Source organism: Paenibacillus sp. FSL K6-1558 (assembly GCF_038002565.1).
In the GTDB taxonomy this organism is placed as follows: domain Bacteria; phylum Bacillota; class Bacilli; order Paenibacillales; family Paenibacillaceae; genus Paenibacillus; species Paenibacillus polysaccharolyticus.
Genome location: NZ_JBBOCV010000001.1, coordinates 3,287,274 through 3,344,944, shown reverse-complemented (window position 1 = coordinate 3,344,944; position 57,671 = coordinate 3,287,274). Strand labels below are relative to the sequence as shown.

Here is a 57,671-nt window from a genome sequence, read left to right as displayed (position 1 = left end):
CGACATTACTGAAGCTGATTCAAGGTGCTTTGTCTCCCTCATCCGGCAAGGTTCTAATCAATGATCTGCCTGTAGAGATGCTTGGCGAGAGTATAACCGAAGTGATAGCAGTACTCAATCAGAGTCCACATCTCTTTAATACGACGGTTGCAGGCAATCTGCGGATTGGTCGTCCAGATGCAACGGATGAAGAGATACGTCAGGTCGCTGCACAGGTTGGTCTGGCTGAACTGATCGAGTCTCTGCCACAGGGGTATCAGACACCGATGCTAGAGACAGGACTGCGCTTCTCCGGCGGGGAGCGTCAGCGGATTGCACTAGCCAGGGTGTTGCTACGGAAGACGCCCGTTGTTATTTTTGACGAGCCTACTGTAGGGTTAGATCCCGTGACAGAACGCGAACTGATGCGCACCATGCTGGACAGCCTGCAAGGCAAAACATTAATCTGGGTCACTCACCACCTGATTGGTGCAGAGAAGATGGACGAGATTGTGTTTGTGGAAAATGGAAACATCGTCATGCAGGGTTCTCACGAACAACTGCTGGCTCGGGAAGAACGATATCGCCGACTCCTTGAGCTGGATCGGCCCGGATGGCTGGAGCGGCAGCGTAAATCCCCGCTGCCTCCCACCGCTACTCTCAAGTAACCGACTGTGGCAGGAGACTATGATCCATCCGTGAGTGAAGAGATTCGCTTCACTAGTCCTGTGGATGTCACCGAGTAGCAGATAGGATGCAGGAAAATGACATAATGCAGATGAATAATGTGAAAAAAGACGAAGCAGACACAGCCCTGCTTCGTCTTTTTGTTGTTTGTGCCCGAAGTCGCCAGTGATCGTTATTTACTGGTATGCCAGCAACGTGCCACAGGATCGGCGCAATACCAGTTCCGGCTCTACTTTAATGCAACGATTATCCATTTGTTTGTTCATCAGGTCGAACAGGATCATTGCCGCAAGACGTCCAATTTTGTCTGTATCCTGCTTAACGGTCGTGAGTGGCGGATCACTGTAACGACAGGCTTCGATGTCATCACATCCTGCAACAGCAATGTCCTCGGGAACGCGTAATCCCGCCTCTTTGAAGGCCCGTACTGCTCCGAATGCAAGCAAGTCCGTGGCGGCGAATACAGCTCGCGGCAAGACATCTGCTTGTAACAGCTGTTTGGCTGCCTCGTAACCATCGGTAGCGGCATAATCTTGGCTGTATACCAACCATTCCGGTTTCTCTTCGAGACTAAACTGCTTTAGGGATTGTTTAAAGGCTTTTTCCCGATGCTGCATCACGAGGGAGGCGCGCTGGAGCCCGATAAACCCGAGATCCCGATACCCATTCATATAAAATTGTTCCACCACTTTGGTAGAGATTTTTTCGTTATCCGACATGATATAACAGGAGTTCTGTCCATTCATCTCAATGTCAATTCCGATGCACGGAATGGGACTTGCATCAAGGTCAGACACGCTGCTCTCCACCTCATCCCCCGCAATAATAATACAGCCATCCACTTGAAAATATTTGGAACGTGCCAGGTAGTCTTCACCCTGATCTAAGAACTTTTCATTGGAAAAGAAGAGCAGATCATATCCTAACAGGCCGATCTGTTTCTTAAAGGCATTAATGACCTCTACAAAGAAAGGGTGACTGAAATCGACATTCAGTTTCCCTGCAAAGACAACACCCACCAGATTGGACTTTTTAGTCGCCAGTGTTTTGGCGGAAGATGAGGGGCGATAACCCGTTTCCTCCATAATCTTAAGTACGCGTTGGCGTGTCTCCTCGCCAATGTCAGGGTAGTTGTTAATAATTTTAGACACCGTTGCAACAGACACACCGGCCAAACGAGCTATCGTTTTGATATTCATTATATATCCCTCAAATTCTAAACTAGTTTCGTAGATTGTGGCTGTGCCTTTTTATTGCTTTCTTGCCAACATTCTATGTCACAAGCTTCTGAGAGTCAATAACAGAAAGGGTGATCGTCGAGGTGATTATGATATGTATGGATATTTTTTAAGTATTTGCTCTCAAATCTAACGAAAATTCTACTAGGTTTTAGTAAAAATAACCTTATTTCCTACAAACAGAGGCTCATTTTAACTAGAGCGGAAGGAAGAGTAGAGGTGGAAAAATAAAGCCAGCGAATAGATTTTTCGTAAAACAAAGTGTGAATCTACCCATGGAAGAACGCCCAATCCCATATCAGACGCGGTTTTCATCACATATTTTGTAAAAATTCAAATAAACTATTTACAAATTTATCAGGTGAAGTCATAATGAGGGTGTAATTAACGAAACTGATTTCGTAAATTTGTTGAATCGTAAATTAATCTTGAATGGTTGGGGGAAAGTGATATGAAGAGAAAGATTTTATCTATTACACTTGTAACCGCTTTAATGTTTGTACTTGCAGCATGTGGTAACGGTTCGACCGATTCGGATGGGAAGGCGTCTACGGATGGAAACAAAAAAGTGACGTTAAAGATCATTCACTGGCAACAAGAGAATATCAACAATTACATCAAAGAATTTAATAAAAAATTTGAAGAGAAGTACCCGGACGTGAAAGTGGAGTACACAACAGTTCCGGCAGATGCAACGTATGATCAACTAATGCAAACACGGATGAACGCAGGTAGCACGGGCGATGTAGATATCATTCCGCTCAAGTCCAGCTTCGTTGGTGCTCCGCAAGACTGGTCCAAGGGTGCGGCTGATCCGATGTGGAAGCAGTGGATCGACGCAGGGCTGATCAGTGACTTGTCGGGTCAGGCTTTTATCAAGAATTATAACGAAGTTGACGTGCAGAACGCGATGACGTACAACGACAAGGTGTACGGTGTCAATATGGGTAAAGTGGCATTCACAGGCCTGTTCTACAACAAAGACCTTTTTGCCAAATACAATCTGCAAGTGCCGACAACATGGGATGAACTGCAAAACGTCATCAAAGTATTCAAAGATAACGGCGTAGAAGCACTCGGCTTCGCAGGTAAAGATGTTTGGCCGATTGGCCTTGCGGTGCAAGGGCTTCAAGCCTCGATTCATGATGATCAACTGAGCTACATCAAAGGTCTGTGGACAGGTCAAACCAAGCTGACTGATCCGGTACAGATTGAAGTATTGCAAAAGGCTCAAACGCTGATGAACAGTGCAATGCCTGGTTTCATGGGGATTGACTACGGCACACTGCCAAGTCTGTTTGCTACAGGTAAGGTGGCTATGATTGCGGACGGTACGTGGGATGCAACGACGATTCAAGCAGCTAACCCTGATCTGAAGTTTGGATATTTCCCGATTCCGGGCAGTAACGATGCAGCGAAGAACAAAGACTTGGCTGGTAAATACGATATGACCTGGATGGTAGTAGATAAGTCACCAAACAAGGATTATGCGCTGAAGTGGCTTGAAATGCTGTCGGAGAAAGGGAACTATACGGATTTTGTTAATGCAGCCGGATTCCTTCCGACACAGCCTGATGTAGAAATCAAGAGTGAGTTTATCAAAGACATTCAACCATACCTGGAGAACTTCAAGCTTTCCTGGGATCAGCTGTTCATTAATCGTCAGAACGTAGGACAGTACATTGCTGAGTCTAGTGTTCATGCAGAGATGCTTAAACCCGCTGGGCCAATTGCTACACCAGAGGAACTTGCGAGCAAATCACAAGCAGACTGGGATGCAGCGGCTCCAAAATAAACAAATGATTGGACTCGTGTACTAAAGACTCATCTAAGTTATGGATCTAAGCTTTGTAGTATAGTAACCACCGGAATAGCGCTTGGGGTAAGAGCCTTCAGGCCAGCCCGTGCCAAGTCAGCTGTTATTCCGGTTTTTTGGTTTTACCCGATGAAAGGTGTGAGGACGATGTATCCGTTTGGAAAAGGGAAGGCGCGGCTGATTCCTTATCTGTATTTAAGCATTCCACTACTGCTTTATGTCGTGTTTGGTTTTGGTCCATCACTGGTGACGGTGCTGTTTTCGTTTACCGATGCGACTGGAGTGAGAGGACAAGAGTGGAGCTTTGTCGGTTTCGAAAATTATAAAACCTTCTTTGGCGCATCTAATGCAGGTGACCGGCTGGACGCGATCGGGCGATCCTTATATTTTGCGTTTGCTGTAGTTATCATCCAAAACGCAGTGGGTCTGTTCATGGCGATCCTGATTAACAAAAAGCTTCGAGGCGACAAGCTGTATCGTGCGGTATTCTTTTTGCCCGTCGTGCTTGGTGTAACGGTGTCCGGATTGATCTGGCAGCTCGTAGCGAATCCGCTTGGCGGGCCGGCGCAGTCGATTCTGAATTTCTTTGGCACGAGCTCGAACTTTTTCGGGGATTATAATATTGCCTTTGAGCTGATTATTTTCGTGCAGATCTGGATGTACATGGGGTATTCCATGACCATCTTCCTTGCCGGGCTGCAGACGATTCCGAGTGATCTGTACGAGGCGGCTTATATGGATGGTGCATCGGGATGGAAAGCATTCACTAACATCACGTTCCCGATGATTGCTCCTTCTTTTACCGTGAATATGCTGTTGTCCATCATCGGCGCACTGCAAACCTTTGACATTATCTACGTCCTCACAGGCGGTAAATTTAATACAACAACGCTGGCATTTGACGTGTATGCAACAGCGTTTGGTAGCGGCTCAGCCGATTATGGTCTGGCTTCTGCGGTAGCAATGATTCAGTTCCTGTTTGTGTTTACGATCTCGATGGTCGCGTTGTTCTATCTTCGCAAAAGAGAGGTGGAAGTATAATGAAGCAGAGCAGAACATCAAGAACAATCAGCTACATTATTGTGCTGCTGATGCTTGCCCTATACGTCTTCCCTCTGTTCTATCTGTTTAATGTGTCCATGAAAACACAGACGGAGTATTTACTGAATCCCGTAGCACTTACGGAAGGCATACGGCTGGAGAACTTTGCCGAAGCATGGACGAAGGGTAGTTTCTCGCAGTACATGTGGAACAGTGTGCTTTACACGGGCATGTCCACACTGCTGACCTTAATTTTGTCCATATTTGCAGCTTTCCCGCTTGCTCGCAGATACGTGAAATTCAGTACGTTGATTTATATTTTCTTTTTGATCTCCATGTATTTGCCGAACCCGTTGATTCCGCAGTTCTCTTTGATCAATCAACTGGGGCTGTATAATACGCAAACGGGTTACATTTTGCTGAAAACGACGGGCACAGGCATTGCGTTTCTGATGTTTGTCGGTTATATCAAATCGGTATCCCGCGAGCTGGATGAGGCGGCTGCCATGGACGGATGCGGATACACCCGTTATCTGTTTACCATCCTTGTTCCGCTAATGAAGCCGATTCTGGCAACAGGCATTATTCTCACAGCCATCGGGGTATGGAATGATATTATTGGGCCGACCATTTATCTGTCTGATCCGAATTATCAGCCGGTTACCAAAGGTTTGTTTACCTTCTATGGGCAGTATATGAATAACTGGCCGCTACTAGCGTGTGGGATTCTGATCGTGACGTTGCCGCTGGTTGTGCTGTACGTTGCGTTGCAGCGTTTTATCGTTGGCGGTGCAATGGCGGGTGCGGTTAAATCATAGGTTTTTTACGAATAAGAAAAAAACGGCTAATCTTGATGTGTTCTTGTTGAGTTGATACTCATGTAACAAGTTATTCAATAACAAAAAAAGCCACCCTCATTCGACATGGGGGTGGCTTCTTGTATTTCTATTGAATCATTCATTGGCATAGCTTGCATTGGGTGATCCAACGATTTTTTTACATATCGACTAACAATAAAATAATGGAGGACAGACACAGACAAGTGCTGACCAGATAGAGCACGGCAACCACCTGTTTGTGGTTCAAACCGGCACGGAGTAGGCGATAGTGAGCCTGACTTGCATCGGCTTGATAGATCGCTTTGCCTTGCAGGAAACGTTTGATCACGACAAAAATATTATCGAAAATCGGTACGCCCAGCGCCAGAATCGGAATGAAAATGGACAGCATCGTTGCTTGTTTGAATGCACCGTCAAGTGCGATGACCGCTAGAATGAAGCCTAGGAACGTAGCGCCGGCATCGCCCATAAACACTTTGGCTGGAGCCTTGTTATATTTGAGATAACCAAGCGTTACCCCAACTAAAGTAATGGACATCAGTGCTGAATCGCTCTGGCCCTTCGTAATCGCTACAATAAACAACGTGATCGCTGAGATCGCGGACAAACCACCAGCCAGTCCATCCATACCATCCGAGAAGTTAATCACCGTCGTAACTCCGAAAATCCACAGGATCGTCAGAATGAATTGCAACCAGATCGGCAGGAGCACATACTCTGCATTGAACGGATTCACGAATCCGGTAAACGCAATACCAGAAGCAAAAACGAGCACTGCAGCGGAGACTTGAATAATCATTTTAGGTAGCGCGGGAAAGTCTTTTCCTTTGGTTTTGTACCAGTCATCAATCGTACCGATCGTCAGGAGAAGCATGCCGCCCGCAACCAATGCGGCTGTCTCCCAGGTCAATTCTTTAGTAAGAGCAATGTATGTCAGGAAAAATCCAGTAAATATCGCGTAGCTAGCAGTCAGTGGTATCGGTTGTCTGTGTAGCTTACGCTCCACATCTTCCCGGGGCTTGTCCACAAAATCCAGCTTGTGCGCCAGTCGGCCCAGCGGCGGAATCAGCAGAACCACGACAGCAAAAGACAATATGAAAGCCAGTATGTACATCATAAACTCGCTTGGTTCACTCCCATCATCCTCATTTCCTCTTATTATACGAGTTCAACCCGAAATCTGTCGATATCAGTATTGTAACCTGGAGCATGGATGGTCATGCGAATCAGATGTAATAGATGAAACCAATCTAGAGGTTACTTGGAGGCAGATAAGGGCCGAAGTAATCAAGTACGTTTTCGGCATGATACCCATCATCGCCCTGCCAAGTAGCGACAAAGATAAAGTCGCCTGAACCACCTTTACGTTTCCTTGGCGTATCCATAGGAACGAGAATACCAGCGGCCGCCCAGATTTCTAGTAGTGAATCCCGTTCTTGTTTACTGGATGGTACACAATCCTTCCACTTTTTCTCCAGGGAGCGTGCACTGTCCGTTGGATCTCCTGTCTGTGAGGCTTCCAGCATCTTGGCAAGAATCGTTCGGTCTTCCTCAGTCACTTCGTAAGGGGAAATGTGATTGCTCTCCGTGCTGTTACTACTATTATCGTTGTCATCCTGGAGCAGTAACTCCAGATCCATCAGGCAGTAGAGCAACCAACCGTGCCGTACGCCACCCCATTTGATTCGTTCAAAATTGAGCACGTTTAAATCTACATCCACATATTGTTTATCCGATTGTAAACGAAGGAAGTTACAGTCCCCGCAGGCGCTTGTATTGGCATGTAAAGCCGGGCGTTCACCGTAGGTATGCAGAGGCATGTTTCGTGTCAAAGCCCAGCTGGATAATGCGCTGCGCAGATACACTTTTTTGGTGGATAGACTGTGTAGAAAGGCTGTAATGACGCGCTCTTTAAGCGCAGGGTTCTGATGCATGTGATGCAGACGCTCTACGATCTCGTCATGGCTGATCGTGAGCGGGTCGAACATGACGCCCTTGCTTTTGGCATATTCGAAATCATCACCCGAAAAGGGGGCATGAGGTGATTTCCAACCGCCACCGCCCCAGAATGTACTCATTAGAATCTTGGTTGCCTTTTTATCCATTAATCTGAGCCTCCTGTTTGTAGAATCATAGCGACCAGTCCTGGAAAACGTGCAATGAGTTCGTCCTTTCTAAGGGAATAAAAGTGGTGTTTACCGTCAATGCGTGGCTGAATAATGCCAGCTTCTCGCAAGATTTTGATATGGTGGGACAACGTGGATTTGGAGATATGGTCAACTTCAAAAGCGGAACAATTTTTCTCGCCCGAGCTGGCTAGACAGTATGCAATCTTCATGCGGATAGGGTCACCGAGTGCATTGCAGACTGTGGTCAGGCTCATCTCCGAAGCGGTAGGTATCGTTATAGTTCTCATAAGATAGACGTTAGCATAGTTGGCTATTTCTTTCAATGTTCGAAAAATTTCGAAATATGTATTGCGATTCGGTAAGCTAGTGTGATACAGTTCTTATCGTAATAATTAGTTCGAAATTATTCGAATTGATAGCATGTGCTGAGCATACGGCATGAAATATTTCATTCGAGACAGCAAGAGACAACAGGAGGCTAACCATTGATGAATACAGCAGCGAACATTACGATGTTGAATAACTATTTCCGATTATTTGATGCTTCACGAACAGATAAACAGGCTATGCAGGACTTGTTATCCCTGTTTACTTCAGATGCCGAGATTGTGTTGAATGGCACCAGTCATGCCGGGTTTGAGGGGTTTATGAAAGCTTTTTATGAATATAACCAAGACATTAAACATATGTGGGACGCCTGGGTGCCCCAGCCGGACGGTAGTTATCAAACCAATTGGGCTGTGTGCGGACAAGCAGCGGATGGATCGGTGTATGCGAAGACGGGCGTGGATATTGCGCGTGTGAATGATGCAGGCCAGATTGTATACTTGGAAAATGTACAAGCGGACGAGAATGCGTTCAGCAAATATAATTCGTAGGTGTGTTATAAACCTCACGGCTTTAAGCTGTGGGGTTTATTTGTATCTTGGAGAGTGTGTACACCGTATCATGGACATATTTTTTTAAAAAAAAGATGGAATGAAACAGGCCCTTCCCCTCTCTAGAATAGGGAAGAGCCTTCATTTATTGCATCATTCGATTCTGGAATGCCGCGATATCGGCATATTCCTCTTCAAATTTGCGTGAGATGCGGATGAAGATCGGCAACAGTTCGCGATACACACGCACACGTTCCGGGTGTGGCTGATGGCGGTGAGTTGAACCGATCATGCCGGAAACGGCGCTTAGGGAATCAATACGGCCTGTGGCATACAGCCCGAGTACAGCGGCACCAAGGCAGGAACTCTCGATGCTTTCGGGAATGATAACATCCTGATCGAAAATATCGGCCATCATCTGGCGCCACAGCTCGGAGCGGGCGAAGCCGCCGGTGGCCTGAATCTTTTTCGGACGACCAATCTTCTCCTCAATCGCGAGCATAACCGTGTACAGGTTAAACAGCACACCTTCCAGCGCGGCACGGATCATATGCTCCTTCTTGTGATGCAACGTCAGGCCGAAAAACGATCCGCGTGCGTTCGGGTTCCAGAGAGGTGCGCGCTCCCCGGTCATATAGGGGTGAAACAACAGTCCGTCTGAACCTGGCGGTACATTTTCAGCGACACGTGTCAGAACTTCATACGGATCGATCCCGAGACGTTTTGCCGTTTCCACCTCGGAGGCCGCGAACTCATCCCGAATCCAGCGGAAAATTACGCCGCCATTGTTCACAGGCCCGCCGATGACCCATTGATCTTCCGTTAGCGCATAACAGAAGAAACGTCCTTTTGGATCGGTCACTGGTTTGTCTACGACCGTACGAATTGCCCCGCTGGTGCCGATCGTCACAGCAACAACTCCTGGGTCAATGGCATTCACGCCCAGATTCGAGAGCACGCCGTCGCTTGCCCCAATCACAAATGGAGTCGTTTCCGCGATACCCATCGCTTTGGCATATTCGGGGTTAAGCCCCTCTTTTAATACATGAGTTGTGGGTACAAGGCTGGACAGATGCTCCGGCGTAATGCCAGCAACATGCAATGCTTCCGCATCCCATTCGAGTTTTTCCAGATTCATAAGTCCGGTGGCAGAGGCCATTGAATGATCGATAACAAATTCAGAGAATAGCTTGTAGAAAACATATTCCTTCATGGAGATCAATTTATGTGTCTGCCTGAACAAGTCTGGTTCTTCTCGGGTGAGCCACATCATTTTAGTCAGTGGAGACATGGGATGAATGGGTGTACCCGTTCGGAGGTAGATTTCATGTCCGTTCATCTCCGATTTGAGTGCTTCTGTCCACTCGGCACTGCGATTGTCTGCCCATGTCATTGCTCGCATCAACGGTTTGCCTTGTGCATCTACAGGCAGAATGCTATGCATGGCCGAGCTGAACGAAACAAACAGAATGTCGTCCGGCTGTACCCCAGCTTTAGAGGTAGCTTGTTGCACGGAGGAAATAACTGCTTGGAAAATGTCCTCTGCATCCTGCTCTGCAATCGCGGGTGTTGGTGTGTATAACGGATAATCTGCACCGCCTTGCGCCACGATGCTACCGTCTTGCTTGAACAACACAGCCTTGGTTGAGGTTGTGCCGATATCTACGCCGATCATATAAGGTGAAGCCGCCATGGTGATCATCCCTCTTCCATTTCAATTACTATAAGAATATCAGACTTGAAGGAAGGATCAAAATGGCTTCATATCGGTACTTTGCTCCCAGTGCTCTGGTTATCTCTCATCCCCCTCATCCCTCTCATACCTACCTCACCTCAGTTAATCCTTCACCGCTCCTGCCGCAATGTCCGAGATAAACTGGCGGCTGATGAACAGGAACATGATGATGAGTGGAAGAACGGCAAGCAGTGTACCTGCAATGACCATCGCATAGTCCGTGTTATAGAGTCCGTTTAATTGAGACAATGCAATCTGCAACGTGTACTTGCGTGCATCTGTCAGTACAATTAGCGGCCACAGGTAGTCATTCCACACGCCGATAAAGGTGAATGCACCAAGAAAGGCAAATGCTGGCCGCAGAATCGGCAATGCGACGTTCCAATACAAGCGAAAGAAATTGCATCCGTCGATCCGCCCTGCATCGAGCAGATCGTTTGGGATGGATTCCGTCGCATACTGACGGATCCAGAAGATGCCGAAGGCATTGACCATGCCCGGAATAATGAGGGCTTTGAAGGAACCTACCCACCCGAACGTGGCCATCAGCACGAAGGAAGGCACCAGCGACAGCTGGGAAGGCACCATCATGGTGGCGAGCAGCAGGACGAAGAGCCATTTTTTGCCCGGAAACTCAAACTTCGCAAACGCAAATCCCGCCAGTGAATCAAAAAATAACACCAGAATGGTTACTACACCTGATACAAACAAGGTATTCAGAAAGGCTCCCCAAAAATCAATCTGCTGCAAAACCCGTGTAATATTGTTCCACAGTTCACCGCCGAACCAGAGCTGGGGCGGAAACTTGTAAATGTCGGACGTTGTTCGGGTGGACATAACAATGAGCCAATAGAACGGGAACATGGATAGAAGCATGCCACCGATCAGGCCGGTATACAGCACCAGCGACTTGAGATGTTTGGACGCCATGAGCGCTCCCCCCTTGTCACATCAGGATGATTTGCCTTGAACAAGCTTCCAGTTCACGATGGAGAACAGGGCGATAATCAGGAACATGCCCCATCCAACGGCTGCACCGTATCCAAAATAATTGTTGATAAAGGATTCACGATACAAGTAAAGTACGATGGTCATACCAGCTGCTCCGGCACCTCCGTCATTGCCCACCAGCACCTGCGGTTCAGTGAACAGTTGCATGCCGCCAATCGTAGATGTAATGACCGTGAACAGAATGACCGGACGCAGCATCGGAATGGTAATACGGAAGAAGGATTGCACAGCGGATGCCCCGTCGATTCTGGCCGCTTCATACAGCGTCTGCGGGATGCTCTGAAGTCCGGCTAGATAGATAATGGCGTTATAACCGGTCCAGCGCCAGACCACCATGGAGGAGATAGCGATTTTGATGCCCCAGGGAGCATTCAGCCACTCGACGACCGGGAGGCCGACCGACTGCAGAAGATAGTTAAGGAAGCCATAATTGTTTGCGAACAATGCCCCGAAGATGATGGCTACCGCCACAATTGATGTGACGTTGGGCAGAAAGTAACCGACCCGGAACAAGGTACGGAATTTGATGAAAGGCGCATGTAGTAGAAACGCAATAATAAGAGCGAAGAAAAGCATCGGAATGGTCGAATAGATCCAGATCATCAACGTGTTGCCAACCGCTTGCCAGAACTCGACATCGGTGAGCATATATTTAAAATTGTTCAAGCCGTTATACGTCATCACACCGATTCCATCCCATTTGTGGAAAGCCAGATACAGTGAGAATGCGATCGGGAATAGACCGAACACGGCGAACAGAATGTAAAAAGGCGAGATGGCAACATAGAGCGCACGATGCTCCCATATACGGGCCCAAAGTGATTTTTGCCGGTCCAGATCAGGCTGGAACGGCCCGGAATCAGGGGACGTGCGAGGTTCGGTGACAGCCATAACAACTCCTCCTTTACGGATCACATGCATGCTTTAACGCTGTAATTCCCGCTCGACGCGGTGCACCGTATCTGACCAGACTTGCTGTGGATCAGCGTTCTGTTTGGCAATATCGTTCAGCCGACGGGTGATGATATTGTGTACCGAAGGGTATCGTTCACCAAAAAAAGCATCAGGCACATGCTGTGCGGATTCAGCGAATACCGGGCCTGTTGCTTGCCCGCCGAAGAAAGGTTCCTCTTCTTTCATGGCTGGTTTATCAAACACACCTGGAGCTGACGGGAACAGGTTGAGCGTCTGATACTGCTCCAGTTGGTTCTCTGGACTTTGCAGCCAGCGAATCAATTCAAAGGCTTCTTTCGGATGTTTGCTTGATTTTAAAATGGAGAGAAAGGAGCCGCCGTTATTGCCATCTCCCCCAGGAGCTCGGGCAACACGCCATTTACCCGAAGTGTCTGGTGCCGCCTCCTGAAGCACCTGCTTCATCCAGACTGCACCAACGAACGAGGCAATCTCGCCGTTATTCATTGCTGCATTCCAGGTGGGTGTCCAGCCGTCAGCGTTAGCAAGCAGTCCCTTTTCCTTAAAAGCAACGGCTGTGTCCCAGCTTTTGCGTACAGCAGGAGAATCCATGCCGATAAACGACCCGTCAGGACGGAAATACCGTTCTGCAGCTTGAGAAAGCACCTGATTGTAAACGCTTCCGATATTATCGGTCAGAAAAACCTTTCCGCCAAACTTCTCCTTAATCTGCTCTCCGGCAGCAGCGTAGGCATCCCAGTTATCAATCTGGCGTGCAACTTGCTCCGGTTCGGAAGGTAGCCCTGCTTCCTTGAACAAGTCTGCACGATAGAAAAGTGCTGTCGGCCCCGTGTCCATCGGAAAGCCGATCATCTGTCCATTTGGCGTCACGCCCTGCTTCCATTTCCACGGCAAATACTGGTCTTCGACCTCTCCTGCGCCTAGATCATACAGGTTATAGAAGCGATCCTCGCTCGGGAATAACTCCATGATCCAGTCGTTAAGTGCAACGATATCTGGCTCGCCTGAGCGTGCAGCGAGGGTGGTTTTGAGCTTGGCTTTGAAATCCCCACCGATCTTCTGGGCAGTCAGTTCAATATTCGGGAATTCCTCTTTGGCCTTGGCAATGAGTTTGTCGTCAATGGATCGATTCCAATACCACAATGTAAGCGCTACCTTTTTACTGGATGCTGAATCATCCTGTCCCGGCCAGATGGAGCATCCGCTGATTAGCAGGACACAGACCATGATGATGGCTATCCAACAGGTTCTTCTACGGCGGTTCATAGGCTAACCCCCTCATCATTAGGTTTGACGCAAGAAGTATCAGAGACTAAGGCTGGGCTTCGTGGACTACACCAATAGTGTATGAGTAGTTTCTAAACTCATACCCAATTTTCCTTAAATGAAACACATGGGTTGTGTCCATTACCTAACATAAAATTAGTAGTTACTTTAAAAATAAAAGTTACTTGACACAATATAATTTTTATTCTAAACTAACTTACATTAAGTAACTAATTATAGTGAGGATTATATAGATACGTAATATTTCGCTGTGAGCAGAGCTTGAAAATAAGACGTTTTAATGTATTACGTCAGTAAGTGATCCAAAATCAAAGCGGATGCGAATGCATAATATTATGAGACATTTTGAGATGAAGATGCTTAACAGGAGGAACGAACGATGATCAATTCACATATTATTCAACTGCTTGCCCCTAAAATCCAGACTTTTCCGAGCGGAAAAGAATTCATACATTTGGTGGGACCGATTAAACTGCCGGTCAATCTGGATGGGGAAACGAGAACATTTCAATGGTACAGCTGGCTGAAAACGGACAAAGCGATGGAAAGCGGCGAGCTAATCGCATCTCTTGCGGGTGCTGAACTGGCAGAGCGTCAGCAATCCAGCGTGCTGGTGTATGGCGATTTTGCTGAGGCGCAGGATGCGCTGATTCGTATGCATAGCATCTGTCACACAGGCGATATCTTCGGCAGCAAACGCTGTGACTGCGGATTCCAACTGGAGCAGTCCATGAAGATGATTGCGGCACATGGCGCAGGTGCGCTGTTCTATCTTGCGAATCATGAAGGACGGGGCATTGGCCTGTTCAGCAAAGCAATGGCTTACATTTTGCAGGAAGAAGGTCTGGATACAGTAGATGCGAACCTGCAACTTGGCTTCACAGATGATGCGCGTAATTATGACGATGCGATTGCTGTATTGCGTGCACTTCGGTCAGCTCCGGTTACGTTGATCACGAATAATCCACGTAAGCTGGCTGCACTGCAGGAAGCAGGACTCAATGTGGGCGGACGCGTTCCGCTCTGGGGAGATCGGTCGGCATTTAATGAGAAGTATCTGCAAACGAAAGTGAAGCGTTCAGGTCACCTGGCGGAAAGCGATAGCTGGACAGAGACGGCGACAGAGACACGTGTTCCACATGCACAGGCTTGATTGATTAAGAATAAATATTTGGATTTACATGGTAATTTATAGTGATCATACGTTGGTTGTAATGTATACGGGCTGTTACGGTGCTTTTCATATTGAAAAGTGCAGTAGCAGTCTTTTTGCGGTGTAAGATAATTTGCCGGGAGGAATATGCGGTATGTCGCCTGAATTCTTGAATTTGGTGACTTCCCCCAAATCACTTGCCGTTGGTGTGTGACGAATTATACAATATAGACATCTGATGAATGCAGGGGGAACGATGGTGGCATTTGAGGGACAACGTATTTTGCCAGCGGCGAAGAGTATGAAGCAGTTTGAAGCAATCATCGAAGGCCCATATACTTACGGGGTCATGTTAGAAACGCATATTGCACAACTGCAAAGTATGATGGACCAGGCTCGGCGGTATGGGAAGAAGATTTTGCTACATGCCGATCTGGTGCAAGGGCTGAAAAACGACGAGTACGCCGCAGAGTATCTGTGCCAGCATATTCGTCCGGCTGGACTGATCTCCACAAGGGCCAGCATCATCCAGAAAGCGAAACAAAAAGGCATTACGGCGATTCAGCGGGTGTTCCTGCTGGATACCCATGCACTGGAGAAAAGTTACCAATTGGTTGCCAAAACACAGCCCGACTATATCGAGGTATTGCCTGGAGTCATTCCGCATATTATTGCGGAGGTGTCTGAACGGACAGGTATTCCCATCATTGCAGGGGGGCTGATTCGTACACCTGAAGAAGTGGAACTTGCACTCGGTGTGGGAGCGGCGGCTGTAACGACATCCAATGATGATTTGATCAAGTATTTTGGGAAAACGCTTACATTATAATTACACACTGGAGGCACAAGGTATGGAAAAATTTATTTTGGCTCTGGACCAGGGCACAACTAGCTCCCGGGCAATTCTGTTTAACCATAGCGGCGAGATTGTGCATATGGCACAGCAAGAGTTCCCGCAGTATTTTCCCAAACCGGGCTGGGTAGAGCAAAATGCCAACGAAATCTGGAGTTCGATCCTCGCCGTAATGGCATCCTGTCTGGCGGAGAGTGGCATCAAACCTGCACAGATTGCAGGTATCGGCATCACCAATCAACGGGAAACCGCAGTGGTGTGGGATAAGCAAACCGGCAGACCGATCTATAACGCAGTGGTATGGCAGTCCATACAGACAGCATCCATCTGTGATGAGTTGAAAACGCAAGGGCTGGACGACCTGTTTCATCAGAAAACAGGGTTGCTCATTAACCCCTATTTTTCGGGTACAAAAGTAAAATGGATTCTGGATCATGTCCCTAGTGCACGTGAACGGGCGGAGAAAGGGGAGTTAATGTTCGGCACCATCGACAGTTGGTTGATCTGGAAGCTGAGCGGTGGTACCCATGTTACGGACGTTTCGAATGCTTCGCGCACCCTGATGTATAACATCTATGAGTTGCAGTGGGATGATAAATTGTTGGATATTCTGGATATCCCTAAGGCGATGCTGCCTGAAGTGCGGGGCTCTTCCGAGATATATGCACATACGACAGATTACCATTTCTTCGGCCACAGGGTTCCGATCGCGGGTGCGGCAGGGGATCAGCAGGCTGCATTGTTTGGTCAGAGATGTTATATCCAGGGGAGTATGAAAAATACATACGGTACCGGATGTTTCATGTTGATGAACACGGGCGAGGAGCCTGTACAATCGGATCACGGGCTGATTACAACGATTGCCTGGGGTGTGGATGGTAAAGTTCAATATGCGCTGGAAGGCAGCATTTTCGTAGCAGGTTCAGCCGTGCAGTGGCTGAGGGACGGTCTTCGCATGCTTCGTTCGTCCAAAGACAGTGAGGACTATGCGAAGCGAGTGCCTTCGACGGACGGGGTCTATATGGTGCCTGCCTTTGTGGGACTCGGAAGCCCGTATTGGGACAGCGATGTGAAAGGAGCTGTATTTGGCCTTACTCGTGGCACTACGAAGGAGCATTTTATCCGCGCGACACTTGAGGCGCTGGCTTATCAGACCAAGGATGTACTGGAGGCCATGGTGACCGATTCTGGATACCCCGTACATACGTTACGTGTTGACGGAGGTGCTGCGGCGAATGATTTCCTGATGCAATTCCAGAGTGATATTCTGGGCATTCCTGTGGAGCGTCCATCAGTGAACGAAACGACAGCTCTCGGTGCAGCCTATCTTGCGGGCCTAGCCGTGGGGTTCTGGTCAAATACAGAAGAACTGAATCAACATGATCATACGGAGCGAGTCTTTGAGTCTGTGATGGCCCAGGACGAGCGGGAGCAGCTGTATTCGGGTTGGCAGCGAGCGATCAAGGCGGCCATGGCTTTTAAATAAAATAGAATTACGTCTTCCTCATTATAGGCAAATGGTTATTTGTACTTTTTCGTTAAACATATGTTATAAATGATATTTACTGGTGGAAAATGATACTTAATTTACAGGGATTATATTCCTGGATGGAGAGAAAGTATTGTCCACAATAAGGAAAATTGTAGAGTTAGTGGGTTGCTTTGAAATTCCATCCTTGCACAAAAAAAGTTTTTTAAATTTTTTTGAATAATGTGTCAAATCAGGCCTTCACGCCACCGAAAATCTGTGATAGGATTAGGTTACAAGTTAAAAAATGATGTCTGGAGATCGGGAGGGACCACGTGCGTTCAGCAATTGCTGAACGAATGACGTGGTCCTTTTTTTGTTGTTTTTTAGAGAAAAATAAGGGAAATTATGGAGGGTTTTTACATGACAGCAACGTTCTCGGCGGCAAAACGAACCGAATACATGGAACAAATGTCGAATGCACATTTTGACGTATTGGTGATTGGTGGCGGCATTACAGGTGCCGGCATTGCACTGGATGCGGCATCTCGTGGATTGAAGACGGGACTGGTGGAGATGCAGGATTTCGCGGCAGGCACATCGAGTCGTTCCACAAAACTGGTTCATGGCGGCTTGCGCTACCTGAAGCAGTTTGAAGTGAAGATGGTAGCCGAGGTTGGAAGAGAGCGGGCGGTGGTTTATGAGAATGGGCCACATGTAACAACACCGGAACCGATGTTATTGCCCATATACACGGGAGGCACGTTTGGCCGTTTCAGTACATCTATGGGTCTGATGGTGTACGACCGACTTGCTGGAGTGAAGCGCAGTGAACGTCGCCAGATGCTGAACGCCAGTGATACATCTGCAAGTGAGCCTCTGCTGCGGAAGCAGGGACTGCTGGGAGGCGGACGTTATGTGGAGTACCGGACGGATGATGCGAGACTTACGATTGAAGTCATGAAGGAAGCAGTGCGGCACGGGGTGCTGGCTGTTAATTATATGAAAGCAACTTCTTTTCAGAAGGAGAATGGAACGATAACAGGCATCCATGTGATGGATCAACTAAACGGGAATCGTTACAAACTTATGGCGAAAAAAGTAATCAATGCTTCAGGGCCATGGGTGGATACCCTCCGTGAAGTGGATGGCTCACGCCAGGGTAAAACGCTACAGATGACCAAAGGCATTCATCTGGTATTTGACGGCGCACGATTCCCGCTACGGCAAGCGGTTTATTTTGATACGCCAGATGGACGTATGGTCTTTGCGGTGCCGCGGGATGGCAAAACCTATGTAGGTACAACCGATACAGTATTCCGTGATGACCCGGCTCATCCGTTAATTTCGGAATCAGACCGTGATTATGTCATTGATGCAGTGAACGGCATGTTCCCGGATGTCCAGATTCGTGCAGAGGATGTGGAGTCAGGCTGGGCAGGCGTGCGTCCACTGATCCATGAGGAGGGCAAGGGCCCTTCAGAGATTTCGCGTAAGGATGAAGTCTGGGTATCGGATTCCGGCCTGATTACCATTGCTGGAGGTAAATTGACGGGGTATCGCAAAATGGCCGAGATGGTCGTGGATCTGGTTGCGCGTCAGATGCAACAAGAGTTCGGTCACACCCCGGGACCTTGTGTAACCAAAAAGATGCCGATCTCCGGGGGGGATGTTGGCGGTTCGGCCGGATACGTCACGTACACCGAACGCAAGATCAAGGATGGCGTTGCGCTAGGTCTGGACCGGAAAGCGGCGGAACGGCTTGCCCGTACGTACGGCTCCAACGTGGATGCGCTGTATGAGCGCATGCCTGACCCGCGAGCCAAGGCAGAGCTTCACGGCATGTCGCAAGAGCTTTTGCTGATGCTTCGTTACGCGATGGAGGAAGAGATGACGGCAACGCCAGCCGATTTCTGGGTACGGCGAACGGGTGATTTATTTTTCCGCATCGATGAGGTACGCCGTTATAGATCAGCAGTCAGCATGTATATGGCAGAACAGCTTGGCTGGTCAGAACAGCAGGTAGCAACCTACGCTAAGGAATTGGATCAACTGTTGCTGGAAGCATCCGGCAAGAGCTAGGGGAGCAGGAATTTGCCGAGTGGGGTCGAATGGAACATGTAAGCGCGTAACAGAGAGGGGATTACATCCATGACATTGCAGATCGGAATCATAGGAACAGGCTGGTTTAGTAAAGTACACGCAGATATTCTTACACGCATGGAAGGTGTTCGTGTCGCAAGTGTATGTGGAACAACACTCGAAAAGGCAGAAGCGATGGCCTCCGTGTATGATGCAACGGGATACGATGAGCTTGAACATATGTTGGACGGTGAGAAACTGGATGCCGTATATATCTGTGTGCCTCCCATGTCTCACGGATTCATTGAGTCAGAGTTGATCAAACGGGGCATTCCGTTCCTGGTGGAAAAACCATTGAGCACAGGAATGGACGTACCACTCAGTATATTGGAGCAAGTGCGACAGTCTTCTTTGTTAACCTCTGTAGGATATCATTTCCGTTATCAGGGTGCTGCGCAGGTCATGAGACAAGCCATGCAGGAGCAAAAGGTGGGCATGGCTCTAGGACGCTGGATGGGCGGTATGCCTGGCGTTAGTTGGTGGCGCCGTCAAGACGGATCGGGAGGTCAGTTTGTGGAGCAGACAACCCATATTGTGGATCTACTGCGTTTCTGCGCAGGCGAAGTGACGGAAGTTTATGCCGTAGCAGTCCAACGTAGCATGCATGAGAAACATGAGCATGTGACGGTTGATGATGTCGCTAATGTGACGCTGAAGCTGGAAAGTGGTGCGATTGCAAGCATTGCGAATACGTGTTTACTGCCTGACGGCGAGGGTGGAGCAGGGCTGCAATTCTACACGGATGCCGGTGTATGGGACTGGACGCCCGACCGCCTTCTGCTACCGAGCGCGGCTTCGCATCCGATGGCAGGACTTGAGGTTTCAGCAGGACAGAATCCCTATGAACGGGAGAATGAAGCATTTATTCATGCACTTCGCACGGGAGATCGTTCCCGCATTTTGTCCGATTACGCAGATGCCTGCCGTACACAGGCAATTACTGTCGCTGCACAGGAATCCGTGGACTCCGGTCTGCCAGTAAAGATCAAAGCTTAAACAGATCGTTAGCGCACAAAAACGCCTGCGACCCCGAACCATGTTCTCTGTGGTTCCGGGTGCAGGCGTTTTTCGTATAAAACTTAGGGTGAAATAAGACCTCTTGTTGTAGTTTGTATCTGAACTACTTCAATTGTTGCTGTTCTTTTAACCAGTCCGAAGACCAGCTGTAGATTTGATTAATGACAGGTTCAATCGCTCTACCTTTAGGGGTAAGTTCATATTCCACACGGGGCGGAATCTCGGGATACATATGCCGGGTTACGATGCCTTCCGTCTCCATCTCTTTCAGACGCTCCGATAACAGACGTCCGCTAATTGCCATCTCGGCTTCCAGTTCCGTGAACCGTTTTGGTCCGGACAGCAGCTGATACATAATCAGCAGTACCCACTTTTTCCCGATGATGTCCATTGCTTGTGTAATCAGACAAGGGCTTGGGGATTTTACTTTTCTCAGCTTCAACGTGTTTCACCTCGATTCATGGCAAATGTGCAATATAACCTATATAAAAGGACAAAAGTTTCTGCCGCTCTGAAAAATAAAAGCACCTTCAAGTCAAAGGTGGTCACTACAAAATATACTGTAACATACCTTTTGTATGTATTATACATCATTTCACAAAAAATTACTTGAAGAAATTATCTTATTATTATATACTCACTTCATAAAAGTAAGTTTGTGAGTAATAATGCGTATTATAAATGTACATACCATTTCCGGGTGAGCAGTCACACAACCAGAGCAGTGGATAAACCTCGGAAATTAGAACCTTATCCAAGTTCCAGAGGAACCTGAGTAAACTACAGTTTCTTCTAGGGAACTTTTACATAGATGAGTGCTGCAATACATACTGTATTTTGCTGATTTTTGTGCAGAAGAGATTAGCAATAAGTTAAAGATTCTCAAAATAATACTTGGATGAATGGGAGATGGAAGATATGAAAAAAGTGTTGGGATATGTTTTTTTGGTGGTGCTGGCGGGTGTTTTCGTCATGACGGGATATACGAAAGTTACGGGAGCGGAGATGATGATTGACACCTTCGAGAGTTTCTCTTACCCTACTTGGACAATGTACTTGATCGGTGCGTTGGAACTGCTTAGTGCGGTTGGGTTACTTATTCCGCGTACCCGTATTCTGGCTTCAGGCATACTAACATTCATTCTGATCGGAGCTGTAGGAAGCCACCTAATCTATGCACAATATGCGGCTATACCTCTCCCGGCAGTATTACTTGTAGCCAATATCGCCGTGTTACTGGTTAGTCTGCACAGACTGGAAGAAGAAGAAAGCAATATGGATATGGATATCGTACAGGCGTAAAGTAATAGTGACAAAAAAGAAGAACCCGATGGAACAATGGGTTCTTTTTCAGTGTAACTTCCTGCTTGGAAGTATGTTGTATATTCATGAGTATCAAAATTCTAGCTATAATAACTTTTTTAGTTGAGAGACACGTCCCTGGCTAATGCCAAGTTTCTCCGCAATTTGCTGTTGAGCGAGTCCAGGGTGCTGTTCGATAATCTCTTTCATCTGTTGCAGCATGCGCGCCGTCTTTGGCCGCAGGTCGGGGTAGTCCTTGCTCGCAGCATCTCCTTCTTCCCAAGAGGAAGCTGAGGAAGCTACGGGTTTAGCAACAGGACGTTCTTTGGGTGCAGAAACCTGTTTGTTTTCAGGTACGAACCAGTCGGGAGTGTCATCTGGGTGTTTTAGTTGAATTGCACAAGTCCGGCAGATGAATTGCTCTTTGAAATACATTTCCGTATCCACGTCACCGCAAAAAATACACAATGTTGATTTGTACTTTCTTAAAATCAACTCTTTCCCTTCAATGAAAAATTCAAGCGGATCGCCGATATGGATTTCCATTGTATCCCGCATTTCTTTAGGAAGGACAATTCGTCCGAGACGGTCCAGAGATCTCTTCATTCCGGTTCTTTTCATCGCATCTCCCCCGCAATATTAACATTAAAACCTGTCTTTATTGTAAGGAAGAAAGGGCTTTAATACAACAATAATATTTCAAAAAAAAGGGATTATTCCAACTATTATGGGAAAATAAGTTTAGAGAGCGCGGGAGCGACGGCTAAAGTGAAGAGTGCAGCCAAAACCATGGAGATACTGGAGATCGTTCCTGTCAATGAACTCAGCTCAAAGGCTTTCGAAGTTCCTGTGCCATGAGCACCTGTTCCGAGGAGTGTACCGCGTGCAATCTCGCCATCAATACGCAGCATTTTGACGATGGAAGGCCCCATAATAGCCCCAAGTAGCCCCGTCATAATCACAAATACGGCCGTCACTGCCGGGATGCCTCCGATGGAAGCCGATACATTCATCGCAATGGGCGTTGTGATCGAGCGCGGAATCAGACTGTGAATCAAGCCGGAGTCGAGGTGCAACCATTTTGCAAGCATAGCCGAGGAGAGTACGGCAACAACCGATCCGGTCATAACACTGATGACAATCTCGGAAATATGTTTTTTGAGCACATGGAAGAAGGTGTAGAGCGGTACCGCAAAAGCAACCGTAGCAGGTTGTAGCAAAAGGCTAAGCCATTTGCCTCCGCTGCTGTATGCGGCATAATCCGTTCCGGTTAATAGGAGTACGCCTACAACGAGTAGCGGCGTAATAAGTAGCGGTGACAGATATACTTTGGGCAGACTGCGATACATTCTCTTGGCAACCATGTAGATTCCGACCGTTAACAACAAACATAAAAGTCCAATCATCCGGTGTGACGCTCCTTTCGTTTGGCAATGCGTGTAGCAACGAGGCCGGTGCAGGCCATAACCAGAAACGTGCTTAGCAGCACGATAAATAAAATCTGCAATCCGTCATGCTCCAGCATGGGCATGTAGTTCATGATGCCGACCGCCGACGGGATAAAGAATAACAGTAGTTCACCAAGTAGCCACGCCGCTCCGACCTCAATCCACCGAAGCTTCACCACGCCAGTTTGTAACAAGATGAACAGCGCGATCATTCCGAGAATGGAGCCAGGTACAGGCAGGTGGAGAGTACGGGCCAGCAGGTCCATCAGCAGTGAAAAAACCATTAATAACGCAATTTGTGCAATCCCGACACCCCATTTTTTCACGCAAATCCCTCCTTGTATATCAACATGTATCCGATCGATTTAATTCGTATGATTATGAAAATGAATGGAAACGTTGCTTCGTATCACAAATTTTACAACGCATTATTTCATGAGTAAAATGCATATTAAGAATGTTTACTATTCCATTTGTCTATAGTTAAAAAAGATTTGACTAGCAGGATAGGAGGGGAGGAAAAGATGGATATTCGTCATTTGCAATATTTTCTCGAAGTTGCACGGCAACAAAGCTTTACAAAGGCCGCCGAGGTGCTCTATATCACTCAGCCTACAATTAGTAAGACCGTTAAAAGTCTGGAGGAGGAACTGGGCGTAACCTTACTGGATCGCTACGGTAAACAGGTGCAGCTAACAGATGCCGGGCATGTCTTTTTTCGGCAGGCGCTGGAGATTGAAAAATCGTTCCGCAGTCTTTCGTCTGAGCTGGACGATCTGATGAATCTGAAGAAGGGGCATCTGCGCATCGGTCTGCCGCCAATGGTGGGGTCGAGTTTCTTTCCGATGATTATCGGGGAGTTCCACAAAGCGTATCCTCAAGTGAGCATTCAATTGTTCGAGGATGGGGCAAAAAAAGTGGAGGCTGATGTCATCAGTGGTGCGCTGGATATCGGTGTGGCGGTGTTGCCAACGGTCGATGAACTGCTTGATCATTTTGTGTTTGTTCAGGAAAAGCTTAATCTGCTCGTGCATCCTTCCCATCCCCTTGCTGAAGAGGAGTCGGTCGCACTCCATGAACTGGAACAGGATGCGTTTGTTTTGTTTCGGGAAGATTTTGCGCTCCATGACCGCATTATTGCGGCTTGCCAGCAAGCTGGATTCCAGCCGCGTGTAGTCTATGAGAGTTCCCAGTGGGATCTGTTAAGTGCGATGGTTGCGGCGAATCTGGGTGTGGCCTTGCTACCGGAAACGATCTGCCGTGAGGTTGATCATATGCGCGTACGGATCATCCCGGTTATTGAACCGGTCATTCCTTGGCAGCTCGGTATGATCTGGCGGAAGGATCGGTATCTGTCTTTTGCTACCCGGGAATGGATCGGATTTACGCAGTCGATGCTGGGGAACAGAGAGTAAGGTCGATTGCTGAGGCTGAGCATCCATAGGTGAGTTATCGATCTTTTCTTCTAATTTTATTGTTGTTTCAACCGATATAAAGTTACTGAGGGGGTGTGAATCGGGAGGATATTGTAAGGGGAGCATTCAAGATTGCTGGATAAAGATATTTAAAAATGGACTGGTGCCTGAGCGTTCAGAAGTTGGATGATTTTTCTGTGAAAGTTATACAGAGTAGAGTAACGTGTTCTCACATATATTTTCCATCTATGGCGTGTAAAGTATGACGTGTTTGTTGCCAATTATTCCGAATTCGAAAGGGTTGTGTAAAGTTGAAGAAACGTACTGCAAATAAAGGATTAAAGTTGTCTATATTGATTGGTTTAATGACGATTATGCTGGTGGCTTGTGGTAAGCCGTTAACCGAAAAACTATATTCAGAAACGGTACCCGAGGATATCAAGAATAGCACTGAAATCACGCAAGAAGATAAAGACCTCTTGGGAAAAGCCATTTTATATTCAATGGGTAGCAATACGGATCTTTCTACTAAAACGGTGGGACAAATTATAACCGATGAGAAGCAAAGACAGCTTAAGCTTGAGGAAGAAGAGAAGAAGAGACAGGAAGAGATTAAAAGAAAACAGGAAGAAGCTGAAGCAAAAAAACAAAGTCAATTGAAACTGTTGGATGAGTCTGTACAGGTGAGTTTAATTAAAAAAAGTGTGACATTGAAAGATACGAATAAATGGATATTCAGTGATGTTATACATATGACGCTTGACTTGAAGAACATTTCGGACAAGGATATTAAAGGGTTTCAGGGGGTCATTACCTTCAAAGACATGTTTGATAATGAGATCAAGTCACTAAACGTTAAATATGATGAACCCATCAAATCTGGAGCTTCCACGCCTTATGAGGGTAGTTTCGAATTAAATCAGTTTATGGATAAAGATACTGAACTTAGGGAGACACCTTTAGAAAAAATCAAAGTTGAGTTTGAGATGGATCAAATCATCTTTGGTGACGGCAATATTGCGAAACGTTCGGATATTGAATAAAAGGGTTCCAGGTATTTGATTAGATAAATGGGTTCTAGGTATTGGATTGAATAAATGAGTCTTCTAAAGCCTCTTCATCATATGAAGAGGCTTTTTTGTATAAAAGTGAAGGATGTAGAGGGATGAATAACGTGTAAGTATTGTTGCTACATTGCCTTACCTCCATAGCTATAGCATTAGATAAATCGTCGGATCATTGATACAATATAACCACAATACTGGTGGAGGTGTGGGACTTATGAAACTGCGGGTATCCGCTGTACAATACCAATTGCAAACGATCCGCTCATTTGAGGAATTTGCCGCCCAGGCGGAGCATTACATACGGACAGCTTCCGAATTCGGAACGGAATTTGTGCTGTTTCCTGAATTTTTTACAACACAATTAATGTCCATTGGAGACGCACAAGGGAATGCGTTAACGATTGAAGATTTGCCTGATTTTACAGAGCAGTATGAGCAGTTGTTCGTCTCCCTTGCAGCCAAATACAACATGCATCTGATCGGAGGCACTCACGTTATCCGGCGGGAAGGCAAGCTGTACAATACAGCGCATATGTTCTACCCGGATGGACGGATTGCACGTCAGGCGAAGATTCATATTACGCCGACCGAAGTAACGGAGTGGAATATGGCTGCAGGTGACGGACTGGAAGTGTTTGATACGGATAAAGGCCGCATTGCGATGCTGACTTGTTACGATATTGAATTTCCCGAAATTGTGCGTATGGCGAAAGCCAAGGGAGCAGATGTGATTTTCTGTCCTTCCTGTACGGACGACCGCCACGGATTTTACCGGGTAAGGTATACGAGTCATGCTCGCGCGGTGGAGAATCAGGTTTACGTTGTATTAACGGGAACGGTGGGCCATCTGCCTACAGTGGATTTCATGCGTGCCAATTACGGACAAGCTGCGATCATTACCCCGAATGATGTGCCATTTCCGCCACGCGGCATTCTTGCGGAAGGTGAGATTAACAACGATATGATTGTAACGGCCGATCTCGATCTGGATTTGCTGTACGAGGTGCGCGAACGTGGCTCGGTAACAACTTGGCGTGACCGCCGTACAGATCTGTACACCGATTGGGAATAGATCTGTTTTTGGAAGCTGATTAAAGCTGTACAAAGGAGGGGTTAAGCGGGATGTATGTCAAAGAAATGCTGATAACGGCACCCGGTGGAAGTGGTAAACATGGTAGAGCTACAGCGGTCATCCGCAATTATGTGGCCCATGACTTTGAAGAGCTTATTCGTATCCAGGCAGAGAGCTTCCCACCCCCATATCCGGAGGAACTTCTTTGGAACCAAGAGCAACTTAGTAGCCATATTCAGCATTATCCTGAAGGAGCCATCTGCATCGAGGTGGATGGGGAACTGGCTGGCTCGATGACTTCACTGCGAATGCAGTGGGATGCTGCGGACCCATCCAGCCATACGTGGGCAGAGGTCACAGATGATGGATATATCCGCAATCACCGGCCGGATGGGAACACGCTATACATTGTTGACCTCTGTGTCCGTCCGAAGTATCGTAAGTGGGGGCTGGCCCAGCTGATGATGCAGGCGATGTACCATCTTGTGATTGCACAGGGGATGGATCGTTTGCTTGGAGCAGGGCGGATGCCTGGATATCACCAGGTAGCTGAGCAAATGTCAGCACAACAGTATCTGGATCAGGTTGCCGCTGGAGAGAGGCATGACCCGGTTATTTCTTTTCTGCTACAATGCGGGCGTATGCCTGTTGGAGTGGCTACCGATTATCTGGATGACGAGGAATCTTGTCATTACGCGGCTCTGATGGAGTGGCTTAATCCTTTTAAGTAAATACATATCTAAATAGGGAGGCTTTTATCTATGGAATTTACACGTATTACATCCATTCAGGACCCGTTGTTTGCTCAAATGCACAAGTTGATGCAGGACATTTTCCCGCCAGAGGAAGTGCTCGATTTCCCGTTATGGGCTGAACCACTGGAAGACCCGGGCATTCGGGTGTTTGTCGCTGTACATGAAGGCCAAGTGGTTGGTGCGACGGAGTACCGTTACTATGAGGACTGGAATGTGGCCATGACTGATTTTACGATTATCGGACGCGAAGGTTTGGGAATCGGCGCATTCTTGGCGAATCATCGCAAGCTTGATCTGCAGCAGCTCGCCGCTGCTAATGGTAAATCGTTGTTCGGCATGTTTGCTGAAATCTACAATCCATATTTGACTCAGGATCACGCGTTTGGCGGCATCAAACCGATGGACCCTTATGTACGCCGTGAAGTGCTGTCTCATCTGGGGTATCAGCGCCTGGACTTCCCTTATGTTCATCCATCCTGGCAAGGTGACGGTGAAGCTGTGGGAGGATTGGACCTGTGCTTTATGCCGGGTGATGAGTCTCTTGCGGAACTGCCAGCCAGTCTGGTGTCCGATTTCCTGAACCGTTACTATGCTGTACTTCCAAACAAACCGCAGGAATGGCTGTCTATGGTGGAGCAGTTGAACGCGCGTGAATCCGTGGCATTACGTCCGTTGTAAGTTGATGCGTAGCAGCGGATATAGAGGAAATAGGGTGCTTAAGCTGGAACATGGCGCTAGTGTGATTAAAGTTTAAATTTAAAACCCGTAATTCAGTCTTCTCAGTCTGAATTACGGGTATTTTACTTTGTTCTTCTGGGAAGACAGTGGTGGTTTTCTTGAGTAAAGGGAAAGAGTGAGGGAATGCGCTAACGATCTCATAAAGCCTTATCTAGGCGTTTGAGCCAAGCAACTCCAACTAATCATGACTCGCCAACTCTACTCTCTCTACTCGATTGTATATGTGGTCACAAATGAAGGTCGCGGGAACATAGTTGGTTTCTGCGCGGTCAGGCCCTCACTAGTGCTGCGATTGCGGTGAGCATGGTTGTAGGCTTGTGATTGTTGCCAGCCTTTGAAATGTTCTTCTGTTTGCCACAGTGTCAGTACGACATACGTATCACCCTTCAATGGACGGAGTACACGAATACCGACGAATCCAGGTTCATCTTCAACTTTGCGGGCACGGTTCTTAAAACGTTCCTCAAAATCATTCCGGCCATCTTCGGTTACAGGAATGTTGTTCAGCACAGCAAATCCACCGCCTGCCCATGCTCCTGCATCATCAAATGCTTCATAAGAAGCTACCTGTTCATCTGACTCAATATCCAGCAGACGATCAGTGGTTTCCATAGCGAGAAGTACCTGACCTTCAGCTCGCAGTGTCAGATGTGGATATGCCGCAAGTGCATCCGGTAACGGGGATGGGATCAAATAAATATACATAGGAAGTTTGCCTCCTCTTTATACGTAAATTCAAAATAAGTTTGCCTATACTTTTACACACGAGAACGTAGAGGACAGAAATAAGCTGGAGAAGCAGAGCGTTCGCTTCATACAACTGAACATAGCATACGGGAACGGACGAGTCCAATTTGCCAATAATCTGGTTAGAGGAACCTGTTTCATGATAAAGTAGAACCACTACAAGCAGAACGGGTGATCGTATGAAAACAACAATTCGGATATCAGTCAGGCCACTGGTCGAGTATGTTTATCGGAGCGGCAGTATCCGTCCTGGATTCCGCACCAATGCCTCGATGCAGGAGGGGACGCGAATCCATCAGCGTGTGCAGAAGGCATATACCGAAGAGGATTTAAAAGAAGTTGTACTGGAAGCCGAGCTTCAACACGGGGAATTGACCTACGTCATTGAAGGCCGATGTGACGGCTTGATTCGCCTGGAGGGGCAAATAACGGTGGATGAGATCAAATCCACGGCGGGTAACCTGGACGAGCTGGAAGGCGGCCTCGACGTGCACTGGGCCCAGGCGAAGATGTATGCCTATATGTATGCCGTTCAGCATGATGAGCCGCGGATGCAGGTGCAGTTGACGTATGTGCATTCGGTGACGGGTGAAGAGCGGCGGTTTCGCCGCATGGCGGAGCGGCAGGAGCTCGAGCAGTTTGCATCAGAAGTCATCGCCGGATATGCACCGTATGCGGAGATGATTGTTGCTTATGAAGCGGAGCGGGACGTTAGTGTGCGCGAGTTGCCGTTTCCTTTTCGCAAATACCGGGAAGGGCAGCGTAAGCTGGCAGGTGCAGTGTACAAAACGATTCGTGAAGGACAGGGACTTATGGCCAAAGCACCTACAGGCATCGGCAAAACCATGTCTGTGCTCTTTCCTACGGTGAAAGCCATCGGTGAAGGTGAGGCCAGTCGTTTGTTCTACTTGACCGCGAGAACGACAACGAGAGTGGCGGCGGAGGAAGCTTTTGCCCGGATGCAGGCAGAAGGGTTGAACATGCATGTCATCAGCCTGACGGCGAAGGACAAAATTTGCTTCAAGGACGAGGAAGCCTGCGATACAGGGCAATGCGGCATGTGTGAAGGGTATTATGACCGAATTAATGGTGCTGTGCTGGACATGCTGGAACATGAAACGTTGATGACACGGCCCGTTATTGAGCAGTATGCCCGCAAACATCGGGTGTGTCCGTTCGAGTTCTCGCTGGATGCGGCATATGCGGCCGATGCGGTGATCTGCGATTACAACTACATTTTCGATCCGCGTATTTCACTCAAACGGATGCTGGAGGAACAGAAGCGCAAGACGGTGCTGCTAGTAGATGAGGCACATAATCTGGTGGATCGTGGGCGTATGATGTTCTCGGCAGAGTTGGAAAAGGCCGTTTTTCTCGATGTCAAAAGAGAGTTCCAGACGCTGGGCAGCAGTGTGCCTGCCGCCAAAGCGATTGTGGATTATACCGGGGCCATCGACAAGTATCTGATCACCCTTCGTAAGAACGGCGGAGAAGAGGGCAAGATCATTCAGCAAGAAGCGCCAGAGGAGCTGATTGAACGGCTTGAGCCTTTTGTCATGGTGGCGGAGCAATGTCTGGCCGAGGGTGGATCTGGCAATGCTGAGATGGATCAGCTGCTGCTCGATGCCTATTTTACAGCACAGAACTTCGTACGAATTGCCAGGTTATATGACGAGCGTTTTATCACCTATGCAGAGTGTGTACGAAGCGAGGTACGGGTGAAACTGTTCTGTCTGGACCCATCTTTGCTACTGCGTCAGACGGCGAAGGGCTTCCGCTCAACCATTCATTTCTCGGCAACCTTGTCACCTCTTCGTTATTACCGTGATATGCTGGGGGCAGAGGAAGAGGACTACACATTGCAGATTCCGTCGCCGTTCCACCGGGAACAGCTGGATGTTCGGCTCATGCCTCTGTCTGTGCGTTATAAAGACCGGGAGCGATCCAAACGCCCGATTGCCGAGATGTTACAGCAGCTCGTATCCGAGTGGCCGCGCAGCAACCTGCTGGTCTTTTTCCCTTCCTATCCGTACATGCGTGAAATCTATCAAGCATATACACAGCTTCCGGGGGCCAGCGATGCGGATACGGTGATGCAGGAGCAAGGTATGAACGAACAGGAGCGAGAGCAGTTCCTGGCGGCTTTCCAGCCGCATCCCGAGCGCACACGTCTTGTTTTTGCTGTAATGGGCGGTGTGTTCTCGGAAGGGGTCGATCTGCCAGGAGACCGTCTGAATGGCGTTGTCGTTGTAGGAGCAGGGTTGCCGCAGATTGGTCTGGAGAACAACGTGCTTAAGGATTATTTTGATAAATCAGGACGTAACGGTTTTAATTATGCTTATGTTTTCCCAGGCATGAATAAAGTGCTTCAGGCTGGGGGCAGGCTCATTCGAACGGAAGAAGATAAGGGTGTGCTCGTGCTAGTTGATGACCGTTTCACGCAGGAGCCGTATCGTTCTCTTTTACCTGACGAATGGATGGATTATAAACGGATTTGATGATGTTTACGTTTTTTATGTATTTATCGTGCTGTTTTCAGTGCTTTACGAAAAATTTTCTTTGAATTTCTTAACATTCTTTCATTTTCATGATTGAAACATAGGGCAATCGGGTTATAACTTGGTTAGCACGAACGAACAACGGCGATACCCTATCCGTTCCGCGGTCCGCTTCGAATGCAAATCAAGGAGGTCGGTTTGTGATGAAGAGAAATCATACCATGATGCAGTTTTTTGAATGGCATTTGGCTGCAGACGGAAATCATTGGAAGCGACTGGCTGACATGGCCCCGGAACTGAAAGCAAAAGGCATAGACTCTGTATGGGTGCCTCCTGTAACAAAGGCAGTGTCTGCAGAGGATACAGGTTATGGCATCTATGATCTGTACGATCTGGGTGAATTTGATCAAAAGGGTACGGTACGCACGAAATATGGCACCAAGCAGGAACTGGTTGAAGCCATCGCAGAATGTCAGAAGAGCGGCATTGTCGTTTATGTGGATCTCGTAATGAATCATAAGGCCGGAGCAGATGAAAAGGAAGTCTTTAAAGTGATCGAGGTTGATCCTAATGATCGAACGAAGGAGATTTCCGAACCATTCGAGATCGAAGGCTGGACGAAGTTCATATTCCCGGGCCGGGGCAACGAATATTCTTCCTTCAAATGGACATCCGAACACTTCAACGGTACTGATTTTGATGCAAAAGAAGAACGTACGGGTGTGTTCCGCATTGCCGGCGAGAACAAAACCTGGAATGAAAACGTCGATGATGAGTTTGGCAACTATGATTATCTGATGTTTGCGAATATAGATTATAACCACCCGGATGTACGGCATGAAATGATCGAGTGGGGCAAATGGTTGATCGATACGCTACAATGTGGCGGGTTCCGACTGGACGCGATCAAACATATTAACCATGAGTTTATCAAGGAATTTACTGCAGAGATGATCCGCAAACGCGGGCAAGATTTCTATATCGTCGGTGAGTTCTGGAATCCCAACCTGGATGCTTGTCGTACCTTTTTAGATACAGTGGATTATCAAATTGACTTGTTTGACGTATCGCTTCACTATAAATTTCATGAGGCCTCTTTGGCAGGACGCAATTTCGATCTTTCCAAAATTTTTGAGGACACCTTGGTTCAGACTCATCCAACCCATGCGGTGACTTTTGTAGATAACCATGATTCACAGCCTCATGAGGCTCTCGAATCCTGGGTTGGCGATTGGTTCAAGCCGAGCGCATATGCACTGACACTACTGCGTCGTGACGGATATCCCGTCGTCTTTTACGGCGATTATTACGGGATTGGCGGACCTGAACCGGTGGAGGGCAAAAAAGAGATTTTGGACATTCTGTTGTCAGCTCGTTGCAACAAAGCCTATGGAGAGCAGGAAGACTATTTCGATCATCCCAACACCATTGGTTGGGTTCGTCGCGGATTGGAAGAGTTTGAAGGCTCGGGTTGCGCAGTGGTCATCTCAAACGGAGATGACGGTGAGAAGAGAATGTTTGTCGGAGAGCATCGTGCAGGGGAAGTCTGGGAAGACCTGACCGGTAGTTGTGAAGATTCGATCACCATTGAGGAAGATGGCTGGGCTACGTTCCACGTCTGCGGCGGAGGAGTGTCCGTCTGGGCACTGTCTGAGCAGAATGAGGACTGCGGTGAAGACACTGTAGATGGCTCAAACTAGATGTTGAGAATTGCCAAAGTAATTGTTTGTGAATATTTGTAGGACAATGTCTCTGCATAAGTGATACGTAACAAGTAAAAAAGGTCGATATGATACAGCACTGCAACTAATAAATAAACCACCTGAAACTGAACGGTATCTTCACTCGTCCAATAGTATCCAACGAGTGGAGGACGTTCAAACAGACGCGTTGCTGCGTGCTGATAGTTCAGGTGGTTTTCCCATTTTAGTAACTTATAGTTTGGAAGCAGCTCTGGAACTCTAACGATCTCAGGAAGCCTTATTTGCCTCCAAACAGGGTCCTTGGAATTCTAACGATCCCAGTGGAGCTTATTTTGCTGAAATTCGGTCAAAATGCTATCATTTACAGCGAATTCATCCAAATAACGCTTCTGGTGATCGTTAGAATGTAAAACCCTTCAATATACGTAAAATAAGGTTTCTGGTGATCGTTAACGTACAATGGAAACTTAAAACAGAGTGTACACTGATGGAATTTCCCCGCATTTATATAGTCAGGCCTCTACTCTAGCTACTTCCTAACGACTTATCTACTCTCAATCTACTCTACGCACATCCCACTTATGCTTAACTACAACAACCAACCAACCAACCAACCATCCAACATATTCACTACTTAAGTCACACACATGACAGAGATTATGTGAGATTAATATTAGAATATATGCTACAATAATCCAAATATAGGGAAAAGTTTATTTGAAATCTAGACTAGTTAGGTCGTCTCACTCGAATTTACAAGAGAATATCAATGATGGTGGACACTTTTATTAACGTATTAAGTATCATGCTAGATATGTTGTTCATATGGATGAGCGATAAGTTTCGATAAGGGAATATATGAAAGAGAGAAGGGAGTTAGCACTGGCATGCATCGTAGAATTAAAACCAATACAAAAACAAAAACAAGGACAAGAACTACAATAACAACAATAACAACAACTGCAAGAACCAGAACTACAAGAACCAAAACTACAATAAACAGAACTACAAAAGTAAGAGCAAGAACGTCTGCCTTTTGGCTTGTCCTCTATCTGCTTGTAATAGCAATAAGTTTAACGGCGTGCAATTTTGGCGTGAAAGAAGGACCAAATGGAGAAGTTAAGCGCGCGGACAACTATACGTTTAACACAGAACGCAGGGATATAACCCAGCGGGTAACAAAGGATCAGGAGAGTTTCAAAGGAGCCTTGCCAGGAGAGTATCATCTGGCTGCAACGGTGGATGTAAACCCTGACCGAGAATCTGGAGTGGATGGGATCACCTATGAGGTTATGATTGATGAAGTTCGCATGCCGATGATGAATGTCATTCAAACCTTCACTCTCGATCCCGATATGTTTCAAGTTATTGATGCAGCTGAACTATTCCATTCGAATGTGGGCAATACATATGAAACTACGTTGCGGCCGGATAAAGAGCCGCTGGGATTAGGCTTATCCAGAAGTTATGTTCTGAGACCCAAATCCGAAATTAGCGCAGAATATCTTCAGAACTATACTGATGTGTATGTCAAAATCTCATATGGACCAGAAGATCAGCGGGAAGAGGATTATATTCACCTTCAAGCCAAGCCATCTTCAAGAATGATTGAATATATGAAGTTTTGGGAGTGATGAGAATAACGGGGGAACGGAGGGCCAGGGATCGTCCTGCCCCCTAATCTCTCATTCCCATGCCGATGATCTGTTCTATTTTGTAGGCCATAGCCCGTTTACTAATATGCCCCCAACTCAAAGGACTCCAGCGTGCCAGCCATGCGCAGATCACCCGCGTACACACGGTTGAATGCTGCGCGTTTGTCCGCATCGGCATATTCATCATGATAATGCATCAGTACCGTTTTCCGTCTCACTTCAGCGGGTAGCTGCTCCAGATCCTTCAGTGACGTATGGGATTTGATCACCAGGTCATGCATATGGCATTCATGGAAAATCAACTGCACATCGGGTGCAACCCGTTCCACTCGCTCACGATCCAGCGTGCTGTCTGCACTATAGTAAAAATAAGGCTTTGCCATCAGCCCGTTGCTGACCATGCCGGGAACATGCTGCGTGCGAAACGTCTCGAACTTGACCCCGCCAAGCTCAAAACTTCCGCCATCCGGAAGCGGAATCACATCATAATAGTCACTCATTGTACGCTCGCCGTCTGTTGTATACCGCATCCCTGGAGAAAGGATGTTCCACAGTGGGTCAACCAACTCTTCATGAATGAACAGGCGTGGTTTGCGATCACCGACAATCTGTGCATAATAGCCGAGCATCTGAACCCCATTAATATGATCCTCATGTAGATGGGTGATAAACACATTATGAATACCTGTCATCGCGAATCCGTATTCCTTGAGCGCTTTGGCATTGGACTCTGGAAAATCAATGACCAGATGTGTATCGCCGAATTCAGCGAGCATACTGTTGTGATGCTGTTCAACACTAAACATATCTCCTGTGCCTAGAAAAGTGATTTTCATCGCATTTCATCTCCTTGTTTGGCAAATGTAAGACCGCTGTAGGGTCAAGCTTCCATTGCAATAACCTGTACTGATTCTATCTTAGTATATCAATATTGATATTAGTAACATCAGCATCGATCTTTAAATCGGTATCATTGACGTTAAATCCAGTATACTGTGTTTCCAAGAGTGTGCCTAAACCAACCTTTTTTGAGAACGCTATCATTTTATATTGAACTTTAGGCGAAAACGGTGTAGCGTAAAGATGGAAAGTGAACCTAAATGAACGTAAACTCACCTAAAGGGAGCGTGCAAGGCGAATGAAATCTTTTCTGGATGAACAATTTTTACTTCACAATGAAACGGCGGTCAAGCTGTACGAGCAGTATGCGAAAGACATGCCGATTATGGATTATCACTGCCACCTCAGTCCTCAGGAAATTTACGAGAACAAAACATTTGGCAATCTGACAGAGGCCTGGTTGTACGGCGATCATTACAAATGGCGTCTGATGCGGGCTAACGGTGTTGAAGAGAAGTATGTAACGGGCGGCGAAGGGGTAACGGATTATGACCGTTTCCTTGCGTATGCCAGAACAGTGCCGATGATGATCGGCAACCCGCTGTATGCATGGTCTCACTTGGAATTACAACGTTATTTCGATGTACATGAAGTGCTTAATGAGACAAGCGCTCCAGCGATCTGGGAAAAAGTAAATGCCAAACTGACCGGCGAAGGCTTCGGTGCGCGTGATCTGATTACCAAATCCAATGTCACCGTGGTGTGCACCACCGATGATCCAACGGATTCTCTAGAATATCACCTCAAAATTCAGGAGATTGAAGGTTTCGATACAGCAGTTCTGCCGTCTTTCCGTCCGGACAAAGGACTGGAATTGAACCGGGATACTTTCATCGAGTGGGTAGGCAAGCTTTCACAGGTTGCGGGCACAGCCATTACGGATTATGACTCATTCCTGGCTGCGCTGGAATCCCGCGTGGAGTTCTTCCATTCCGTAGGCGGCCGTGTCTCTGACCATGCACTGGATTATGTGCCTTATGCTACAGCGACACGCGAGGAAGCAGCCGCTGCATTTGCCAAAGCACTCGCTGGTGAGAAGGTTTTGCGCGCGGAAGAGGACGGATACAAGACGGTTACACTGACATTCCTTGGCAAGCTGTATGCAGAGCGTGGCTGGGTCATGCAGTTCCACATCAATGCAGCTCGTAACAACAATACGAAAATGTTCAAGAAGCTCGGGCCTGACACAGGGTACGATGCTGTGAATGATACGCCATTATCGGCGGCTGTTATTGGATTGCTGGATACGTTGGAGCAGCAGGATGCTTTGCCAAAGACAATCCTCTACTCCCTTAATCCAAGGGATAATGAAGTGCTGGCAGCCATTATTGGTAGCTTCCAAGGTGGAGGCGTACCAGGTAAAATTCAGCTTGGCGCTGCATGGTGGTTCAATGATACGAAGGATGGCATGCTCGCTCAGATGAAGGCACTCGCGAATGTGGGATTGCTCAGCCGTTTTGTCGGCATGTTGACCGATTCCCGAAGCTTCCTCTCGTATACGAGACATGAATATTTCCGCCGCCTGCTCTGTAATCTGATTGGTGAATGGGCAGAACAAGGTGAAGCACCAAACGATTTGGAACTGCTCGGTCAGATCGTGCAAGGCATATCCTATAATAATGCTAAAGACTATTTCCCGTTTGCTGCTGTGCCGAAGAGTGTATCTGCTTCAAAATAAATATCGATTCAACAGGTCTGCTTTAAAAAATCTATTCAGGAAATTCTATTTTTAAAAAAGCTCTCTACTCCCTTCGTTTGGTCTTAATCAAACTGATGGGTTGGGGGCTTTTTGTCATGGGATGGCTAAGAGTAAACATGCTGTCAAGTAGAAGCGCAAGTGATTATATGGGTGTTCAGATAGTATTGGAATGCTCTCTGATATTGGATGCTTTTGACATGGATGAAATGATTGACATATACAAAAGCTGATAATATACTTAGGTAACCTAATTAATTGCTTAACTATTAAATTGGTCATCTATTAAATCGGTAGGCTATTAAATACAAGTCCTATCTAATAGACAGGCGATGATTATTTTATGGAACATGATGTTCCGAAGAGGGAGGGTGATGTGATGACTGGCATAGATCCGGTAGCCCAGAAGCTTTTATATTCCATTATGCAGTTTAACAAAGGCAAATGGAGACAACATAAACCACATGGGCGCAATCACAACGAAATTATGGTACTCGCTTGTTTGCTTCATGGTGCACATCCAGGGGAGCGTATGGATTGGCGGGATAATCCGCCTGATTTCGAGAGCCATCTGAACCAGGAGCATCCGGGTTTAAAAGTGTCCGAAATTAGCGCATTAATGCGTGTGAAATCACCAACGATTACGCCCGTGATTCGTGGCCTGGAGGATGAAGGGCTGGTTGAGCGGACGATGGACCCCGAGGATCGGCGGGCGGTGCGGATTACAATTACAGATGCAGGCCGAGCAATTATTCGTGCAGCCCATGAAGAACGAATGGCTACCTTCAACAGACTGGTTGAACATTTGGGCGAAGAGGATAGTTTGCAACTGGCGGAACTGCTCAGCAAGGTGTATACCTTCTTTGATGCACAGGTTTCCGGTCACGATGAGGGACATGAAAACGACAATAAAGCACCTGATACAGAAACAACCGAACAAGGAGATGATACGCCATGATGAAGTTATTTCGCATGTTGAAGCCCTATCGTATTCCGATTATTTTTATTTTGGCGCTCATCTTTCTGCAAACGATGGCGGAGCTGTACCTGCCAACGTTAATGGCTGATATCGTCAACCTGGGTATCGTCAAAGGTGATGTACCTTATATCTGGAAAATTGGCGGTTTCATGCTGCTGATTGCCATTGGCGGAACCACATGTTCCATTATCGCGAGTTATCTGTCTTCGCGCACAGCGGGCGGATTTGCCAAACAGCTACGCAGCCGAGTGTTCCGGCATGTTGAGAATTTCTCGCTGCAGGAATTCGACAAGCTTGGCACAGCTTCACTGATTACGCGTACAACCAATGATATTACACAGGTACAGAACGTATTAACGATGATGCTGCGCATGATGATTATGGCTCCGATGATGTGTATCGGGGGGATTTTCATGGCCGTTTCTCAGGACGCGAAGCTATCCACCATCTTCCTCGTTGTTCTGCCTGTACTTGCAGGAGCAATCGCCTTAATCGGTTCCAAAGGATTTCCGTTATTCAAGCAAATCCAGAAAAAGCTGGACCGGCTTAATCTGGTTCTGCGTGAACAGCTGACAGGTATCCGGGTTGTTCGTTCTTTTAACCGTGGCGAGCATGAGCGTGTTCGTTTCAATGGGGCAAATACGGAATTAAGAGATGCGTCGATTAAGGTCAACGTCCTGATGGCGACAGTTATGCCGGTGATGATGCTGGTCATGAACTTTTCGATGATTGCGATTCTGTACTTTGGTGGTCTGCGTATTGATGGCGGTCATATGAACATTGGTTCCCTGATTGCCTTTGTACAATATGCGATGCAGATTATGTTCTCACTGATTATGGTATCCATGATTTTTGTCATGATTCCAAGAGCATCAGCTTCCGCAGAACGGATTAACGAAGTGCTGGATATGCAACCTGATCTGTCTGATCCTGCGCAGCCTCGCACAATGAAATCGATGCAGGGAACGATTGAGTTTGACCATGTCACTTTCCGCTATCCGGGTGCAGAAAATGCTGCGTTGTCCGATATCTCGTTCACGGCTCGTTCCGGTGAAACGACAGCAATTATCGGCGGTACGGGCTCGGGTAAAACCACATTGCTGAGCCTCATTCCGCGTTTCTATGATGTGACCGAAGGTACTGTGCGTGTGAATGGAACCGATGTGCGGGAGCTTAAACAAGAAGAACTTCGATCCAAAATCGGGTTTGTCCCGCAAAAAGCTGTCCTTTTTACCGGTACGGTTGCAGATAACATTCGGCAAGGTAAGGATGATGCGAGTATGGATGAAGTGATTCATGCGGCACGTACGGCCCAAGCCGAAAACTTCATCTCCGAGATGAAGGAAGGGTATGACAGCCTGATTGCACAAGGCGGGAATAATGTGTCAGGTGGACAGAAACAACGTTTGTCCATTGCACGCGCACTCGTTCGCCGTCCTGAAATTTATATTTTCGATGACAGTTTCTCGGCCCTTGATTTTAAAACGGATGCCAAACTTCGTGCTGCGCTCAAATCGGAAACGACGGAAGCGGCTGTGCTGATCGTAGCTCAGCGGGTAAGCACGGTTATGGATGCAGATCGTATTCTCGTTATGGATGAGGGTGAAATTGTCGGTTCGGGAACACATAGAGAGCTGCTGGAGAACAATGAAGTGTACCGCGAGATTGTATCCTCCCAGCTGACTGAGGAGGAGATCGCATGAGTGAACGTACAGCACCACGCAAAACACCGAGCAACCCAGGCGGACCAGGACATCCTGGCGGCGGAATGGGCATGCGGCCTCCTGTCGAGAAAGCGAAGGATTTCAAAGGCACACTGCGCCGCCTGGTTCAGTATCTTCGGCCACACAGCTCTCGTCTGATCTTTGTTTTGATCGCTGCCATTTTAAGTACCGTGTTTGGCATAATTAGTCCGAAGATTATGGCAGAGGGTACAGATATTCTTGCCCATGGAGCCATTGCGATTATGCAGGGTGTGCAGGGAGCCGGGATTGATTTCCCAGCCCTGATGCGAGTATTGTACCTGTTGCTTGGACTTTATCTGCTCAGTGCTGCTTTTGCGTATGTACAGCAATATCTGATGGCGGGTGTAGCTCAGCGGGTCGTCTATGATATGCGCGAGCAGATCAGTGCCAAGGTTGGACGTTTGCCACTGAAATATTTCGATTCCCGTACACATGGTGAGACGCTTAGCCGTGCAACCAACGACGTGGACAATATCAGTAACACGCTGCAACAAAGTTTGGCCCAGTTTATTACGTCCGTGGTGACGATTGTGGGTGTCATCATTATGATGCTGACGATCAGTCCATGGATGACGCTGATTACAATTTTGACTTTACCGCTTAGTGTCATTGTGGTTATGCTGGTGGCTTCCCGTTCGCAGAAACATTTTGCCGGACAGCAGAAGTCACTAGGTGAATTGAACGGTCATGTCGAAGAAATGTACACTGGCCACAAGGTGGTCAAAGCCTTTGGACGTGAGGAACAATCTGTACAGCAATTTGAGAAAGTGAATGAAGAACTGTATGCATCGGGTTGGAAAGCCCAGTTCATTTCCGGGATTATTATGCCCTTGATGAACTTTGTCGGAAACCTGGGATATGTGTTGATCTGTGTGGTCGGCGGGATTTTTGTTACTCGGGGTTCGATCTCCATCGGGGATATTCTGGCCTTTACACAATATTCTCGGCAATTCACACAGCCGATTAACCAGATTGCCAACATCTCCAACATTATTCAATCCACGATTGCTTCGGCAGAGCGCGTGTTTGAACTGCTGGACGAGGAAGAGGAAGTTCCTGAGTCGAAACAACCTGCAACGTTGCGTTACCCGACAGGGGCTGTAGCTTTTGAGGCGGTGGATTTTGGCTATAAAGAAGATGAACTGCTCATTCGCAATATGAATATTAATGTGGCACCAGGTCAGACTGTAGCTATTGTTGGACCGACAGGTGCCGGGAAAACAACGCTGATTAACTTGCTTATGCGGTTCTATGAACTCCAGAGTGGCCGGATTACCATTGATGGCATTAACATTAAAGACATGTCCCGTGGTAATCTACGCGGTCTGTTCGGTATGGTGCTTCAGGATACGTGGCTGTTTAACGGTACAATCCGGGATAATATTGCGTATGGACGGGAAGGCGCAACGGAAGAGGAAGTGGTTAATGCCGCTGTAGCTGCCCATGCTGATCATTTCATTCGCACACTGCCGGACGGTTACGATACGATTTTGAATGAAGAGGCGTCCAATATCTCTCAAGGTCAGAAACAACTGCTGACGATTGCGAGAGCGATTCTGGCGAACCCGTCCATCCTGATTCTGGATGAAGCAACCAGTAGCGTTGATACACGGACCGAGGTCTTTATCCAGAAAGCGATGAATGAGCTGATGCAAGACCGTACAAGTTTTGTTATCGCTCACCGTTTGTCTACCATTCGTGGTGCCGATCTCATTCTTGTCATGGATCATGGTAACGTGATTGAGCAGGGCAATCATGAGGAACTGATGGCGAAGCAGGGCTTCTATGCGGATCTGTATAACAGTCAGTTTACGGAGCAGCAGCCGCAGGCGATCTAACAGACTAGAGTGGATATCTAAAAGGCTGTCAGGACCCGTCAGGATTGTCTAGAACCATAGTTTTTTGGAAAAATAGAACCTCCGCCACGGTGCTCTTCGCACCTCTGGTGTAACATAAATCCAAACAAACGGGACGTCGCAGTCATTGCACTGCTTCGTCCCGTTTGTGTTATCACTGCTATGCCACAACGTTTTCCTGCGGATAGATGTTGTGCCTTGTCCCGCCAGCCATGTTCGCTTGCAGATATGCAATGTATGGAAGACAATTTAACGTACTATTTAAGCCTTGGTCTCCACAGGAAACCCTTCTTACCTTCACTGGTGCTCTGATGGTCCTGTTTGATTTCCTCTTCCTCTTTCGTATCAGCATGCTGCTTTGTTTCATGTTCAGCTATATCCTGCAAGTTTTCCTCAAGGTGATGGCGGGTAGCTTCCTCCAGTGATGCCGTTGCCGGTTCGCCAGGCAGGCCTTCGCGCTGTTCAATCATACGTTTAACCACTTCATAACAGTCGTCGATGTGTTTGTTGCCCACATACCGCATGGCAGTGAAGCTGAGAGCGGCGGCGAGACCTTGCCCCGCAAACGGAACAAACTTGGCGACCGATTTAGTCGCTACTCGTACACCCACCCGTTTGAGCACCTGAACGACTAATTCCTTCGTGACCATGCGGCCGATGATTTTACTCCCGATCGACATCACAAATCCGTAAATCATGGACTTCGTCTCAGGGTCCATGCCGTCGAGCTGTTTTTGAGATAATCCGAATTTATTGTTAATGGCAGGTAACAGCTGCATCAGCATGCCCACATCAGCGATGACATCTGTACCGGGAAGAGGTACGAGTGTGGAGCCAGCAGAAGCGGTTGCTCTTTTGCGAACCATCGTACGGCATTCCTTGCGAACTTGCTCTAATTGCTCCATTGTAGCTGGAATCATAGGGAATTCCTCCATTCGTGTATAGTGTACATATAACCGTTTTGAAGCGAATTGAATGGGTTGCTCCCGCGAAGTTGTTGCTTATATCTCATAGGTTGCGGAGGAACCTTTTTTCTCATGCATACATCCGGTTAAAGCAGGTAATGGCTATAAGACCGGAGATGCGAAACCATGATAATAAATGATGGTAATCATGTGGCTCCAGACAGAACAGAAGCTTTATTTTTATAAAATAAAATACAACTCACGTTGCCAAAAATGAATGAAAGTAGCTTGTCCTGTACAGCTATCTGGTATTACGCATGAACAACAAAAACGATGCATATTCCGTCTGTCGCTTCTTTATATGAAGTTTCACCTTCACAACCACGGTTCGCATGTCACGATCATGCGCTGAGCCATGGTTTTGTTTATCACTTCAACCTTTTTGGGTAAAGGGAAACAAGCATTGGAATGGAGGAAAGCAGCATGGAATGGAATAAAGCCTTGTTAATACATCATCTTCATGCAGGGAAAGCCAATCGGGAGAATACATTAGGTCTGGTCACAGGCGTACTTGCTCCAGCTATTCATGAATTGGTCGTGGTTCGTACGGATGAACCGGGTGAAGGAGAGAAGCTGTGCCGGAAGCGCGGGGAAGAGTTCGATGTGGTGTTTATTCTAGGCGGCGATGGTACGGTGCATGAGTGTGTAAACGGGCTGGCATCCTTGCAAAATCCTCCACAGATCGGCGTACTTCCAGGCGGTACATGTAATGATTTTGCACGATCACTTGGGATTTCCCCGGATGCGGAGACAGCAGCACAAGAGATGCTGTCAGGTCGAGTTATCTCGGTGGATGTGGGACGAGCAGATGATCGGGTGTTTACGAACTTTTTCGGAATAGGGCTCATCAGTGAGGCTTCACAGAACATTAACGAGAATTTAAAAGGGGCGCTCGGCAAAGTCAGTTATTTCATCAGCACACTCCAGACGATAACCCGTTCCGATCCATTTCAGTATGAGCTAGAGATCGATGGAGAGCGGACAACAGGCGAAGCGGTGATGATCTACGCGGCGAATGGACGTTTTCTGGGCACGAATGCGTTACCTTTTGCTCCGGATGCGTTGCAGGATGGTAAGTTGGATGTGCTTATTATTCATGAGACAGGCATTCCACTTCTGCGTGAGGTGCTTTCACATAAGCCAGAGGGAGAATGGCAACCGCGGAATGAGAGTATTTCCTACTTCAAGGCGTCGACGTTGAAAATAAAAACAGATGTACCGATGCCGGCCGATACGGATGGCGAATTGTACATGGAGACACCCGCCGAGCTGTCGGTGCTGGCGGGTCATCTGCATTTCCTGACCGGGGCGGAGGAATAACCTCCCCGGTTTTTGTATTTTTTGCGTGAACTCTATCATTTGTCTATTTTCAGATGTTTCTCCCGGAATTCATGCTCAAGAATGCTCATCAGAATGGCATCATGATACTGATGATTGTAGTACAACATGTCCCGCTTCACGCCTTCACGCTGGAAGCCGAGCTTCTCATACGTATGAATGGCGCGTTCGTTAAACGCAAAGACATCCAGTTCGATCCGATGCAGATTGGCAATGCCGAAGCCGTAGTCCAGCATAAGTAGCAAGGCTTCACTACCATATCCCTTGCCTTGGTTAGCTGGCTGATCAATGGCGATGCGAATATGTGCACTGCGATTTTTGGCATGCATGTCCATCAGGGCGACATCGCCGATGATTTCGTCTGTGTTTTGTAATGCAATAAGCAGGTTTAGGCGTGAGTCGTCTTGAGCTAAACTCTCTACATACTTTTCAACCTGAGAACGGGTAAAGCTCGCTTGAGTTCCTGTTTGTTTACGCATTTCGGGCTCAAACAGGCTTGGATAATAAGCATCGACATCGGTGATATCGAATGGGCGCAGGTAAATGCGTTCAGTCTGCATGAGTTTGGCGATGCGATTTGTAGATGTAGGGTGTGACATAGTTTTGTTTTCCTCCTGATCTATTCAAGCAAACTTGTGGGGCCTGTAAGGCATATAGCGTGTTGTTTCGCCTGAATATTGTTTGTAAGTCCTTGCTTCTGACATGAGTATATCCCAATACTGTATACTTCCAAATATACAGTTTTAACAAAATGAAAAGGACAGATGGAGTGAGGCAGTTATGATGCAATTACCTAAACTTGATGAGCACGACAGTGTACCCGTCTATATTCAGCTTTCGGATCATATCAAACGGGAGATTTTCCGCGGGGAATTGGTGGAACACAGCTGCCTTCCTTCTGTACGAAAATGGGCAGAACTGCTGGGCATAAGCACAACACCAGTGGAAGCGGCCTACCAGCAGCTTATTGCGGAAGGGTACGTGTATAGCCAGCCGCGCAGAGGTTACCGCGTTCGAGCCGTGATTGAAGGTTATCACGATATGTTACTGGGGAAGTCCGATATACATACGGCAGAAAATGAAAAACGGGTTAACTATGCCCGTACAAATAACAAACAGGGTCAGGCAGGTTCTACAGTAGTATCACCAGATTTACTGAGCTTGCGTCCGGTGACGAATGTTACCTATGATTTTCACATGTCGCATAATGATTTTAGCCTGTTTCCTTATATGAAATGGCAGCAGTACGCGAACCGGGTTTGGCGTGAAGAATCAAAAGGTTTATTATTTTACGGAAACCCGCAGGGTGAGTGGGGATTGCGCAACGAGATTGCGGCCTATCTAGGACAATTTAGAGGAGTTCGCTGTACGCCCGAGCAGATTGTGATAGGTGCAGAGCAGCATCTGCTCATGTCCTTGCTTACACAGACGATGCTTCGCAAAGGTGGGGTTAGATCAATTGCCGTGGAGAACCCCGGGTATCGCCTGTTACCTGGAACCTTTCGGAATTATGGATATGAGATTATCCCAATCTCACTGGACAGCGAAGGCATAAATCTGGATGAACTGGATCAAGCAGATGTGTCACTGGCTGGTGTATCCCCGTCGCATCAGTTTCCCATGGGCATGCCGATGCCGATCAGCCGCAGACTCGCCTTGCTGGACTGGGCGGAACGTTCCGGGGCCTATCTGATTGAGGATGATTATGACGGCGAATTCAGATATTCCGGTCGTCCTATTTCTTCGATGCAGGGACTGCGGGAGAACGCACCTGTTATCTACATGGGAGGATTCTCTCAGGTGCTTGCCCCTGCTTTTTGCGTGCATTACATGGTTCTCCCGAAGGAACTCGTTCCTCATTTTGGCGAGGTTTATCGAACGGTTCTGTTCGAACAGTCAGCTTCACGTCTGCATCAGCGGACATTGGAGTTATTCATGCGGGAGGGAGAGCTGGGTAAACATATTCGTAAAATGCGCAATCTGTATAAACGCAAACATGACCTGACTGTGCAGGCCATTCAGCAGCATTTCGGCGATCAACCGGGAATGGAGATTAAGGGCGAACACGCCGGATTCCATCTGGTCTTAAGGCTGATTAACCCGAATCCAGCCGACAATATGGTGGCTAAGGCGTTAGAGATGGGTATACGTGTGGCCTCGGCGGAGTATCTGTGGGCAGACGGAAGTGCTCCTGCTGACGGCAAAAGAGAGTTTATCATCGGATTTGCCGGCATTGAAGCAGAGAACATCGAGCCAGGCATCGCCGCGCTAGCGCGTGTATGGGAGACTATCTGTTGATTTAAGTCAAGGTTACTCTAGCCAAACTCGGCCGATTTAACGATCATTGAAACCTTACTAAATGTTCTCCAGATGCGCATTATGGAATAGTAGAGGGGAAGTTGTGTTTACACGTCTACTCATCCTATGGATGTTTAACTGCTCCGTCCAAAAAGAGTCCGACGAGTTCCTCGGCCAGTTCGGCAATCGTATCGTGCATACGGCGTACATCTTCACGGTTGGCTAACATCAACAGGGACGTGAAGGCCTGAGCAAGCAACAAGGGATTGGCCTCTCTCAAATACCCGTTGTCCATCTCACGCTGGAAATGTGTAGCGAGAACTTCGAAGATACGATGTTCTGCATCCCGAATCTGAGCAAACTGGTCGGCATTCAGATACGTTTCGGCTTCACGCATCATCGTTTCCGTATCCACATGAGACTGTTGCATCTTCGCAGCCGCCACGTTGACCAGCCGTTCGTACAACGTGCCGGGTTCTTCAAGCCGCAGTGTGGTCTGCTGCATGCCCATCGCCATCATACGGGTAATCGCTATGGTGAAAAGTTCCGGTTTGCTCGAAAAATGATAATAGATCGATGCTTTGGTCACCTGACATAACGAAGCGATCTGCTGAAGGGAAACGGCTTCGTATCCGTATTCCATAAACAGCCGTGAGGCCGTCATTAGGATGTTATTGTAGGCGGAAGCTTGATCTGTACCTACTTTGGGTCTGCCTGGAGCACGCGCCGGGCGTGCTTCTTTTCTTGGTTTTTTGTTCATCATACTCGACCTCATTTACGGATAAAATAACGTATTGTGACTTTTCAAAAAATTAGGGATTGCATAATTAACCTTCCGGTATATATAATTAACTCGATTATATTATGACCCATGGTTCATTTCCATACCATGACATTAATTTAAAAGCTGTTTTTGATAAAAAGATTTCTCGTATGAGTTGAACTATTTATTTTGCACAGCTACTTTCCAGGTTATTCTGTCATCGAAGTGTCTGTGCAAACCATCTTTCTGTTCAACTTATATGGATTAAAACAAAACTAGGGAGATGAATAGACCATGCAGGAAGGTTCAGGTTATGGCCGCTTCGTAGCGGGCAAACGAAGTAAATGGGTTACACTGCTCGTGTGGATTATCATTGCGGTTGTACTTGGTATGGTATGGCCCGCAGTAAATCAGCGTGAGACCAACAACGCACAAGATTTAAGTGATTCGAAACCATCCGTACAGGCCGCTGCTTTGGCGAAAAAGGAATTCCCTGGCGGCGAGGGCTTACCCGCGCTGATTGTCTGGCGTAACTCTGCCGGACTCACAGAGGATCAGATCCAGCAGATTCAGGCGTTAACCGAGCGATTGGATCAAGACCCGGTGGAGCAGCAACAGTCGGTTGTACCGCTCTATCAGCTGCCACCGCAGGCGATTAAAGGTCAGCTTTCGGAAGACGGAAGCACCATCGTCATGCCGCTGTTTTTCAACAAAGATGCCGATTCAGAGCAACTGAAGGCAGGTGTCGAAGGGTTAGAGGAGAAAACAAAAGCCATCTTCGGCATGAATCCATTTGATACGGCTATAGATACTGAAGGCAAGTTAATTGCACGCGTAACCGGACCAGTGGGGATATCGATTGATGCAAACGGATTGTTCTCATCCGCCGATGTGTCTCTGCTCATCGCAACTGTCGTGCTTGTACTCGTGTTGCTCTTGCTGATCTACCGTTCACCGGTGCTAGCGATCATTCCGATTATTGCCGTAGGCTTCGCCTATATGGTCACCAGTCCGATTCTTGGATTTATGGCGGATCAAGGCTGGATCACAGTTGACGCCCAGTCGATCTCCATCATGACTGTATTACTCTTCGGAGCAGGTACGGACTACTGTCTGTTCATGATCTCCAGATACCGTCAAATTCTCTATCATGAGCCGGATAAAAAGAAAGCTATATTCCAAGCAATTACCGGATCATCCGGCGCGATTGCGATGAGTGGATTTACGGTTGTCGCAGCTCTACTCGTATTGCTGTTAGCTGAATACGGTGCATATCATCGTTTTGCCGTACCTTTCAGTCTGTCCATCTTCATCATGTTTATTGCAAGCCTGACACTGGTTCCGGCGCTACTTGCCATTTTCGGACGTGGATCATTCTATCCATTCGTTCCACGTACTCACGAGATGGAAGTGGAGCGGGCGAAGAAAAAAGGCAAATCGGCTCCGGCTCCGCGTAAAGTCCGTGAAAGCTGGATCGGACGCATCGTAACGACTAAACCTTGGACGGTTCTGGCGATTACGGTAGTGCTGCTTGGTGGACTGGCTACTTTTTCAACCCAAGTGAAATTTACGTACGACTTGTTATCTTCCTTCCCGGAAAATGTACCTTCGCGTGAAGGCTTCAAGGTTATTGGGGAGCAATTTTCGCAAGGAGAGCTCGCTCCAGTTAAAGTGATCGTGGATGCCGGAGGCAAAGAGACAGATCTGAAAACACGTCTCGAATCACTGGATTATATCAGCAAGGTGGGCGACCCGCAGCAAGGCGCGGAGAATGCCAACATTACGGCGTATAACGTAGAGTTCAATCTCAATCCTTACTCAATCGAAGCGATGCAGCATATTCCTGAATTGCGGGCTACGGCGGAAGCGGCATTGAAAGACGCCGGAGTTACCAATGTGGATCAACAAGTGTGGATTGATGGGCAGACTGCCGAACAATATGATATCGAAGTCGCTGGAGAGCGGGATGCGAAGATTATTATTCCGGTCGTGATCGGTATGATTACGCTCTTACTGCTGCTCTATCTGCGCTCGGTTGTTGCGACAGCGTACCTGATTGTAACGGTAGTCCTGTCGTATTTCTCCGCACTGGGTCTGGGTTGGATCATCATCCACTATGGCCTTGGAGCAGAGGCTATTCAGGGAGCGATTCCGCTCTATTCCTTTGTCTTCCTCGTAGCACTCGGCGAGGATTATAACATCTTCATGATCTCAAGCATCTGGCAGAAACGCAAAACGATGCCGCTTCGTCAGGCGATTAGAGAAGGTGTAGGTGAGACAAGTTCAGTTATTACTTCTGCCGGTCTGATTCTGGCGGGCACGTTCGCTGTATTGGCGACTTTGCCAATCCAGGTACTGGTGCAGTTCGGCATCATCACCGCCGTAGGTGTGCTGCTGGATACGTTCCTGGTTCGTCCGTTCATGGTGCCGGCGATTACAGCGTTGCTGGGCAAATGGGCGTTTTGGCCAGGCAAGTATACGGAGATTGCCGAGAAGCAAGAGAAGAAACCAACCCGATCCCTGTAATTCAGGAGGAGGGGCAGATGGACGGCGGGGCTTGATGCCCGTGGTCCATCTTTCTTTTTACCAGAGGCGAGAGCCTTGGGTTTGTATGTCTGAGATGGAATGGATAAGCTGGTAAAAATGCGCAGGGAATGCTATAGATACGGGATTCTTTGGGTGTGGAAGGTTTACTCGGCTTAGGGTTATGGGACATAATAGAAGAAGCGTCGGCCTTGGGCAGACGGACAAGTTCACATCAATGGGGAACCAGAGGAAGGATGAAAGCAAGCATGACGAACAAACTGAATGTGTATTTCAATCATGACGGCGGCGTGGATGATCTCGTATCGCTGTTTATGCTTCTGCAAATGGACAATGTAAACGTAACCGGTGTATCGGTTATTCCGGCAGACGGATATTTGGAGCCGGCAACCGATGCGAGCCGTAAAATTATCGATCGTTTCGGGACGTATTCTATTGAAGTGGCTAAATCCAATTCCAGAGGCAAAAACCCGTTTCCAGCTGCATGGAGACTGCACTCATTCTATGTAGATGCACTGCCTGTGCTGAATGAATCCGGCAAAATGGAAGCGCCGCTCTCCGCTATTCCTGCGCATCAGCATCTGATTGAGAAAGTACGCAATACCGAAGGCAAAACGCTGTTGTTGTTCACAGGCCCGCTGACGGACCTCGCGCGTGCGCTGGACGAAGCACCGGACATCGAAGAGAAAATCGACAAGCTGGTATGGATGGGCGGTACATTTGAACGCGGAAACGTAGAAGAGCCGGAGCATGACGGTACGGCGGAATGGAACGTATTCTGGGACCCGGAAGCAGCTTATCGCGTATGGCAGAGCGGCATCCAGATTGATCTGGTCGCACTCGAAAGCACAAACAAAGTACCTCTTACACCCGCAGTCCGTAACCGCTGGGCAGCAGAACGCCGCTTCGAAGGTGTGGATTTCCTGGGGAACTGTTATGCAGGATGTCCGCCACTGGTGTACAGTGAGACCAACTCCACGTATTATCTGTGGGATGTGCTGACTACGGCTTCCGTAGGCCGCGAGGACATCGTGAAGAAAAAAACCGTGAATTGCATCGTCATCCCAGATGGCCCGAGCCAAGGCCGCACGGTGGAGCAGGCGGACGGACGTCCGGTGCAACTGGTGTATGATACAGATCCGGAAGCATTTTTCACATACATGACTGATTTGGGGAAAAAAGCTGCTCCGCAGCGTTACTAATGATCGGCAGCCGTAGGGCTGACCTTCATGTAAGATAAAAAGACCTTTCTACGATACGCATCAAAGATACGAATCGGTAGAAAGGTAAGAGCTAAAGAAAGCCGCAGGCTGTGTTCCGATGATCGGGGAGAACCCCGATGATGTGGATTACTGCCATGCGGCTTTTTGGTATAGAGCAAGCGGGCACCGAACTAGATCTTAAAGCGGCTGATCAGGCCATTCAGCTCGCTGGATAAAACACGCAGTGACTCTGCGGAAGCACTGATCTCACCCATGGATTGTAGCTGCGTTTCGGCAGCCTGCGATACCTTCTGGATGCTGGATGAGGATTCTCGCGAGATGTGTTCCATGTTTTCAATGGATGCCGACACTTCCTCTGAGCTTGCTGACAGCTGTTCAGAAGCTGCGGACACTTCATGCAGGCGCTCGTTGATCGTTTCAATGCCGCCATGAATGGAGGAGAACGATTGACCTGCCTCTTGCACAACAGTCAGACCGGATTGCACCGCCGTAGTGCTTGCCGACATATGTTCTGCAAGCAAAGAGGTCTGACGTGTCATCTCGGCAATCAACTCGGCTACATGTTGTGAAGATTGCTCGGATTCTCCTGCAAGCTTGCGGACCTCAGAAGCAACAACGGCGAAACCATTACCGTGTTCACCTGCACGGGCAGCTTCAATACTGGCATTGAGTGCGAGCAGATTCGTCTGTGAAGCAATATTTTTCATTAAGTGGGCGACCGATTCAATCTGGCTGGAGTAATCCGTAAGCTGGGTCGTCGATGCGGCCATCTGTACGTTGGCCTGATGAATCCCGTCCATGCTGCGGATGGCTGTATCCAGCTTCGCCTGTCCTTGAATGGCTTCGTTTGTTGTCTGCTGTGATACGTCGGCAACTCTGGAAGAAGAATGAGCAATATGCTGCATGCTACGTGTGATTTCTTCCATGGCTACAGTGACTTCTCCAGCGCGTACCACCTGTTCGGAAGCCCCCTGTGCAGTATGATTCGTGTGCTCTGCAATCCGCTGACTGGCCTCGGCCGTTGCCTGGGAATGCCGGGATACACCTTCTGCGGCGTGAAGCAAGGAATCCGAGCTTTGGCGAATGCCCGTCATGACTTGCCGGGTATCCGTGACCAGGTGTTTGAACTCGGAAGCGAGCTGGCCAATTTCGTCCTTGCGTCCAAGCTCCACATTGACGGTGAGGTCCCCTTTTCCCACTTCGGTAATGAGCTGTTTCAGCTTCACCAGTGGCCTTGTCAGATAACGTGCGAAAATATACACCAGCAATACACTGAGCAATACAATCGCCAGTGCTGTCCAAACCATCGTGATGCGGTTGCTCGACATGAGTGCATAGACAGCGGTAGAGTCCAGATCTGCGCCTACAATACCTAACATCTTGCCATCTGATCCATGAATCGGTACATAAGCGGTAATCGTAGCCCCGTAATCTTCATCCCGAGTAAGCTCTCCGCGAACCGATGTGTCTTGTGCAAAGGCTTGAAGCATGCCATCATACAGTGTTTCCTCTTTTGTACCGTATGGGGAAAAATCATCCTCGGCTACATCCGGCGCGGCCCCGTCTACCACGTAATAATACGCAGCCTTTCCACTTTCCTCGCGTGTGCCAAGTGTGTACAAATATTTGAGTCCGTTGGCTTCACGCAACTGGCTAAGTTGTGCGCGCAGCGTATCGTAATACGCCGTTTTGTCCTGCCCCGTGCTGAGTGGAGCATACAGTGTCGTATCGATCAAAGCGGCTGCCCGTTCAGCTACAGCCTGTGCCTGCATCCCCATGGATTGTTCAACCAATTGAGCAGATGCCCGATACATCGTGATGCCCAAAATGGCCCCAGCAGCCAGCATCAAACAGGAAAAAAACAAAAAAATTCGCATAAACAAACTATTCATCGTTCCAATTGCTCCCCCTTGTGAGCGTATATGTTATGTATGTATTTCTACTTCAATTTATCGGCATATGATTGGGAAAGGATTAGGGGAGGGGGCGGAAGTTGACGCTGGTATGTTATGTCGCCGTGTCCTGCTGCGTTCAGTTATGGGGTCTAACAATCCTGAGAAGCGCTAATTGGTCCTTTATGAACAGTTGAAAATGTAACGATTCCTGAAAGACCTTTTTTTGCTCAAAAGGATTTTTTTGAGCTTAAGCACTCCTTTTTCAGAAGATAAGGTTTCTGGAGATCGTTACATTTAAATTTGCTAAGCTACATTGTTCCGCCGCCTTGGCGAATGGATGGCGGGATCTTCTCAGGCCCCTGATTGATGTAACGATGGATAAACGTACCTACCTTGGCATCATCAAACTTGTCCAGCTTCATTGTTTTGGTCCAGGCGGTCACAACGACCTCGCTACCGTCAGGAATATCTTTGTTGGGTACGGCAAGAATGCCTGACCCGGCTTGGCGAAATTTTGCGAGATATTGGAGATGTTCCTTCAGTTCATCACTGGCATTTTCACGATAATAGATGATGATGTCTCCATGCTCCATGTTGTGAACCAGATAAGGATACCCGGGAAAGTCGGTATAAAAGCCAAATTGGATATCATGTGGATTATGTGGCCCCGAGGTTGGTATTTTCATTTCATACTGGATCGGCTCCTCGGTATGGGTAGCTCCATAATATTTGTCATCCGTCACATCGATGGTTGCATTGTTCGGGAGGTCGGCTACATCGTATGTCTTTCCGGCACCTTGAAGGAAAAATACGCCGAAGGCTACGATGGATACAGCGATCAAGGCATGTGCTGTGAGCCGGAGCGAGCGGCTTTTCTTCTGAATAGCTGCTCGCTCATTCTTTTTCATGTGGCTAAGAATTTTGCCGCGCGTACGTGATGCCCAGATATAGGCTGCAATCGAAAGTAGTAGCACGGCGGCTCCAACAATCAGCAATAGATATGAGGTCCCCGTTTGTTGTTCCATTTGCATATGATCCATGTGGGTCATGTCCATTCGAATTCCTCCGCTTTCGTCAACAAATAATGAATAGTTACACTACATATTGTAGTGTTAAAGGTGAAGCAACATAAAGAAAACATACAGACAAGCTAATAAACATTAAAAACCAAGCAAGAAACAAAGAAAAAACAGTAGAGCAAAGTGACTTCAACTAAATGCTGGCTCATATAAGTAAATACAAACATATTTTTTACACTACACATTATAGTGTATGGAATATGATCCGCGCAACGTTGCCTTTTGCAAATGAAAAAGACTCCCCCCACAATCGGGAGAAGTCTCCATTTCAGCAATCTTAAGTAGAAGAAACGAATTTACAAGCGTCCAAACGGCGAAAATAACGGGCTAAGTAAGCCAGCTATAGTCGAAAATAACAAACGGTACATTAAGTAAAACAATACAGCATTCACAATCAACACGCTGTACGTGCTGTCAATGGCAGCTTTGGTCCGATTGAGCGGATGCTGGAACAGCACCGTATTCATCGCAACAAACACCATAATATACGACAGCACCAGTAGGGAGATCGCGAACGAGTAGGAGATCACAATCATCAAGTTAGCGAGCAGAAGCGTAGCGATTGCAGGGACCAGCAAGGTTCCGAACTGGGCAACCAGAATTTTGGGACGGAACGTAATCCGTTCCAGCTTAAGTACACCATAGATGAGCGCAACAGCAGCAACCAGAATAATAGCTGAAAACAGGAGAGGGCGCAAAAATCCGCTAACAAATATGCCTTCCGCACCGAGGCGGCCAAATGTGATCAGAACATATGTAGAGGTTAATACAGCAAACAATGCCATCGTTAGCCACCCATTTAGGGCATGCTGTTCACCGACGGTTTTCATCGATTGATACGGACGAGCCAGTACGCTGAGGAAATAGGTCAGGTATTGTTTGCTTACTTCTTTGGCTTGCTGTACTTTTTCATTCTGAACGAAGTTGTTCCACTGATTTCCTGTGCTACCTTGGTTAGTATCGTGATCAGGAGCTTCATGATTACTGGAATGTACCGTTGCTGTTTCTTTTACAAGCGATGGTACAGGTGAATCCGAAGAAGAGCGTGTAGGTTCTGGTTGATGAGAAGCAGATTCCTTGTTGCTGGACCAATGCGTGTATTCCGAGTCAGCGGAAGCTGAATCTGTGCGTGTTACGGAATCCACAGGATCAGAAGAAGCATGGGTTCCCGTCAGGTTAGAGCCGCACTTCTCGCAAAACTGGGCATCTCCATTTTCATGATTACATACTTGGCATTTCATGTTCATAAGCCTCCAATTTCTTAAATTATGGAACAAGTTAACATTGTGTCTCATTTTAACGTTCTATGACGAACTTTGTCTATGGATCGCAGAATTAAATACCCAAAATAAACCTAATGAAACAGGCGTAATAACCTGCCATATTTTCATATTGACATAAAGATGGGGCGGAATTATGATGTCATTATCGAAATTGATAATCATTATCAATTAAAAACTAGGGTCAAGAGCGATATTTGTATGTCTGCTCGACGTTCCTGTATCGGTAAAGGATTGTTTGAAGGGTTTGTTGCCTAATTACTGCGTTCATAGGGGAGTGTTCGTGTTGAGAATGAGAAAAAGTGTGACTTTGCCAGCTGTCGTGATGGTGACTTCGGTGCTGCTTGCAGCGTGTGGCAATGATGGAGCGGCTTTGAACAAGGCATCTGAGAAGACAGCTGTAACGAGTGAAGCTCAAACAGCATCTCAGGATACAAGCAAGGGAGGCCAAGAGGCAACTGTTGCAGATTACTCTGTTGCGGTAGAGGGGTATCGTACGTTTGCCGTAGAGCAGATTGATGCGTTTGTGAAGGAAACCGAGAAGTTTACGGATGCGGTGAAGGCTGGAGACTTAGAAAAGGCCAAGTCGTTATATGCCCCGGCACGTATGTATTATGAACGGATTGAACCGGTAGCGGAGGCGCTAGGTGATCTGGACCCTAACATTGATGCACGTGATGGTGACGTTGAAGCTGCAGACTGGCGTGGTTTTCACCGGATTGAGAAAGCATTATGGGCAGACAAAACAACCGACGGCATGAGCGAATATGCAGACACACTGCTCAGTGATGCGAAGCTGCTACGGGCTAAAGTGGAAACGATGGATATCGATGCAAGTCTGATGGTCACGGGTGCGGTCGAACTACTGAACGAGGTATCTTCCAGCAAGGTGACCGGGGAAGAGGAACGGTATTCGCATACGGATCTGTATGATTTTGCGGCGAATGTAGAAGGAGCACGCGAGATTTACAACTTGCTGAAGGATGATCTGGCATCCAAGGACAAAGAGTTGAACCAACAGATTGCGGATCGATTCGATGCGCTGGAGAAAGAACTGGCTCCTTTCAAGGAAGGTGACGGGTACGTTTCTTACAAGAAGTTGAAGGATGAGGATGTGCGCAAGCTAAGCCAGAATCTCGATGCGCTCGCGGAGCCGCTGTCCAATATGGGACAGGTACTGGGAGTGTAGAACGATGACGGAGAACAAGCAGGATTCGCTGAAAAAGCCGTTGTCACGGCGTGAAATGCTGAAGCTGACCGGCGTAGCCGGGCTTGGTCTGCTTATTGGTGGGGGCGGCGCAGGCGGACTGATGGCGCTGGGCCGCAAAGGCTCTTCTGTCGCCGCTGTAGAACCTGCGGCGGCTGATAAGGGATTGCCTTTCTATGGCAAGCATCAGGCAGGTATTATTACGCCCGCGCAGGATTTTATCTGCTTTGCGGCGTTTGACGTTACCGCAGGCAGCGTGGAAGAGCTTCGCCGTCTGTTCCGGGACTGGACGGCAGCCTCGGCTGCCATGGCTTCCGGACAGATGATCGGCGAGCACAACACCACGCTGAATACGCCCCCCACCGATACGGGGGAGGCGGCAGGCCTGACACCGTCACGTACCACGTTGACGTTTGGTGTGGGGCCGTCTTTGTTTGACGGGCGCTTCGGCTTGAAGGGACCGAAGCCGCGGGGACTGCGCGACCTGCCGGCATTTGCCGGGGATGCGCTGGACCCGAAGTGGTGTGGTGGCGACCTGTGCGTGCAAGTCTGCGCAGACGATATGCAGGTCGCCTTCCATGCGATCCGCAACCTCGCGCGTATTGCGCGAGGGCATGCGGTGCTGCGCTGGACCCAGGAGGGCTTCCAGCGCACAGGCCGAGCCGCCCCCGCGGGTGGAACACCGCGCAATCTGCTCGGCTTCAAAGACGGCACCGGCAATCCGGATACTACGGATGCCGTTCTCATGGACCAGACCGTCTGGGCGCAGCCGAGTGACGGTCCGGGGTGGATGGCCGGCGGCAGCTACATGGCCGTCCGCCGGGTGCGCATGCGTGTGGAGGTCTGGGACCGCTCCACCTTGAAGGATCTGGAGGCGACGTTTGGTCGCCACCGTGATAGCGGCGCGCCGATTGGCAGCCGTGGAGAATTCGACCCGGTGGATCTGCAGGCGAGATCCACCGATGGACAGCCCTTAATCCCGGCAACATCGCATCTGCGGCTCGCCAAGGGAGACGGGAGTCAACAGATCTTGCGCCGCTCGTACTCGTATTCGAGCGGCCTCGATGCCAAAACAGGCCAGCTCGACGCAGGCTTGCTATTTATTAGCTACCAGCGGGATATGGACAAGCAGTTTATCCCCATCCAGACACGGCTGGCGAAGAGTGACAAGCTGAATGAATATACGGTGCATGTGGGTAGTGCCGTCTTTGCCTGTTTCCCCGGATGCAAACAGGGTGGATATATCGGGGAGATATTGTTCTGATGATGCGGCGAAGCGGATATACAGGCATCGTTC

Annotated in this window: 50 protein-coding genes (2 of these 50 cut by a window edge); 30 read left to right on the top strand and 20 right to left on the bottom strand. The window is 47.9% G+C overall.

Features of this window, described 5'->3' with window-relative positions; all coding sequences use genetic code 11:
* Window positions 1-647 carry the final stretch of a thiol reductant ABC exporter subunit CydC gene (cydC, locus tag MHI38_RS14365; protein WP_341181335.1) on the top strand. The gene continues 1,297 nt to the left of window position 1, outside the view, so the window shows 647 of its 1,944 coding nt (coding positions 1,298-1,944); the start codon falls outside the window, past its left edge; the stop codon is at window positions 645-647.
* A 195-nt stretch (window positions 648-842) separates the two neighbouring features.
* Here cydC and MHI38_RS14360 read toward each other — a convergent pair whose 3' ends face one another.
* The gene (locus tag MHI38_RS14360; RefSeq protein ID WP_090921682.1) at window positions 843-1,865 is read right to left on the bottom strand and encodes a LacI family DNA-binding transcriptional regulator; all 1,023 of its coding nucleotides are present in this window, start codon (window positions 1,863-1,865) and stop codon (window positions 843-845) included.
* 490 nt (window positions 1,866-2,355) lie between these two features.
* Here MHI38_RS14360 and MHI38_RS14355 point away from each other — a divergent pair, with 490 nt between their 5' ends.
* From MHI38_RS14355 to MHI38_RS14345, 3 genes are all read left to right on the top strand, one after another.
* On the top strand, window positions 2,356-3,699 hold the full coding sequence (locus MHI38_RS14355; RefSeq protein ID WP_123064072.1) for an ABC transporter substrate-binding protein: 1,344 nt from the start codon (window positions 2,356-2,358) through the stop codon (window positions 3,697-3,699).
* 168 nt (window positions 3,700-3,867) lie between these two features.
* Window positions 3,868-4,761, top strand: a complete 894-nt coding sequence (locus tag MHI38_RS14350; protein WP_090921685.1) for a carbohydrate ABC transporter permease — start codon at window positions 3,868-3,870, stop codon at window positions 4,759-4,761.
* On the top strand, window positions 4,761-5,579 hold the full coding sequence (locus MHI38_RS14345) for a carbohydrate ABC transporter permease (protein WP_090921688.1): 819 nt from the start codon (window positions 4,761-4,763) through the stop codon (window positions 5,577-5,579). The genes MHI38_RS14350 and MHI38_RS14345 overlap by 1 nt, the downstream gene beginning before the upstream one ends.
* Before the next feature lie 178 nt (window positions 5,580-5,757).
* On the opposite strand, the gene MHI38_RS14340 is transcribed toward MHI38_RS14345, so the two are convergent.
* From MHI38_RS14340 to MHI38_RS14330, 3 genes are all read right to left on the bottom strand, one after another.
* Window positions 5,758-6,717 (bottom strand): MraY family glycosyltransferase, encoded by a 960-nt coding sequence (locus tag MHI38_RS14340; protein WP_090921690.1) that lies wholly within the window; start codon window positions 6,715-6,717, stop codon window positions 5,758-5,760.
* 133 nt (window positions 6,718-6,850) lie between these two features.
* Window positions 6,851-7,705, bottom strand: a complete 855-nt coding sequence (locus tag MHI38_RS14335; RefSeq protein WP_154890153.1) for a hypothetical protein — start codon at window positions 7,703-7,705, stop codon at window positions 6,851-6,853.
* Window positions 7,705-8,016, bottom strand: a complete 312-nt coding sequence (locus MHI38_RS14330; RefSeq protein WP_154890154.1) for an ArsR/SmtB family transcription factor — start codon at window positions 8,014-8,016, stop codon at window positions 7,705-7,707. Before MHI38_RS14330 ends, MHI38_RS14335 begins: the two co-directional genes overlap by 1 nt.
* 201 nt (window positions 8,017-8,217) lie before the next feature.
* Here MHI38_RS14330 and MHI38_RS14325 point away from each other — a divergent pair, with 201 nt between their 5' ends.
* Complete coding sequence (locus tag MHI38_RS14325; RefSeq protein ID WP_090921695.1) at window positions 8,218-8,607, top strand: polyketide cyclase; 390 nt, start codon at window positions 8,218-8,220, stop codon at window positions 8,605-8,607.
* Window positions 8,608-8,752: 145 nt separating this feature from the next.
* Here MHI38_RS14325 and gntK read toward each other — a convergent pair whose 3' ends face one another.
* The 4 genes from gntK to MHI38_RS14305 all read right to left on the bottom strand — a co-directional run bounded on the left by gntK (window position 8,753) and on the right by MHI38_RS14305 (window position 13,552).
* The gene (gene gntK, locus MHI38_RS14320) at window positions 8,753-10,300 is read right to left on the bottom strand and encodes a gluconokinase (RefSeq protein ID WP_341181923.1); all 1,548 of its coding nucleotides are present in this window, start codon (window positions 10,298-10,300) and stop codon (window positions 8,753-8,755) included.
* A gap of 144 nt (window positions 10,301-10,444) precedes the next feature.
* Window positions 10,445-11,272 (bottom strand): carbohydrate ABC transporter permease, encoded by an 828-nt coding sequence (locus MHI38_RS14315; RefSeq protein WP_221789624.1) that lies wholly within the window; start codon window positions 11,270-11,272, stop codon window positions 10,445-10,447.
* A 21-nt stretch (window positions 11,273-11,293) separates the two neighbouring features.
* Entirely contained in the window at window positions 11,294-12,244 is a 951-nt protein-coding gene (locus MHI38_RS14310; RefSeq protein WP_339833500.1) for a carbohydrate ABC transporter permease, read from the bottom strand.
* 33 nt (window positions 12,245-12,277) lie between these two features.
* Complete coding sequence (locus MHI38_RS14305) at window positions 12,278-13,552, bottom strand: ABC transporter substrate-binding protein (protein WP_336121687.1); 1,275 nt, start codon at window positions 13,550-13,552, stop codon at window positions 12,278-12,280.
* 400 nt (window positions 13,553-13,952) lie between these two features.
* On the opposite strand from MHI38_RS14305, the gene MHI38_RS14300 reads away from it, so the two are divergent.
* The 5 genes from MHI38_RS14300 (at window position 13,953) to MHI38_RS14280 (ending at window position 20,185) form a co-directional block, all read left to right on the top strand.
* Window positions 13,953-14,726 carry a GTP cyclohydrolase II gene (locus MHI38_RS14300; protein WP_221789626.1) on the top strand — a complete coding sequence of 258 codons (774 nt, stop codon included), beginning with the start codon at window positions 13,953-13,955 and terminating at the stop codon, window positions 14,724-14,726.
* A gap of 259 nt (window positions 14,727-14,985) precedes the next feature.
* Window positions 14,986-15,555: a glycerol-3-phosphate responsive antiterminator gene (locus MHI38_RS14295; RefSeq protein WP_154960817.1), complete on the top strand. Its 570-nt coding sequence runs from the start codon at window positions 14,986-14,988 to the stop codon at window positions 15,553-15,555.
* 22 nt (window positions 15,556-15,577) lie between these two features.
* Window positions 15,578-17,065 carry a glycerol kinase GlpK gene (glpK, locus tag MHI38_RS14290; RefSeq protein ID WP_341181334.1) on the top strand — a complete coding sequence of 496 codons (1,488 nt, stop codon included), beginning with the start codon at window positions 15,578-15,580 and terminating at the stop codon, window positions 17,063-17,065.
* 405 nt (window positions 17,066-17,470) lie between these two features.
* Complete coding sequence (locus MHI38_RS14285; RefSeq protein WP_341181333.1) at window positions 17,471-19,129, top strand: glycerol-3-phosphate dehydrogenase/oxidase; 1,659 nt, start codon at window positions 17,471-17,473, stop codon at window positions 19,127-19,129.
* A gap of 69 nt (window positions 19,130-19,198) precedes the next feature.
* Window positions 19,199-20,185: a Gfo/Idh/MocA family protein gene (locus MHI38_RS14280; protein WP_336121690.1), complete on the top strand. Its 987-nt coding sequence runs from the start codon at window positions 19,199-19,201 to the stop codon at window positions 20,183-20,185.
* Between the two features lie 124 nt (window positions 20,186-20,309).
* On the opposite strand, the gene MHI38_RS14275 is transcribed toward MHI38_RS14280, so the two are convergent.
* Entirely contained in the window at window positions 20,310-20,597 is a 288-nt protein-coding gene (locus MHI38_RS14275) for a winged helix-turn-helix transcriptional regulator (protein WP_090921779.1), read from the bottom strand.
* 527 nt (window positions 20,598-21,124) lie between these two features.
* Between MHI38_RS14275 and MHI38_RS14270 the strand changes: the two genes are divergently transcribed.
* On the top strand, window positions 21,125-21,508 hold the full coding sequence (locus MHI38_RS14270; RefSeq protein WP_221789631.1) for a DoxX family protein: 384 nt from the start codon (window positions 21,125-21,127) through the stop codon (window positions 21,506-21,508).
* Window positions 21,509-21,613: 105 nt separating this feature from the next.
* Here MHI38_RS14270 and MHI38_RS14265 read toward each other — a convergent pair whose 3' ends face one another.
* The 3 genes from MHI38_RS14265 to MHI38_RS14255 all read right to left on the bottom strand — a co-directional run bounded on the left by MHI38_RS14265 (window position 21,614) and on the right by MHI38_RS14255 (window position 23,282).
* Window positions 21,614-22,129: an AbrB/MazE/SpoVT family DNA-binding domain-containing protein gene (locus MHI38_RS14265; RefSeq protein ID WP_090921714.1), complete on the bottom strand. Its 516-nt coding sequence runs from the start codon at window positions 22,127-22,129 to the stop codon at window positions 21,614-21,616.
* A 104-nt stretch (window positions 22,130-22,233) separates the two neighbouring features.
* On the bottom strand, window positions 22,234-22,914 hold the full coding sequence (locus MHI38_RS14260) for a CidB/LrgB family autolysis modulator (protein WP_154890170.1): 681 nt from the start codon (window positions 22,912-22,914) through the stop codon (window positions 22,234-22,236).
* A complete protein-coding gene (locus tag MHI38_RS14255) occupies window positions 22,911-23,282 on the bottom strand; it encodes a CidA/LrgA family protein (RefSeq protein ID WP_154890172.1) in 372 nt (123 codons plus the stop codon). Before MHI38_RS14255 ends, MHI38_RS14260 begins: the two co-directional genes overlap by 4 nt.
* Window positions 23,283-23,480: 198 nt before the next feature.
* Here MHI38_RS14255 and cidR point away from each other — a divergent pair, with 198 nt between their 5' ends.
* The 5 genes from cidR to MHI38_RS14230 all read left to right on the top strand — a co-directional run bounded on the left by cidR (window position 23,481) and on the right by MHI38_RS14230 (window position 27,943).
* Window positions 23,481-24,371: a cidABC operon transcriptional activator CidR gene (cidR, locus tag MHI38_RS14250; protein ID WP_341181332.1), complete on the top strand. Its 891-nt coding sequence runs from the start codon at window positions 23,481-23,483 to the stop codon at window positions 24,369-24,371.
* A 311-nt stretch (window positions 24,372-24,682) separates the two neighbouring features.
* Window positions 24,683-25,414 carry a hypothetical protein gene (locus MHI38_RS14245; RefSeq protein ID WP_154890174.1) on the top strand — a complete coding sequence of 244 codons (732 nt, stop codon included), beginning with the start codon at window positions 24,683-24,685 and terminating at the stop codon, window positions 25,412-25,414.
* Window positions 25,415-25,652: 238 nt separating this feature from the next.
* Window positions 25,653-26,510 carry a carbon-nitrogen hydrolase family protein gene (locus MHI38_RS14240; RefSeq protein WP_154890176.1) on the top strand — a complete coding sequence of 286 codons (858 nt, stop codon included), beginning with the start codon at window positions 25,653-25,655 and terminating at the stop codon, window positions 26,508-26,510.
* Between the two features lie 50 nt (window positions 26,511-26,560).
* On the top strand, window positions 26,561-27,241 hold the full coding sequence (locus MHI38_RS14235) for a GNAT family N-acetyltransferase (protein ID WP_154890178.1): 681 nt from the start codon (window positions 26,561-26,563) through the stop codon (window positions 27,239-27,241).
* Window positions 27,242-27,271: 30 nt separating this feature from the next.
* A complete protein-coding gene (locus tag MHI38_RS14230; protein ID WP_154890180.1) occupies window positions 27,272-27,943 on the top strand; it encodes a GNAT family N-acetyltransferase in 672 nt (223 codons plus the stop codon).
* Between the two features lie 267 nt (window positions 27,944-28,210).
* On the opposite strand, the gene MHI38_RS14225 is transcribed toward MHI38_RS14230, so the two are convergent.
* Window positions 28,211-28,708, bottom strand: coding sequence for an antibiotic biosynthesis monooxygenase family protein (locus tag MHI38_RS14225; protein ID WP_154890182.1), 498 nt, complete (start codon window positions 28,706-28,708; stop codon window positions 28,211-28,213).
* A gap of 221 nt (window positions 28,709-28,929) precedes the next feature.
* On the opposite strand from MHI38_RS14225, the gene MHI38_RS14220 reads away from it, so the two are divergent.
* The 3 genes from MHI38_RS14220 (at window position 28,930) to MHI38_RS14210 (ending at window position 34,585) form a co-directional block, all read left to right on the top strand.
* Entirely contained in the window at window positions 28,930-31,248 is a 2,319-nt protein-coding gene (locus MHI38_RS14220; RefSeq protein WP_154890184.1) for a helicase C-terminal domain-containing protein, read from the top strand.
* Window positions 31,249-31,451: 203 nt separating this feature from the next.
* Window positions 31,452-32,948 carry an alpha-amylase gene (locus tag MHI38_RS14215; RefSeq protein ID WP_154890186.1) on the top strand — a complete coding sequence of 499 codons (1,497 nt, stop codon included), beginning with the start codon at window positions 31,452-31,454 and terminating at the stop codon, window positions 32,946-32,948.
* A 1,097-nt stretch (window positions 32,949-34,045) separates the two neighbouring features.
* Entirely contained in the window at window positions 34,046-34,585 is a 540-nt protein-coding gene (locus tag MHI38_RS14210) for a hypothetical protein (protein ID WP_154890188.1), read from the top strand.
* 101 nt (window positions 34,586-34,686) lie between these two features.
* On the opposite strand, the gene MHI38_RS14205 is transcribed toward MHI38_RS14210, so the two are convergent.
* Window positions 34,687-35,442: an MBL fold metallo-hydrolase gene (locus MHI38_RS14205; RefSeq protein ID WP_154890190.1), complete on the bottom strand. Its 756-nt coding sequence runs from the start codon at window positions 35,440-35,442 to the stop codon at window positions 34,687-34,689.
* A 302-nt stretch (window positions 35,443-35,744) separates the two neighbouring features.
* Here MHI38_RS14205 and uxaC point away from each other — a divergent pair, with 302 nt between their 5' ends.
* The 4 genes from uxaC to MHI38_RS14185 all read left to right on the top strand — a co-directional run bounded on the left by uxaC (window position 35,745) and on the right by MHI38_RS14185 (window position 41,764).
* Entirely contained in the window at window positions 35,745-37,184 is a 1,440-nt protein-coding gene (gene uxaC / locus MHI38_RS14200; protein ID WP_154890192.1) for a glucuronate isomerase, read from the top strand.
* Window positions 37,185-37,581: 397 nt separating this feature from the next.
* Window positions 37,582-38,160, top strand: a complete 579-nt coding sequence (locus MHI38_RS14195; protein WP_186809703.1) for a MarR family winged helix-turn-helix transcriptional regulator — start codon at window positions 37,582-37,584, stop codon at window positions 38,158-38,160.
* A complete protein-coding gene (locus tag MHI38_RS14190; RefSeq protein ID WP_154890196.1) occupies window positions 38,157-39,884 on the top strand; it encodes an ABC transporter ATP-binding protein in 1,728 nt (575 codons plus the stop codon). Before MHI38_RS14195 ends, MHI38_RS14190 begins: the two co-directional genes overlap by 4 nt.
* Window positions 39,881-41,764, top strand: a complete 1,884-nt coding sequence (locus tag MHI38_RS14185) for an ABC transporter ATP-binding protein (protein ID WP_308722661.1) — start codon at window positions 39,881-39,883, stop codon at window positions 41,762-41,764. The genes MHI38_RS14190 and MHI38_RS14185 overlap by 4 nt, the downstream gene beginning before the upstream one ends.
* Before the next feature lie 275 nt (window positions 41,765-42,039).
* Here the strand turns inward: MHI38_RS14185 and MHI38_RS14180 are convergent, their stop codons facing one another.
* Entirely contained in the window at window positions 42,040-42,702 is a 663-nt protein-coding gene (locus tag MHI38_RS14180; protein WP_154890201.1) for a hypothetical protein, read from the bottom strand.
* A gap of 468 nt (window positions 42,703-43,170) precedes the next feature.
* Between MHI38_RS14180 and MHI38_RS14175 the strand changes: the two genes are divergently transcribed.
* Entirely contained in the window at window positions 43,171-44,067 is an 897-nt protein-coding gene (locus MHI38_RS14175; RefSeq protein WP_154984425.1) for a diacylglycerol/lipid kinase family protein, read from the top strand.
* Window positions 44,068-44,102: 35 nt separating this feature from the next.
* Here MHI38_RS14175 and MHI38_RS14170 read toward each other — a convergent pair whose 3' ends face one another.
* Window positions 44,103-44,684, bottom strand: a complete 582-nt coding sequence (locus tag MHI38_RS14170; RefSeq protein ID WP_154890205.1) for a GNAT family N-acetyltransferase — start codon at window positions 44,682-44,684, stop codon at window positions 44,103-44,105.
* 184 nt (window positions 44,685-44,868) lie between these two features.
* On the opposite strand from MHI38_RS14170, the gene pdxR reads away from it, so the two are divergent.
* Window positions 44,869-46,383 carry a MocR-like pyridoxine biosynthesis transcription factor PdxR gene (gene pdxR, locus MHI38_RS14165; protein ID WP_318294959.1) on the top strand — a complete coding sequence of 505 codons (1,515 nt, stop codon included), beginning with the start codon at window positions 44,869-44,871 and terminating at the stop codon, window positions 46,381-46,383.
* A 124-nt stretch (window positions 46,384-46,507) separates the two neighbouring features.
* Here the strand turns inward: pdxR and MHI38_RS14160 are convergent, their stop codons facing one another.
* Complete coding sequence (locus MHI38_RS14160; protein WP_154890352.1) at window positions 46,508-47,143, bottom strand: TetR family transcriptional regulator; 636 nt, start codon at window positions 47,141-47,143, stop codon at window positions 46,508-46,510.
* A gap of 297 nt (window positions 47,144-47,440) precedes the next feature.
* Here MHI38_RS14160 and MHI38_RS14155 point away from each other — a divergent pair, with 297 nt between their 5' ends.
* Both MHI38_RS14155 and MHI38_RS14150 read left to right on the top strand, forming a co-directional pair.
* The gene (locus MHI38_RS14155; protein ID WP_154890209.1) at window positions 47,441-49,672 is read left to right on the top strand and encodes an MMPL family transporter; all 2,232 of its coding nucleotides are present in this window, start codon (window positions 47,441-47,443) and stop codon (window positions 49,670-49,672) included.
* Window positions 49,673-49,938: 266 nt separating this feature from the next.
* The gene (locus MHI38_RS14150; protein WP_090924098.1) at window positions 49,939-50,892 is read left to right on the top strand and encodes a nucleoside hydrolase; all 954 of its coding nucleotides are present in this window, start codon (window positions 49,939-49,941) and stop codon (window positions 50,890-50,892) included.
* Between the two features lie 191 nt (window positions 50,893-51,083).
* On the opposite strand, the gene MHI38_RS14145 is transcribed toward MHI38_RS14150, so the two are convergent.
* The 3 genes from MHI38_RS14145 to MHI38_RS14135 all read right to left on the bottom strand — a co-directional run bounded on the left by MHI38_RS14145 (window position 51,084) and on the right by MHI38_RS14135 (window position 55,128).
* Window positions 51,084-52,805: a methyl-accepting chemotaxis protein gene (locus MHI38_RS14145; RefSeq protein ID WP_154959458.1), complete on the bottom strand. Its 1,722-nt coding sequence runs from the start codon at window positions 52,803-52,805 to the stop codon at window positions 51,084-51,086.
* Between the two features lie 311 nt (window positions 52,806-53,116).
* Entirely contained in the window at window positions 53,117-53,848 is a 732-nt protein-coding gene (locus MHI38_RS14140) for a DUF3105 domain-containing protein (RefSeq protein ID WP_341181331.1), read from the bottom strand.
* 335 nt (window positions 53,849-54,183) lie between these two features.
* Complete coding sequence (locus MHI38_RS14135; protein ID WP_090924101.1) at window positions 54,184-55,128, bottom strand: zinc ribbon domain-containing protein; 945 nt, start codon at window positions 55,126-55,128, stop codon at window positions 54,184-54,186.
* A gap of 331 nt (window positions 55,129-55,459) precedes the next feature.
* On the opposite strand from MHI38_RS14135, the gene efeO reads away from it, so the two are divergent.
* The 3 genes in view from efeO to MHI38_RS14120 are tightly spaced (at most 4 nt apart) and all read left to right on the top strand, a layout consistent with a single transcriptional unit that may run on beyond the window.
* Complete coding sequence (gene efeO / locus MHI38_RS14130) at window positions 55,460-56,356, top strand: iron uptake system protein EfeO (protein ID WP_090924102.1); 897 nt, start codon at window positions 55,460-55,462, stop codon at window positions 56,354-56,356.
* Between the two features lie 4 nt (window positions 56,357-56,360).
* Complete coding sequence (gene efeB / locus MHI38_RS14125; protein ID WP_154890219.1) at window positions 56,361-57,638, top strand: iron uptake transporter deferrochelatase/peroxidase subunit; 1,278 nt, start codon at window positions 56,361-56,363, stop codon at window positions 57,636-57,638.
* On the top strand, window positions 57,599-57,671 hold the beginning of the coding sequence (locus tag MHI38_RS14120) for an FTR1 family iron permease (RefSeq protein ID WP_261769309.1). Its footprint extends 2,042 nt past the window's final position; the window shows 73 of its 2,115 coding nt (coding positions 1-73); the start codon lies at window positions 57,599-57,601; its stop codon lies beyond the right edge, outside the window. The genes efeB and MHI38_RS14120 overlap by 40 nt, the downstream gene beginning before the upstream one ends.

Excerpts from the sequence above, each read along its gene's own strand:
- MHI38_RS14360 (WP_090921682.1), bottom strand. The coding sequence starts at position 1,865 with ATGAATATCAAAACGATAGCTCGTTTGGCCGGTGTGTCTGTTGCAACG.
- MHI38_RS14355 (WP_123064072.1), top strand. The coding sequence starts at position 2,356 with ATGAAGAGAAAGATTTTATCTATTACACTTGTAACCGCTTTAATGTTT.
- MHI38_RS14350 (WP_090921685.1), top strand. The coding sequence starts at position 3,868 with ATGTATCCGTTTGGAAAAGGGAAGGCGCGGCTGATTCCTTATCTGTAT.
- MHI38_RS14345 (WP_090921688.1), top strand. The coding sequence starts at position 4,761 with ATGAAGCAGAGCAGAACATCAAGAACAATCAGCTACATTATTGTGCTG.
- MHI38_RS14340 (WP_090921690.1), bottom strand. The coding sequence starts at position 6,717 with ATGATGTACATACTGGCTTTCATATTGTCTTTTGCTGTCGTGGTTCTG.
- MHI38_RS14335 (WP_154890153.1), bottom strand. The coding sequence starts at position 7,705 with ATGGATAAAAAGGCAACCAAGATTCTAATGAGTACATTCTGGGGCGGT.
- MHI38_RS14330 (WP_154890154.1), bottom strand. The coding sequence starts at position 8,016 with ATGAGAACTATAACGATACCTACCGCTTCGGAGATGAGCCTGACCACA.
- MHI38_RS14325 (WP_090921695.1), top strand. The coding sequence starts at position 8,218 with ATGAATACAGCAGCGAACATTACGATGTTGAATAACTATTTCCGATTA.
- gntK (WP_341181923.1), bottom strand. The coding sequence starts at position 10,300 with ATGGCGGCTTCACCTTATATGATCGGCGTAGATATCGGCACAACCTCA.
- MHI38_RS14315 (WP_221789624.1), bottom strand. The coding sequence starts at position 11,272 with ATGGCGTCCAAACATCTCAAGTCGCTGGTGCTGTATACCGGCCTGATC.
- MHI38_RS14310 (WP_339833500.1), bottom strand. The coding sequence starts at position 12,244 with ATGGCTGTCACCGAACCTCGCACGTCCCCTGATTCCGGGCCGTTCCAG.
- MHI38_RS14305 (WP_336121687.1), bottom strand. The coding sequence starts at position 13,552 with ATGAACCGCCGTAGAAGAACCTGTTGGATAGCCATCATCATGGTCTGT.
- MHI38_RS14300 (WP_221789626.1), top strand. The coding sequence starts at position 13,953 with ATGATCAATTCACATATTATTCAACTGCTTGCCCCTAAAATCCAGACT.
- glpK (WP_341181334.1), top strand. The coding sequence starts at position 15,578 with ATGGAAAAATTTATTTTGGCTCTGGACCAGGGCACAACTAGCTCCCGG.
- MHI38_RS14285 (WP_341181333.1), top strand. The coding sequence starts at position 17,471 with ATGACAGCAACGTTCTCGGCGGCAAAACGAACCGAATACATGGAACAA.
- MHI38_RS14280 (WP_336121690.1), top strand. The coding sequence starts at position 19,199 with ATGACATTGCAGATCGGAATCATAGGAACAGGCTGGTTTAGTAAAGTA.
- MHI38_RS14275 (WP_090921779.1), bottom strand. The coding sequence starts at position 20,597 with ATGGACATCATCGGGAAAAAGTGGGTACTGCTGATTATGTATCAGCTG.
- MHI38_RS14270 (WP_221789631.1), top strand. The coding sequence starts at position 21,125 with ATGAAAAAAGTGTTGGGATATGTTTTTTTGGTGGTGCTGGCGGGTGTT.
- MHI38_RS14265 (WP_090921714.1), bottom strand. The coding sequence starts at position 22,129 with ATGAAAAGAACCGGAATGAAGAGATCTCTGGACCGTCTCGGACGAATT.
- MHI38_RS14260 (WP_154890170.1), bottom strand. The coding sequence starts at position 22,914 with ATGATTGGACTTTTATGTTTGTTGTTAACGGTCGGAATCTACATGGTT.
- cidR (WP_341181332.1), top strand. The coding sequence starts at position 23,481 with ATGGATATTCGTCATTTGCAATATTTTCTCGAAGTTGCACGGCAACAA.
- MHI38_RS14240 (WP_154890176.1), top strand. The coding sequence starts at position 25,653 with ATGAAACTGCGGGTATCCGCTGTACAATACCAATTGCAAACGATCCGC.
- MHI38_RS14235 (WP_154890178.1), top strand. The coding sequence starts at position 26,561 with ATGTATGTCAAAGAAATGCTGATAACGGCACCCGGTGGAAGTGGTAAA.
- MHI38_RS14230 (WP_154890180.1), top strand. The coding sequence starts at position 27,272 with ATGGAATTTACACGTATTACATCCATTCAGGACCCGTTGTTTGCTCAA.
- MHI38_RS14225 (WP_154890182.1), bottom strand. The coding sequence starts at position 28,708 with ATGTATATTTATTTGATCCCATCCCCGTTACCGGATGCACTTGCGGCA.
- MHI38_RS14220 (WP_154890184.1), top strand. The coding sequence starts at position 28,930 with ATGAAAACAACAATTCGGATATCAGTCAGGCCACTGGTCGAGTATGTT.
- MHI38_RS14215 (WP_154890186.1), top strand. The coding sequence starts at position 31,452 with ATGAAGAGAAATCATACCATGATGCAGTTTTTTGAATGGCATTTGGCT.
- MHI38_RS14205 (WP_154890190.1), bottom strand. The coding sequence starts at position 35,442 with ATGAAAATCACTTTTCTAGGCACAGGAGATATGTTTAGTGTTGAACAG.
- uxaC (WP_154890192.1), top strand. The coding sequence starts at position 35,745 with ATGAAATCTTTTCTGGATGAACAATTTTTACTTCACAATGAAACGGCG.
- MHI38_RS14195 (WP_186809703.1), top strand. The coding sequence starts at position 37,582 with ATGACTGGCATAGATCCGGTAGCCCAGAAGCTTTTATATTCCATTATG.
- MHI38_RS14190 (WP_154890196.1), top strand. The coding sequence starts at position 38,157 with ATGATGAAGTTATTTCGCATGTTGAAGCCCTATCGTATTCCGATTATT.
- MHI38_RS14185 (WP_308722661.1), top strand. The coding sequence starts at position 39,881 with ATGAGTGAACGTACAGCACCACGCAAAACACCGAGCAACCCAGGCGGA.
- MHI38_RS14180 (WP_154890201.1), bottom strand. The coding sequence starts at position 42,702 with ATGATTCCAGCTACAATGGAGCAATTAGAGCAAGTTCGCAAGGAATGC.
- MHI38_RS14175 (WP_154984425.1), top strand. The coding sequence starts at position 43,171 with ATGGAATGGAATAAAGCCTTGTTAATACATCATCTTCATGCAGGGAAA.
- MHI38_RS14170 (WP_154890205.1), bottom strand. The coding sequence starts at position 44,684 with ATGTCACACCCTACATCTACAAATCGCATCGCCAAACTCATGCAGACT.
- pdxR (WP_318294959.1), top strand. The coding sequence starts at position 44,869 with ATGCAATTACCTAAACTTGATGAGCACGACAGTGTACCCGTCTATATT.
- MHI38_RS14160 (WP_154890352.1), bottom strand. The coding sequence starts at position 47,143 with ATGAACAAAAAACCAAGAAAAGAAGCACGCCCGGCGCGTGCTCCAGGC.
- MHI38_RS14155 (WP_154890209.1), top strand. The coding sequence starts at position 47,441 with ATGCAGGAAGGTTCAGGTTATGGCCGCTTCGTAGCGGGCAAACGAAGT.
- MHI38_RS14150 (WP_090924098.1), top strand. The coding sequence starts at position 49,939 with ATGACGAACAAACTGAATGTGTATTTCAATCATGACGGCGGCGTGGAT.
- MHI38_RS14145 (WP_154959458.1), bottom strand. The coding sequence starts at position 52,805 with ATGAATAGTTTGTTTATGCGAATTTTTTTGTTTTTTTCCTGTTTGATG.
- MHI38_RS14140 (WP_341181331.1), bottom strand. The coding sequence starts at position 53,848 with ATGGATCATATGCAAATGGAACAACAAACGGGGACCTCATATCTATTG.
- MHI38_RS14135 (WP_090924101.1), bottom strand. The coding sequence starts at position 55,128 with ATGAAATGCCAAGTATGTAATCATGAAAATGGAGATGCCCAGTTTTGC.
- efeO (WP_090924102.1), top strand. The coding sequence starts at position 55,460 with ATGAGAAAAAGTGTGACTTTGCCAGCTGTCGTGATGGTGACTTCGGTG.
- efeB (WP_154890219.1), top strand. The coding sequence starts at position 56,361 with ATGACGGAGAACAAGCAGGATTCGCTGAAAAAGCCGTTGTCACGGCGT.